This window comes from Sphingomonas zeae (assembly GCF_014197135.1).
In the GTDB taxonomy this organism is placed as follows: Bacteria; Pseudomonadota; Alphaproteobacteria; order Sphingomonadales; family Sphingomonadaceae; genus Sphingomonas; species Sphingomonas zeae.
Genome location: NZ_JACIFA010000019.1, coordinates 1 through 54,365 on the forward strand (window position 1 = coordinate 1; position 54,365 = coordinate 54,365).

At 67.3% G+C, this 54,365-nt stretch carries 57 protein-coding genes, 3 tRNA genes and 1 pseudogene (1 of these 61 running past the window's edge); 50 read left to right on the top strand and 11 right to left on the bottom strand.

Annotated elements, in window-relative coordinates:
- Nucleotides 1–15 precede the first annotated feature (15 nt).
- Nucleotides 16–92 (top strand) — tRNA-Met (locus tag GGR45_RS17755).
- Between the two features lie 160 nt (nt 93–252).
- Here GGR45_RS17755 and GGR45_RS20055 read toward each other — a convergent pair.
- Nucleotides 253–461, bottom strand: a pseudogene (locus GGR45_RS20055) (IS3 family transposase); the annotation flags it as partial.
- Nucleotides 462–769: 308 nt separating this feature from the next.
- Here GGR45_RS20055 and GGR45_RS17760 point away from each other — a divergent pair.
- Nucleotides 770–1,495 carry an RNA methyltransferase gene (locus tag GGR45_RS17760; RefSeq protein ID WP_175310331.1) on the top strand — a complete coding sequence of 242 codons (726 nt, stop codon included), beginning with the start codon at nt 770–772 and terminating at the stop codon, nt 1,493–1,495.
- A gap of 66 nt (nt 1,496–1,561) precedes the next feature.
- On the opposite strand, the gene GGR45_RS17765 is transcribed toward GGR45_RS17760, so the two are convergent.
- Nucleotides 1,562–1,870, bottom strand: a complete 309-nt coding sequence (locus GGR45_RS17765; protein WP_175310330.1) for a chorismate mutase — start codon at nt 1,868–1,870, stop codon at nt 1,562–1,564.
- Nucleotides 1,871–1,974: 104 nt separating this feature from the next.
- On the opposite strand from GGR45_RS17765, the gene GGR45_RS17770 reads away from it, so the two are divergent.
- The 3 genes from GGR45_RS17770 to GGR45_RS17780 all read left to right on the top strand — a co-directional run bounded on the left by GGR45_RS17770 (nt 1,975) and on the right by GGR45_RS17780 (nt 3,469).
- A complete protein-coding gene (locus tag GGR45_RS17770; RefSeq protein ID WP_175310329.1) occupies nt 1,975–2,199 on the top strand; it encodes a hypothetical protein in 225 nt (74 codons plus the stop codon).
- Between the two features lie 161 nt (nt 2,200–2,360).
- Nucleotides 2,361–2,975 (top strand): 30S ribosomal protein S4, encoded by a 615-nt coding sequence (rpsD, locus tag GGR45_RS17775; RefSeq protein ID WP_042490485.1) that lies wholly within the window; start codon nt 2,361–2,363, stop codon nt 2,973–2,975.
- Nucleotides 2,976–3,094: 119 nt separating this feature from the next.
- A complete protein-coding gene (locus GGR45_RS17780) occupies nt 3,095–3,469 on the top strand; it encodes a hypothetical protein (protein ID WP_217497839.1) in 375 nt (124 codons plus the stop codon).
- Nucleotides 3,470–3,508: 39 nt separating this feature from the next.
- Here GGR45_RS17780 and GGR45_RS17785 read toward each other — a convergent pair whose 3' ends face one another.
- Nucleotides 3,509–3,889: a lysozyme inhibitor LprI family protein gene (locus tag GGR45_RS17785; protein ID WP_183989019.1), complete on the bottom strand. Its 381-nt coding sequence runs from the start codon at nt 3,887–3,889 to the stop codon at nt 3,509–3,511.
- A 154-nt stretch (nt 3,890–4,043) separates the two neighbouring features.
- Nucleotides 4,044–4,229 carry a hypothetical protein gene (locus tag GGR45_RS17790; protein ID WP_175310309.1) on the bottom strand — a complete coding sequence of 62 codons (186 nt, stop codon included), beginning with the start codon at nt 4,227–4,229 and terminating at the stop codon, nt 4,044–4,046.
- 49 nt (nt 4,230–4,278) lie between these two features.
- Between GGR45_RS17790 and GGR45_RS17795 the strand changes: the two genes are divergently transcribed.
- The 4 genes from GGR45_RS17795 (at nt 4,279) to aguB (ending at nt 8,967) form a co-directional block, all read left to right on the top strand.
- Entirely contained in the window at nt 4,279–5,910 is a 1,632-nt protein-coding gene (locus GGR45_RS17795) for a M28 family peptidase (RefSeq protein ID WP_175310326.1), read from the top strand.
- Between the two features lie 11 nt (nt 5,911–5,921).
- Nucleotides 5,922–6,893, top strand: coding sequence for an agmatine deiminase family protein (locus GGR45_RS17800; protein WP_175310334.1), 972 nt, complete (start codon nt 5,922–5,924; stop codon nt 6,891–6,893).
- A gap of 185 nt (nt 6,894–7,078) precedes the next feature.
- On the top strand, nt 7,079–8,086 hold the full coding sequence (locus tag GGR45_RS17805) for a hypothetical protein (RefSeq protein WP_175310325.1): 1,008 nt from the start codon (nt 7,079–7,081) through the stop codon (nt 8,084–8,086).
- A gap of 32 nt (nt 8,087–8,118) precedes the next feature.
- Nucleotides 8,119–8,967 (top strand): N-carbamoylputrescine amidase, encoded by an 849-nt coding sequence (aguB, locus tag GGR45_RS17810; RefSeq protein WP_175310324.1) that lies wholly within the window; start codon nt 8,119–8,121, stop codon nt 8,965–8,967.
- A 34-nt stretch (nt 8,968–9,001) separates the two neighbouring features.
- Here the strand turns inward: aguB and GGR45_RS17815 are convergent, their stop codons facing one another.
- Complete coding sequence (locus tag GGR45_RS17815; protein WP_175310323.1) at nt 9,002–9,673, bottom strand: uracil-DNA glycosylase; 672 nt, start codon at nt 9,671–9,673, stop codon at nt 9,002–9,004.
- 22 nt (nt 9,674–9,695) lie between these two features.
- Here GGR45_RS17815 and folK point away from each other — a divergent pair, with 22 nt between their 5' ends.
- Complete coding sequence (folK, locus tag GGR45_RS17820; protein WP_175310322.1) at nt 9,696–10,172, top strand: 2-amino-4-hydroxy-6-hydroxymethyldihydropteridine diphosphokinase; 477 nt, start codon at nt 9,696–9,698, stop codon at nt 10,170–10,172.
- Between the two features lie 20 nt (nt 10,173–10,192).
- A tRNA-Lys gene (locus tag GGR45_RS17825) sits at nt 10,193–10,268 on the top strand.
- A gap of 38 nt (nt 10,269–10,306) precedes the next feature.
- Here the strand turns inward: GGR45_RS17825 and GGR45_RS17830 are convergent.
- Nucleotides 10,307–10,726 carry a DUF2721 domain-containing protein gene (locus GGR45_RS17830; RefSeq protein WP_246358305.1) on the bottom strand — a complete coding sequence of 140 codons (420 nt, stop codon included), beginning with the start codon at nt 10,724–10,726 and terminating at the stop codon, nt 10,307–10,309.
- A gap of 193 nt (nt 10,727–10,919) precedes the next feature.
- Here GGR45_RS17830 and GGR45_RS17835 point away from each other — a divergent pair, with 193 nt between their 5' ends.
- Both GGR45_RS17835 and GGR45_RS17840 read left to right on the top strand, forming a co-directional pair.
- On the top strand, nt 10,920–13,406 hold the full coding sequence (locus GGR45_RS17835) for a DegT/DnrJ/EryC1/StrS family aminotransferase (RefSeq protein ID WP_175310321.1): 2,487 nt from the start codon (nt 10,920–10,922) through the stop codon (nt 13,404–13,406).
- Nucleotides 13,403–14,512 carry a glycosyltransferase family 2 protein gene (locus tag GGR45_RS17840; protein WP_175310320.1) on the top strand — a complete coding sequence of 370 codons (1,110 nt, stop codon included), beginning with the start codon at nt 13,403–13,405 and terminating at the stop codon, nt 14,510–14,512. The genes GGR45_RS17835 and GGR45_RS17840 overlap by 4 nt, the downstream gene beginning before the upstream one ends.
- Before the next feature lie 51 nt (nt 14,513–14,563).
- Here the strand turns inward: GGR45_RS17840 and GGR45_RS19875 are convergent, their stop codons facing one another.
- Complete coding sequence (locus GGR45_RS19875; protein ID WP_281394147.1) at nt 14,564–14,689, bottom strand: hypothetical protein; 126 nt, start codon at nt 14,687–14,689, stop codon at nt 14,564–14,566.
- Nucleotides 14,690–14,928: 239 nt separating this feature from the next.
- Here GGR45_RS19875 and GGR45_RS17845 point away from each other — a divergent pair, with 239 nt between their 5' ends.
- Complete coding sequence (locus GGR45_RS17845) at nt 14,929–15,648, top strand: phosphatase PAP2 family protein (RefSeq protein WP_246358306.1); 720 nt, start codon at nt 14,929–14,931, stop codon at nt 15,646–15,648.
- On the opposite strand, the gene GGR45_RS17850 is transcribed toward GGR45_RS17845, so the two are convergent.
- Together GGR45_RS17850 and galE are read right to left on the bottom strand one after the other, a co-directional pair.
- Entirely contained in the window at nt 15,625–16,464 is an 840-nt protein-coding gene (locus GGR45_RS17850) for an HpcH/HpaI aldolase/citrate lyase family protein (protein WP_175310319.1), read from the bottom strand. The two genes, GGR45_RS17845 and GGR45_RS17850, sit on opposite strands and share 24 nt — an antisense overlap.
- 4 nt (nt 16,465–16,468) lie before the next feature.
- On the bottom strand, nt 16,469–17,473 hold the full coding sequence (galE, locus tag GGR45_RS17855; protein WP_175310318.1) for a UDP-glucose 4-epimerase GalE: 1,005 nt from the start codon (nt 17,471–17,473) through the stop codon (nt 16,469–16,471).
- Nucleotides 17,474–17,551: 78 nt separating this feature from the next.
- On the opposite strand from galE, the gene msrA reads away from it, so the two are divergent.
- On the top strand, nt 17,552–18,091 hold the full coding sequence (gene msrA, locus GGR45_RS17860) for a peptide-methionine (S)-S-oxide reductase MsrA (protein WP_175310317.1): 540 nt from the start codon (nt 17,552–17,554) through the stop codon (nt 18,089–18,091).
- A 79-nt stretch (nt 18,092–18,170) separates the two neighbouring features.
- On the opposite strand, the gene GGR45_RS17865 is transcribed toward msrA, so the two are convergent.
- Nucleotides 18,171–19,106 (bottom strand): L-threonylcarbamoyladenylate synthase, encoded by a 936-nt coding sequence (locus tag GGR45_RS17865; RefSeq protein WP_175310316.1) that lies wholly within the window; start codon nt 19,104–19,106, stop codon nt 18,171–18,173.
- Nucleotides 19,107–19,211: 105 nt separating this feature from the next.
- Between GGR45_RS17865 and GGR45_RS17870 the strand changes: the two genes are divergently transcribed.
- The 16 genes from GGR45_RS17870 to GGR45_RS17945 all read left to right on the top strand — a co-directional run bounded on the left by GGR45_RS17870 (nt 19,212) and on the right by GGR45_RS17945 (nt 38,437).
- Nucleotides 19,212–20,030: an arylamine N-acetyltransferase family protein gene (locus GGR45_RS17870; RefSeq protein WP_175310315.1), complete on the top strand. Its 819-nt coding sequence runs from the start codon at nt 19,212–19,214 to the stop codon at nt 20,028–20,030.
- A gap of 392 nt (nt 20,031–20,422) precedes the next feature.
- Nucleotides 20,423–20,734, top strand: a complete 312-nt coding sequence (locus GGR45_RS17875) for an STAS domain-containing protein (protein WP_175310314.1) — start codon at nt 20,423–20,425, stop codon at nt 20,732–20,734.
- Nucleotides 20,731–21,099, top strand: coding sequence for a response regulator (locus GGR45_RS17880; RefSeq protein WP_175310313.1), 369 nt, complete (start codon nt 20,731–20,733; stop codon nt 21,097–21,099). Before GGR45_RS17875 ends, GGR45_RS17880 begins: the two co-directional genes overlap by 4 nt.
- Nucleotides 21,096–23,075, top strand: a complete 1,980-nt coding sequence (locus tag GGR45_RS17885; RefSeq protein ID WP_175310312.1) for a chemotaxis protein CheA — start codon at nt 21,096–21,098, stop codon at nt 23,073–23,075. The genes GGR45_RS17880 and GGR45_RS17885 overlap by 4 nt, the downstream gene beginning before the upstream one ends.
- 4 nt (nt 23,076–23,079) lie before the next feature.
- A complete protein-coding gene (locus GGR45_RS17890) occupies nt 23,080–23,583 on the top strand; it encodes a chemotaxis protein CheW (protein WP_175310311.1) in 504 nt (167 codons plus the stop codon).
- Between the two features lie 30 nt (nt 23,584–23,613).
- Nucleotides 23,614–25,416, top strand: coding sequence for a methyl-accepting chemotaxis protein (locus GGR45_RS17895; protein ID WP_183989020.1), 1,803 nt, complete (start codon nt 23,614–23,616; stop codon nt 25,414–25,416).
- A gap of 23 nt (nt 25,417–25,439) precedes the next feature.
- Nucleotides 25,440–25,898, top strand: a complete 459-nt coding sequence (locus tag GGR45_RS17900; protein ID WP_415640742.1) for a chemotaxis protein CheW — start codon at nt 25,440–25,442, stop codon at nt 25,896–25,898.
- A gap of 33 nt (nt 25,899–25,931) precedes the next feature.
- Nucleotides 25,932–27,851 carry a methyl-accepting chemotaxis protein gene (locus GGR45_RS17905; protein WP_175310272.1) on the top strand — a complete coding sequence of 640 codons (1,920 nt, stop codon included), beginning with the start codon at nt 25,932–25,934 and terminating at the stop codon, nt 27,849–27,851.
- A gap of 176 nt (nt 27,852–28,027) precedes the next feature.
- Nucleotides 28,028–29,716: a methyl-accepting chemotaxis protein gene (locus GGR45_RS17910; protein WP_183989021.1), complete on the top strand. Its 1,689-nt coding sequence runs from the start codon at nt 28,028–28,030 to the stop codon at nt 29,714–29,716.
- A complete protein-coding gene (locus tag GGR45_RS17915) occupies nt 29,713–30,201 on the top strand; it encodes a chemotaxis protein CheW (RefSeq protein WP_175310451.1) in 489 nt (162 codons plus the stop codon). Before GGR45_RS17910 ends, GGR45_RS17915 begins: the two co-directional genes overlap by 4 nt.
- A gap of 70 nt (nt 30,202–30,271) precedes the next feature.
- Nucleotides 30,272–31,129, top strand: coding sequence for a CheR family methyltransferase (locus GGR45_RS17920; RefSeq protein WP_246358307.1), 858 nt, complete (start codon nt 30,272–30,274; stop codon nt 31,127–31,129).
- A gap of 5 nt (nt 31,130–31,134) precedes the next feature.
- Nucleotides 31,135–32,208 (top strand): protein-glutamate methylesterase/protein-glutamine glutaminase, encoded by a 1,074-nt coding sequence (locus GGR45_RS17925; protein WP_175310453.1) that lies wholly within the window; start codon nt 31,135–31,137, stop codon nt 32,206–32,208.
- Between the two features lie 13 nt (nt 32,209–32,221).
- Nucleotides 32,222–33,961, top strand: coding sequence for a hypothetical protein (locus GGR45_RS17930; protein ID WP_175310454.1), 1,740 nt, complete (start codon nt 32,222–32,224; stop codon nt 33,959–33,961).
- A 151-nt stretch (nt 33,962–34,112) separates the two neighbouring features.
- Entirely contained in the window at nt 34,113–35,837 is a 1,725-nt protein-coding gene (gene poxB, locus GGR45_RS17935; RefSeq protein ID WP_175310455.1) for a ubiquinone-dependent pyruvate dehydrogenase, read from the top strand.
- Nucleotides 35,834–36,352: an FUSC family protein gene (locus tag GGR45_RS17940; protein ID WP_175310456.1), complete on the top strand. Its 519-nt coding sequence runs from the start codon at nt 35,834–35,836 to the stop codon at nt 36,350–36,352. Before poxB ends, GGR45_RS17940 begins: the two co-directional genes overlap by 4 nt.
- Before the next feature lie 219 nt (nt 36,353–36,571).
- Nucleotides 36,572–38,437, top strand: coding sequence for a glycoside hydrolase family 127 protein (locus GGR45_RS17945; protein ID WP_246358308.1), 1,866 nt, complete (start codon nt 36,572–36,574; stop codon nt 38,435–38,437).
- Between the two features lie 296 nt (nt 38,438–38,733).
- Here the strand turns inward: GGR45_RS17945 and GGR45_RS17950 are convergent.
- Nucleotides 38,734–38,809, bottom strand: a tRNA-Val gene (locus GGR45_RS17950).
- Nucleotides 38,810–38,997: 188 nt separating this feature from the next.
- Between GGR45_RS17950 and GGR45_RS17955 the strand changes: the two genes are divergently transcribed.
- The 19 genes from GGR45_RS17955 to GGR45_RS18045 form a co-directional block, all read left to right on the top strand.
- On the top strand, nt 38,998–39,474 hold the full coding sequence (locus GGR45_RS17955; RefSeq protein WP_175310458.1) for a hypothetical protein: 477 nt from the start codon (nt 38,998–39,000) through the stop codon (nt 39,472–39,474).
- Nucleotides 39,474–40,784, top strand: a complete 1,311-nt coding sequence (locus GGR45_RS17960; RefSeq protein WP_175310479.1) for a DNA-packaging protein — start codon at nt 39,474–39,476, stop codon at nt 40,782–40,784. The genes GGR45_RS17955 and GGR45_RS17960 overlap by 1 nt, the downstream gene beginning before the upstream one ends.
- A gap of 216 nt (nt 40,785–41,000) precedes the next feature.
- On the top strand, nt 41,001–42,104 hold the full coding sequence (locus GGR45_RS17965) for a phage portal protein (protein WP_175310459.1): 1,104 nt from the start codon (nt 41,001–41,003) through the stop codon (nt 42,102–42,104).
- Entirely contained in the window at nt 42,101–42,406 is a 306-nt protein-coding gene (locus tag GGR45_RS17970; RefSeq protein WP_175310460.1) for a DUF6127 family protein, read from the top strand. The genes GGR45_RS17965 and GGR45_RS17970 overlap by 4 nt, the downstream gene beginning before the upstream one ends.
- Entirely contained in the window at nt 42,403–42,783 is a 381-nt protein-coding gene (locus GGR45_RS17975; protein ID WP_175310461.1) for an HK97 family phage prohead protease, read from the top strand. The genes GGR45_RS17970 and GGR45_RS17975 overlap by 4 nt, the downstream gene beginning before the upstream one ends.
- 1 nt (nt 42,784) lies before the next feature.
- The gene (locus GGR45_RS17980; RefSeq protein ID WP_175310462.1) at nt 42,785–43,780 is read left to right on the top strand and encodes a phage major capsid protein; all 996 of its coding nucleotides are present in this window, start codon (nt 42,785–42,787) and stop codon (nt 43,778–43,780) included.
- Nucleotides 43,781–43,975: 195 nt separating this feature from the next.
- Nucleotides 43,976–44,470, top strand: coding sequence for a head-tail connector protein (locus tag GGR45_RS17985; protein WP_246358309.1), 495 nt, complete (start codon nt 43,976–43,978; stop codon nt 44,468–44,470).
- Nucleotides 44,467–44,856: a tail completion protein gp17 gene (gene gp17, locus GGR45_RS17990; protein WP_175310463.1), complete on the top strand. Its 390-nt coding sequence runs from the start codon at nt 44,467–44,469 to the stop codon at nt 44,854–44,856. The genes GGR45_RS17985 and gp17 overlap by 4 nt, the downstream gene beginning before the upstream one ends.
- Nucleotides 44,857–44,866: 10 nt before the next feature.
- Nucleotides 44,867–45,274: a phage major tail protein, TP901-1 family gene (locus tag GGR45_RS17995; RefSeq protein WP_175310464.1), complete on the top strand. Its 408-nt coding sequence runs from the start codon at nt 44,867–44,869 to the stop codon at nt 45,272–45,274.
- A complete protein-coding gene (locus GGR45_RS18000) occupies nt 45,271–45,585 on the top strand; it encodes a gene transfer agent family protein (RefSeq protein ID WP_175310465.1) in 315 nt (104 codons plus the stop codon). Before GGR45_RS17995 ends, GGR45_RS18000 begins: the two co-directional genes overlap by 4 nt.
- A complete protein-coding gene (locus GGR45_RS18005) occupies nt 45,582–45,782 on the top strand; it encodes a phage tail assembly chaperone (protein ID WP_175310466.1) in 201 nt (66 codons plus the stop codon). The genes GGR45_RS18000 and GGR45_RS18005 overlap by 4 nt, the downstream gene beginning before the upstream one ends.
- On the top strand, nt 45,775–46,311 hold the full coding sequence (locus GGR45_RS18010; RefSeq protein ID WP_175310467.1) for a tail tape measure protein: 537 nt from the start codon (nt 45,775–45,777) through the stop codon (nt 46,309–46,311). The genes GGR45_RS18005 and GGR45_RS18010 overlap by 8 nt, the downstream gene beginning before the upstream one ends.
- Nucleotides 46,312–46,359: 48 nt before the next feature.
- The gene (locus tag GGR45_RS18015) at nt 46,360–48,633 is read left to right on the top strand and encodes a DUF2460 domain-containing protein (RefSeq protein ID WP_175310468.1); all 2,274 of its coding nucleotides are present in this window, start codon (nt 46,360–46,362) and stop codon (nt 48,631–48,633) included.
- The gene (locus GGR45_RS18020) at nt 48,630–49,436 is read left to right on the top strand and encodes a DUF2163 domain-containing protein (protein ID WP_175310469.1); all 807 of its coding nucleotides are present in this window, start codon (nt 48,630–48,632) and stop codon (nt 49,434–49,436) included. The genes GGR45_RS18015 and GGR45_RS18020 overlap by 4 nt, the downstream gene beginning before the upstream one ends.
- Nucleotides 49,433–49,801, top strand: coding sequence for a peptidoglycan endopeptidase (locus tag GGR45_RS18025; protein ID WP_175310470.1), 369 nt, complete (start codon nt 49,433–49,435; stop codon nt 49,799–49,801). The genes GGR45_RS18020 and GGR45_RS18025 overlap by 4 nt, the downstream gene beginning before the upstream one ends.
- Entirely contained in the window at nt 49,801–51,927 is a 2,127-nt protein-coding gene (locus GGR45_RS18030) for a phage tail protein (RefSeq protein ID WP_175310471.1), read from the top strand. Before GGR45_RS18025 ends, GGR45_RS18030 begins: the two co-directional genes overlap by 1 nt.
- Entirely contained in the window at nt 51,924–52,430 is a 507-nt protein-coding gene (locus tag GGR45_RS18035) for a DUF2793 domain-containing protein (RefSeq protein ID WP_175310472.1), read from the top strand. Before GGR45_RS18030 ends, GGR45_RS18035 begins: the two co-directional genes overlap by 4 nt.
- A gap of 116 nt (nt 52,431–52,546) precedes the next feature.
- Nucleotides 52,547–53,674 carry an OmpA family protein gene (locus GGR45_RS18040; protein WP_175310481.1) on the top strand — a complete coding sequence of 376 codons (1,128 nt, stop codon included), beginning with the start codon at nt 52,547–52,549 and terminating at the stop codon, nt 53,672–53,674.
- A gap of 314 nt (nt 53,675–53,988) precedes the next feature.
- Nucleotides 53,989–54,365, top strand: the 5' portion of a protein-coding gene (locus tag GGR45_RS18045) for a PilZ domain-containing protein (RefSeq protein WP_175310473.1). 145 nt of this gene lie beyond the right edge of the window; 377 of the gene's 522 nt are visible here — the first part of the coding sequence; the start codon lies at nt 53,989–53,991; its stop codon lies off the right edge, out of view.

Genomic DNA, 54,365 nt, shown 5'->3' on the forward strand with positions numbered 1-54,365 from the left:
ACCTTCCAGAATTGGCGCGGGGTGGAGCAGCCCGGTAGCTCGTCAGGCTCATAACCTGAAGGCCGCAGGTTCAAATCCTGCCCCCGCAACCATATTTCCAAGTACCATAACCGCCCGGGATCTCCCGAGGCGGCTTTTTTGTGTCTGTTTTGCGTGAGTTAGCCTCGAGTCGAGGACGCTCAAAACGCTTCATATCCGCCCCGGCGATGCCAGGACGTCGATTTGCCTTTGGGGGTATTTTCGTGGGTATCATCGCCGCCTCGGCAGGAGATACCCCCCCATGGCCCTCAAGGAGCTCGAAGTCCGCCTCGTGCTGCCGCTCAGGCGGCGGTACACCGTCGAGCGCCCGCCCCCGAGCGTGCTGGCGACCAGGCTGACCAGATAGTCCTGGGCCGCGGCGAGTGCACGAGCAATGTCGCTTTTGGGCATGCGCGCTCCAGCGCCTCCTTGACGATCCTCAGCCTCTCGACGTCATCCCACTGACGGTGACTGCGCAGGAGATCGCCCCAAGTCACCCTGTTAGGCTCAAATTTATCCGGTCGAAACGGGAGCAGTTCAACATCACCCATACCGGGCCGGTGCCATTGGCTTGGTCATAGGACTTCGCCACCCGCCACGAAGCCCTCACCGCCGAACGCCAGATTAAAGGCGGATCCCGCGCCAAGAAGGCAGCCCTGATCGCAACCGACTGGACGGCGCTCAAAGAAGCCGCGATACGGCGCGCGGAACGTGCCCTTCGACTTCGCTCAGGGCGAACGAAAGAGTGATCGTGAACAAGCCCCAGCGCCCCGTCATCGTCCTGGTCCGCCCGCAACTCGGCGAGAATATCGGCAAGGCCGCGCGTGCCATGCTGAATTTCGGGCTGGTCGAGATGCGCCTCGTCACCCCGCGCGATGGCTGGCCCAATCCGCAGGCGGGTCCGGCGGCGTCGGGCGCGGACATCGTGTTGGAACAGGCCAAGGTCTATAAGAGCGTCGCCGACGCGGTGGCCGACTGTTCGCAGGTCTATGCGACCACGGTGCGCAAGCGTGGTGTGACCAAGCCGGTTGTGACCCCGGAGGAAGCCGCGCGCGAAATCCATGCGGACACCGTGGGCCGGGCGGCCTTCTTGTTCGGGCCGGAGCGTTCGGGGCTGGAAACCGACGACGTCGCCATCGCACGCAAGATCGTCACCGTGCCGATCAATCCCGAATTCGGCAGCTTGAATCTCGCCCAGGCGGTGATCCTGATCGCCTATGAATGGTCGAAGGGCGTCGAACTGGCCCAGCCGCCCGAAGTCGAACTGCCCGAGGTCGCGCCGCAGGGCGAACTGGATGGGATGATCGGCCAGCTCGAGGATATGCTGGAGAGCGCCGGTTTCTTCTTCCCGCCTGACCGTACGCCTGCGAGCAAGCGCACGCTGCGCACGCTGCTGACCAAGCCCGGCTGGTCGAGCCAGGAGGTGCGGACGCTGCGCGGGGTGCTGTCGACGCTGGCGCGGCCGCGTCAGCGGTAAGGGATCAATCCGCACCTCCGTTCCGGCCGAGCGAAGTCGAAGCCCGAGGCGTGGGGTGTGGCCCGCTTACCCCCGCGTCCGGTCGAACGTCGCCAGCTCATAGGCGATCGAGCCCTCGACCAGCGTTTCCCACATCTCCGCGATCACCGCCTCGGGCACGCCCAGCCGCCTGGCCTCGGCACGGGCCTGGTCGATGACCTGCGCCTTGCGGTACTCGTCACGCACCCGGTCGCGGCTCGGCTTGATACGGGCGGCGGCGTCCATATAGGCGAAGCGCCGGGCGAGCAGGGTGACCAGTTCGCGGTCGAGCTGGTCCACGCCCGCGCGGACCTCCGCCATGGTGGTGCAATCGGGTCCGGCGAGAATCTGGGTCATGGGCGAAGGCTCTGCCGGGTGGCGTCCGTGCTGTCCAGCCCGGCTTGCCGATCCGGCCCGACGCAGGATAGCATGGGCGCGCGTTCCCATTGGGAGATAGGACGATGCTGACCACGTTGCTGCTGCTGGCCCTTGCCGGACAACAGGCCGAACCGACCCCGCCGCCGGTGAAGGAAAAGAAGATCTGCCGGGTGCAGGAAACCACCGGCTCGCGCCTGGGCGCCAAGCGCATCTGCAAGACACAGGCGGAATGGGATGAGATCGCGGCCAATGCGCGCAACGATGTGGACAGCGCGACAGGTCGGCTGAACACCGCCAGCGGACGCTGATCCGCCGCTTCGCTTGACTCGGGCGTGCCTATCGTCTAGGCGCGCCGCTTCGCAATTGCCCCCGCATCCCGGTGAAGCGGTGGGCCTGCGCTTGTCCCCTAAAAAGGCTTGCATGGTGCGATACCGGGACCAACGTCGTTCGTAATTGCCAAGGATTCAAAATGTCGAAGCGTCAGAGCGCGAAGTACAAGCTCGATCGCCGCATGGGCGAGAATATCTGGGGTCGTCCCAAGAGCCCGGTCAACAAGCGTGAATACGGCCCCGGCCAGCATGGTCAGCGTCGCAAGGGCAAGATGTCGGACTTCGGCCTGCAGCTGCGCGCCAAGCAGAAGCTGAAGGGCTATTATGGCGACGTGACCGAGAAGCAGTTCAAGGCCTGCTACCAGGAAGCCGCCCGCATGAAGGGCGACACCTCGCAGAACCTGATCGGCCTGCTCGAGCAGCGCCTGGACATGATCGTGTACCGCGCCAAGTTCGCACCGACGATCTTCGCCGCGCGCCAGCTGGTCAGCCACGGCCATATCCGCGTCAACGGCGTGAAGTGCAACATCGCGTCGCGTCGCTGCTTCGTCGGCGACGAGATTTCGCTGGGCTCGAAGGCGACCGAAATGGCGCTGGTCATGGAAGCGCAGCAGCTCGCCGAGCGTGAAGTGCCCGATTATGTCACCGCCGACGGCAACACCAAGGTCGCGCTGACCCGCATCCCGACCCTGGACGAGGTGCCCTATCCGGTGAAGATGGAACCGAACCTGGTCGTCGAATTCTATTCGCGCTAAATTTCGGGTCTTACCGAATATACGGAAAGGGCGGTCCCATCGGGGCTGCCCTTTTTGTTTGGCGCTTGCTTGCCGGATCGCGGGGGCGGGCGCATACTCCGCCTGTTCAAAGGGGGAGGATGTTGATGCGCCTAGGTTTCATCACCGTTGCGGCACTGTTGAGCACGACCGCCGCCACCGCCCAGACGGCCGAGCAGGGGCTGTATGCCGACCAGCTTTGCACCATGATGACCGCCGTTGCGGGCGGCACCTGCCCGGAAGCGCTGATGGGTGAGGAATTGCTCAAAGCCTGTCGCGAGCAGTTGCCGAAGATGGCGCCCGCGATCAAGGCGGCGGGGGCGATCCAGTCGGTCACGTTCGACAAGGCGCAGGACGCAAACGGACAGCGTTACGAGAAATATACGGTCAGCTTCGCCAACGGCAAACCCTCGTCCTGGGTGATCGGCGGGCTGAAGGATGGCAAGTTCGAAGCCGTCTATTCCCTGGGCGACTGACGGACAGCCGCCCAAGGCCATGCAGCACCAGGACCGCGATCAGAAGCGGACCTGGCGCTCCAGCTGATCCGCGCGCAGCGCCGTCTTGGTGACGATGCAGCCGGTGTCGATCGTGTCGCCGTTGATCTTGCAGCTGTAATCCCGTTCGCGGATCCAGCGGCGCTGCTGGTCGCGCAGGGCGGTCTTGACCGCCGGGCGCGAGGCCAGTTGCCGCATGACCTGCTGATACGCCTTGTTCAGGCGGTCATCCTGTATCGCCGCCTCGCGCTGGGTGCACACGCCGCTCTGTACGGTGTTGCTACCGGCGCGGCTCATGCAGTTGATATAGGCAGGCGACAGGTTCGGTGATTCCTGTGCCAGCGCGGGGGCACCCGTTCCGATGACCATCGCAGCGGTCATGGCCGCAATCCACTTCATCATTCCCTCCTTCTTATCCGGCATGACATAATCATCGGCCGACAGAGCCGCACAACCATTTGTCGCGACGACGGTTGCAGAAGCCGTCCAGTGCGGCGACCATTTCCCTGCTTTCCTGCCGATAGGGATGGGGCGACGCCGAATGGGCGGGAATGTCCTATCCGGTCCGCTTTTTCTGCATGATCGCGACAATTACCGCGGCGACGAAGCCGAACGGAAACCAGAGGCCGAACTTCCCGGTCAGCAGCCCAATACAGCCGAATAAAACCAGCACGGCGAACGGTGACAGCATCTTCATGATTCCAATCTGACGGGCCAGTCGGCGCTTGGCAAGCTTGCCCATAGTGGTTCCGCGGGGCACAACACCCCCAAACACAAGGGGAAAGCCTATCATGCGTCGTCTGCTCCTGCTGTCACTGCTGCTGTCCGGTTCCGCCATCGCGCAGGAACGCCCCGCCATTTCCGTTGATACGTTGAAGACCGTCACGCAGACCCTGTCGTCCGACGCCTATGAAGGCCGCGCGCCAACCACCCTGGCTGAGGACAAGACGGTCGCGTACATCGTCGACCGGTTCCAAAAGGCGGGACTGAAACCCGGCAACAAGGGCAGCTGGACGCAGGACGTGCCGATGGTCGAGATCACCGCCACCGACGTCCAGCCCTTCACGGTCCGGGGGAAGGGCGCGCCGATCCCGCTCGCCTATCGCACCGACATGGTCGTCGGCACCTATCGCGTGACGCCGCGCATCGACGTGAAGGACAGCGAGCTGGTCTTTGTCGGATACGGCATCACCGCGCCGGAAAAGGGCTGGGACGATTATGCCGGGGTCGATGTGCGCGGAAAGACGGCGGTCATCCTGATCAACGATGCGGACTGGCAGACCATGGGGCGCGAGGGGCCGTTCGAGGGGCGGGCGATGACCTGGTATGGCCGCTGGCCCTATAAGTTCGAAAATGCCGCAAAGCATGGCGCCGCCGCCGCGCTCATCATCCATCAGACCGAGCCTGCCGCCTATCCTTGGGCGGTGGTGCAATCCTCCTGGACCGGGCCACAGCTCGAACTGGACGAGGCGGGGGATCATATGGACCAGTCCCAGGTCATCGGCTGGCTACAGCAGCCCATGGCCGAGCGCATCCTGAAGGCGGCGGGCAAGGACCTGGCCACGCTGACCAAAGCGGCACAGAAAAAGGGCTTCAAGGCGGTGCCGCTGGGCCTGACCCTGTCGGGTGGTTTCGCCAACACGATCCGGCGTCAGGCATCGAAGAACGTCATCGGCGTGCTGCCCGGCACCACCGAGCCGGGCGACTATGTTCTCTATTCGGCGCATTGGGACCATCTGGGCCGCTGCGACGCGGTGGAGGGTGACGATATCTGCAACGGCGCGCTCGACAATGCGACCGGCGTTGCAGGGCTGGTGGCGCTGGCCGAGGCGCAAGCCAAGGCCGGACCTGCCAAGCGATCGATCGCCTTTCTGGCGGTGACGGCCGAGGAAAGCGGGCTGCTTGGTTCGTCCTATTATGCGCAGCATCCGGTGTTCCCGCTCGCCCGCACCGTGGGCGGGGTCAATATGGACGGGCTGAACGTGACGGGGCGCGCCAAGGATTTCGTGCTGGTCGGCAAGGGCAAGTCCGAAATCGAGGACATCGCCAAGGGCCTGGTCGGCGCACAGGGCCGCTATATCGGTGAGGAGGCCAATCCCGAGCGGGGCAGCTATTATCGTTCCGACCATTTCTCGTTCGCCAAGCTGGGCGTGCCGATGCTCGACGGCGGGTCGGGGCAGGATAAGGTGATGGGCGGCGTCGCGGCGGGCAAGGCGGCGGCAGAGGACTATGTCGCGCATCGCTATCACAAGCCGTCGGACGAATATGACGCCAACTGGGATTGGTCGGGCGCGGTCGAGGATTTGACCGTCTACTATCAACTTGGCAGGACACTGGCCGACCGGCCGGGCCTGTGGCCCAACTGGTATCCCACCGCCGAATTTCGCGCCATTCGCGATCAAAGCAGGAAGAACGCCCAGTGATCATGCCATCGGTGACCACGCCCCCGCCGCCCGAATGGGCTCCGCATGAGGCCGTGTGGATCGGCTTTCCCAGCCACCCCGAGCTGTGGGAGGACGATCTGGAACCCGCGCGCGAGGAAGTGCTGGCCTTTGCACGCGCCGTCCATGCCGATGGCCGGGGCGAGCGGGTGATCCTGGTCGCCGCCGATGGCGAGGCAGCCGACGCCGCGCGCGCGATGGCGGGCGGCATGGCGGACGTGGTCGTACAGCCCTTCGGCGATATCTGGCTGCGCGATACCGGCCCGATCATCACGGGGGACGGTTCGGCACGTCTGTTCCAGTTCAACGGCTGGGGCGGCAAATACGACCTGCCCGGCGACGACACGGTCGGCGCGCGGCTGGCCGAGGATCGCGGGATCGCCGCTACCCCGTGCAGTTGGGTGCTGGAAGGCGGCGCCATCGATGGCGACGGTACCGGGCTGGCCGTGACGACGCGTCAATGCCTGCTCAACCCCAATCGCAACCCGGTCCTGAACGAGCATGAGATCGCCGACCGCTTGGGCAAGGACCTGGGGCTGACCCGGATCGTGTGGCTGGGCAACGGGTTGCTCAACGACCATACCGATGGCCATGTCGACAATCTGGCGCGCTTCGTCGGTCCTAACCGCATCGCCATTCCCGAAGCGGCGGAGAATGACCCCAATTGGCAGGTCTATGCCGCCGCCAAACGCGATGCGCTGGCCGCCGGGCTGGAGGTCATCGCGATCCCCTCGCCCGGCCGCGTGCTGCGCGACGAAGAGGTCGTGCCCGCCAGCTATATGAATTTCTATATCGGCAATGCCGCGGTCGTCGTGCCGCTCTATGGCAGCGAGAATGACGGAGCCGGGGTGGCTGCGATCCAGGCGATCTTTCCCGATCGCCTGGTCGTCGGTCTGCGTGCCGACGCGATCCTGACCGGCGGCGGTAGCTTCCACTGCATCTCGCAGCAGATTCCGGCGCGCTGATCGCCTTTCCCGAGCGGATGACGGGCCTGTGCTTTCCTTGCGGCAAGCGCAGGCCTTTTCTTTTTCTTTGCTGCGCGCCGGCCGCCAGCCACTCCAAGCGGCCAGCGGCCCATCGACCCAGTTTGGACGACGCAAGGCGCATACGGTAAGACGGAGTCGCAAAAGTTCCGGAAAAGGCGCCTGTCATGTTTGTCGAGTTGCCCCGGAGGCCCGTCTGGCTTTCCCCCTCCACGATCCTGCCCCCGATCGTCATCATGGTCGTCGCGGCGATGCTCCGGCTGCCCGTGGCGGCGGCCCATCCTCGCGCGGCGGCGCTGGCGTTTCTCTGGATCGCCTCCGATGCCATGATGCTGGGCCTGATGGCGCGCACGCGGCACCTCGACTGGCGTGGCGGGATCGCGGCAATGGCGACGGCGGGCCTGACGGTGCTCAGCCTTTCGCCGCCACCGGTGCGCGCGGCGCTGATCGCCATGCCCTGGGCTCTGGCGATTCCGGCCGCCGCAATTGCGATCCATGGGGGCCGGGGTCTGTGCCGGGTGGCCGAGCGGGTGCGGCGTTGGAATGCCAGCGATCCCGACCGCTGGGTGGCCCCGTTGGCCGAGATCCTGCCCCGGCCCCTTGCACGACTGGCGGTGGCGGAGGCGCGGCTGCTTCACCTGGCGCTGTTCCGTTGGCGCGCGGTGCCCGACATACCGGCGGGCGCGCAGGGCTTCGCCTATCACCGGCATCTTCAACCGATGATGATAGCGCTGCTGCTGCTGTCCTGCATCGAGATCGGCGTCACCCATCTGCTCGTCGCGCATTGGAGCCGGACGGCGGCGCTGGTCCTGTTTGTCGTCAGCGATGTGTCGCTGCTGTACCTGATCGGCCTCATCAAGTCGCTGCGCCTGTCGCCGGTCCTGCTCACCGAGACGGGGGTGCGGCTGCGTGCCGGGCTGCTGGTCGACCGGACAATTCCCTATGACGCGATCGCGGCAGCGGTGGCGAACCCCGATGGCGAAACGGTCCGTGCGCTCGACAGCTGGAACATCGCGCTGCTCGCCTGGCCCAACATCGTGATTCGTCTGTCGGAGCCGCTGCCGCCACGGTTGCGATGGCGGCGATCTCCGGTACGTGCGGTGGCCTTGCGCCTTGATCAGCCCGGACCCTTTCTCGACGCCTTGCGCGCCCGGCTGGATGCGGAAGCGGGGTGACGCCTGGGCGCGGAGCCATTAAAGGGCGGGGCATGACCCAGATCACCGTCGCCGCGCTGCAACTGGCCTTTACCGCCGATATCGACCGCAACATCGCCAACGTGTCGCGGCTCGTCCGCGAGGCGGCGTCGCAGGGGGCTCAGGTGATCCTGCCGCCCGAGTTGTTCGAGGGCGAATATTTCTGCCGCGTCGAGGATGAGGGGCTGTTCACCAACGCCAAGCCGACCGCCGAGCATCAGGCGGTGCGCGCGATGCAGGAACTGGCCGCCGAGCTGAAGGTCCATATCCCGACCAGCTTCTTCGAGGCGGACGGCCCGCATCATTACAACTCGCTGGCGATGATCGGCCCGGACGGACAGGTCGCGGGCGTCTATCGCAAGAGCCATATCCCGGACGGGCCGGGCTATGAGGAGAAATTCTATTTCCGCCCCGGCAATACGGGGTTCAAGGTGTGGGACGGTCCCGCGACCAAGCTGGGCGTCGGCATCTGTTGGGACCAATGGTATCCCGAAACGGCGCGCGCGATGATGCTGATGGGCGCGGAAATCCTGTTCTACCCGACCGCGATCGGCAGCGAGCCGCATGACGACAGCCTCGACACCGCGCGGCTGTGGCGACGGGCGATGGTGGGCCATGCGGTGTCCAACGTCGTGCCGATCGTCGCCGCCAACCGGGTGGGTTGCGAGCATGGCCAGACCTTTTACGGCACCAGCTTCATCTGCGACGAGCGCGGCGACATCCTGGCCGAGCTGGACCGCGAGGAGGAAGGCGTGATCGTCGCCACCCTGGACATCGACCGGGTAAAGCGCCACCGCGCCGCCTTCGGCTTCTTCCGCGATCGGCGGCCGGAGCTGTACGGGCGGCTGGTGCAGGATATCTGACGCAAATTCCTCCCCTGTAAGGGGAGGAATGGGTTCAGCCCCGCAATTCCACCGCTCGCGCGAAAACCGCTTCGAACATCTCGGGGGTCAGGCGGCCAGTATTCTGGTTGTACCGCGAGCAGTGATAGCTATCGATCACCACCGCGCCGCCGGGCATCCGGTGTTCGGCCATATGGGCGAATCGCGCCTTGGGCAGGCGTCCGCCCAGCGCCTTGATGACCGAGCGGTGCGCGATCTCGCCCAGCGCGACGATGACCGACAGCCGGGGCAGCGCCGCCAGTTCCCGTTCCAGGAAGGATCGGCAGGTGCGGATTTCGTCCGGGGTCGGCTTGTTCTCAGGCGGCAGGCATTTGACCGCGTTCAGGATGACCGCGCCGTTGAGCGTCAGTCCGTCATCGACCTTCGCGGCGAAAGTCCCTTCGGCCAGCCCGAATTTGGCGAGTGTGCCATAGAGCAGCGGCCCGGCGCCATCGCCGGTAAAGGGGCGGCCGGTGCGGTGGGCGCCATGCTTGCCGGGGGCAAGGCCAACCACGGCCAGCCACGCGTCGCCATCGCCGAACGGCGGCACGGGGGCGTTCCACCAGGCAGGATATTCAGCAGCCACGGCTTCCCGGACCTCGACGAGGCGGGGACAGAGCGGGCAGTCACGCGGCGGCTGAATCGGGGCCAAAGGGGCCGGGATCGCGGGAAGGGATGCGTCAGGCATCACGCTCGGGTAGTCGGGAGAGATGACGACGACAAGCTATGCCATTGCGCTGGGTTCCAACCGTCCGGGGAAGCATGGCGGCCCGCGTGACGAGATTCGTGCGGCGTTGGCGGAATTGTCGGGCGTCTATGCGGTGTCGCCGATCCTGACCACCGCGCCGGTCGGCCCATCGATCCGCGCTTTCGCCAATGCCGCCGCGCTGGTCGAAAGCCCGCTGGACCCGCCCCGGATGCTCGCCCGGCTGAAGGCGATCGAGCGCAATTTCGGGCGGCGGCCCGGGCAGCGCTGGGGCGCGCGGGTGATCGACCTGGACATCATTCTGTGGTCGGGCGGCCAATGGCGCTCACGGGGCCTGATCGTGCCGCATGTCGCCTATACGGCACGCGATTTCGTGCTGCACCCGTTGGCCGCCATTGCGGCGGACTGGCGCGATCCGCGCGACGGGCGGCGTGTGCGCCATATGCGACATGGTGTTGACCGCAGGCGTCCGCGCCCCTAGGTCGCTTCCACCCCGATGGCGGGTCCGTAGCTCAGTTGGTAGAGCAAGCGACTTTTAATCGAGAGGTCCCGGGTTCGAGTCCCGGCGGACCCACCACCGGGATGAAGCAGGGCGTCGCAGTTGAGCTGCTGGAATCAGCCTTCCCCATTGTCGTCGCGCAGCGCGCGTCCGGCGATCGTGATTTCCCCCACGAAACACGCCAGCCCCGCCACGGCGCAGATCAGCCCGCCGCCGAAGAAGAAGAGCAGCACCGTCGCATGACGGGAATCGCGCAGCGTGCCCAGAAACAGAGTGATCGCGGCGCAGCAGGTCATCGCCCCCGCCGCAGCGGTCAGGGTCACGGCGATGTCGAGAATCCTCGACCGCAGGCGCAGGCGGCGCATCTCCTGGCCATTCGTCCGGCCGTCCCTCTTGAGCCCCTGAATCCGGTCGCTGATCCGCCCCAGCCGCGTGGCGAAGACGTTGAGCAGCGATCCCACGGCGGTCAGCAGAAAGATCGGCGTCAAAGCCAGTTGGATGACATGGGCTGCAGCGTTCAGGGGTTCGGTCATCATCGCTCGCTTATCCCAAGTGAACCGACTGAACAAAGGGCGGCATTGTTCCTGGACGGCCGCACGCGCCCGCTGGCCGGGAAGACAGACCTTTCTCCCGGAATGGGATCTTGGCGGCATGTCGATCCGGCTTGTGCTAACAAGTTCTTAGGAAGGATATGACAGAGGTCGGAGTGTGTTGCACGGGAGGCGACAGATGGAATATCCGCTCATCGCACCGCGACCGCCCCGGCTGTCCGAACAGAAGGAAGGTCTGGAGCGGATCGAGGCGTCCGGCCAGTTCAGCAACAACGGGCCAGAAGTGCGCGCGCTCGAAGCAGAGATGGTCGCGCAGCTGTTCGACGGGCGCGGGGCGGCGCTGGCGGTCGGCAATGCGACGCTGGGCCTGATGATCGCGATCCGGCAGGCGGCAGGAATGCACCCCGCGCCGGGAACGCTCGCACTGATGCCCGCCATGACCTTCGCCGCGACGGCGCAAGCGGCCATCTGGGCAGGGTTGACGCCTTTGATCGTCGATGTCGATCCGCAGACCTGGGCCGCCGATCCCGCAGAGGAGGAGCGGATGCTGGCGCTGCACGGCAGCCGGATCGGCGTCATCGTCCCCTATGCGACCTTCGGTGCGGTCATCGATCTCGATCGCTATGCCTGGCTTGCCCGGCGTCATGAGGTCGGCATCGTCATCGACGCGGCCGCCTCGCTGGGAACGCTGGACCAAGGCGGCCGGGGGTTCGGCACGGGCGCGCCGTTCGCGCTGGTCTATTCGATGCACGCGACCAAGACCTTTTCGGTCGGGGAGGGCGGACTGATCTACAGCGGCGATGCGGATCGCATCGACCAGTTGCGCGCCATGACGAATTTCGGTTTCGAAAGCGGCCGCAACGCGACGCTGCCCGGCATCAACGCCAAAATGCCCGAGGTGCTGGCGCTCATGGCACGGAGCAAGCTGGCGGAACTCGATTCGATCTGCGCCGCGCGGGCGGCGATGGATCGGGAGTATCGCGATGCCTTGACCGGCTTGTCATGCCAGCGCGTCGACGCCATGCGGCAGGCCACGCAATTCATGCCGGTTCTGCTTCCTGCCGAACTGGCCCCCCGTCGTGCCGCCATCGTCAGCGCACTGGCGGCCGATGGGGTGGGGGCGGGCCAGTATTTTAGCCCGCATCTGGGCGAACAGACGCTGTTTCGCGACACCGCTCTGATCGAGCCGACTCCGGTTGCGGATGACGTCTCGGCACGGATGCTCAGCCTGCCGATCACCGACGCGATGGGGCCGGGCGATGCGACGATCATTGCGGGGCGGGTGATGGCCGCCATCGCGCGCGTTGCCACTCAGTACGGGCCGGTTTCGGCAAGCGGCGACGCCGTCCAGGGCTGCGTCATGATCGGCGGCGGACCGGCGGGCACCGCCGTGCTGACGGCGGCCAGCAAGCAGGGGCTGCTGGAACGGCTGGCAGGCGACGGGCTGGTCATGGTCGAGCGGTCGGCCCGCCTCGGCCCGGGGGCACTTGGCGACTATGCAATCCGGTCGGACACCACGGCCGAGACCTTCCTGTCGGCGGTCCGGGACAATCCCTATCCCGAACTGGCGGCGCTAGAGTCGCATCCGGCGGGACAGATGATGGCACGGCATTGCGGAGCCCTGGGCGCACCGCTCAGCGAGACCGCGCCGCTGCTGACTGTGACCGCGCAGCGGCTGCGGGACATCATCACCGCGCATGGCGGCGATGTCCTGACCGATACCGAAGCCCTCAGCGCCCAACAGACGGAGGAGGGATATTGGCGCACCACCATCGCGGGACCGGGTGGACAGCGCAGTCTGACCTCGCGCAGCCTGGTGTTGGCGACCGGGGGGTATCAGAGCGACGAGCAGATCGCCGAGAGCATGGTCGCAGGCGCAAGGCTGGGCGCGCTGGCGGGCGATCGCCTGATGCGCTCCGACGCCCTGTTGCGGCGTGGCGGCGTGGAGCAGGTGGCGGCGCGGCTGGCCGACCGGCGGGCACCCCGCGCCGTGATCGTCGGCGCGTCGACCAGCGCGCTGGCGTCGGCGGTGCAGCTTTTGAAATGCCACGACCTGCCTTGGGGCGCCGGCGCCATCACGCTGATGGTACGCACTCTGCCCAAGCCGTTCTTTCCGTCGGTCGAGGCGGCCGAGGCGGAAGGTTTTACCGACTTTACCCCGGACGATGTCTGTCCGGTCAGTGGGTTCGTGCTGCGCCTTGCCGGGCTTCGGCTGGAGTCGCGTGAGTTGGTTATGCGGATGCTGGCGCTGGGCGGGCGCACGCCCGATCCGCGCGTCACGCTGCATCGGATCGCGGGGGATGACGATCCGGAGGCGCGGCGGATCATCGCACAGGCCGATCTGGTGGTCGGGGCGCTGGGCTATCGTCCCCATGGCTTGCCGCTGTTCGACACGAATGGCCAGCCCATCGCGCTGGCGTACAGGGCGGGTCGACCGATGGTCGATCGGCATTGCCGCATCCTCGACGATCGGGATCGGCCGGTGCCGAACGCCTATGGCATCGGCCTGTCCGCCGGTTTCGTGCCCTGGGGGCGGCTGGGTGGCGAGAAAAGTTTCCAGGGGCAGGCCAATGGCCTGTGGCTCTGGCAGAATGATGTCGGCCAGATGATCGTGGAGCAGTTGCTGGGACAGGGCACGCAAGGTTGGAGCAGCGCGGCGGCATGAGCGATCCTGCCGCCCCGCCCCCCACCGCTCCGCCGATCGTCAGTGTCGTCATTCCGGCCTATAACGGGGCCGCGCTGATCGGCGAAACGCTGGCCAGCCTGGGCGAGCAGACGCTGACGGCGTGGGAAGCGCTTGTCGTTGACGATTGCTCGTCGGACGACACGCGCGAACTGGTGCGGAACTGGCCCGATCGCCGGGTTCGCCTGATCGAGAATGCGGTCAATGTTGGCCCGGTGAACACCCGCAACCGTGGCTTTGCCGAGGCGCGTGGCCGGTATCTCGCGGGGCTGGACCAGGACGATCTGTGTCGGCCCGAACGGCTGGCGCGGCAGGTCGCCTATCTCGAGGCGCACCCCGATGTCGTGCTGGTCGGCGCGCAGACCGAACAGTTGGTGGGCCGCCGCGTGCTGCCCATGGACTATGCGCCGCACACCACGCCCGACCTGATCGCCTGGCTGAGCTGGATCGAGAATCCGCTGGCCTGGTCGACGGTGATGGTACGCGCCGACGTCGCGCGGCGGCTCGATCCGTTCACCCGGCCCGAAATCCTCTATGCCGAGGATTTCGACCTGTATCACCGCATCGTCGCGTTCGGCCGCATCGCGCGGCTGGACGAGCCGTTGCTGATCTATCGCCAGCATGAGGGGGGCGTGTCCAAGCGATTCACGACGCTGATGCGCGTCAGCGCGACGCGGGTGCTGGCGGAGGTCCACACGCCGTTGCTGGGGGAAGAGGCGGACGAGGTCGCACGGCTCTTGGTTGTGCATAATATGGGAGGCGCGCCGATCCCCGATGGCGCGACGCTGCGCCGACTGGGGGAAGCGATCACCCGATTGCAGAACGCTTTCGTCGAGCGGGTCGAACCCGATGCGCAAAGCCTGAAGCTGATCCGCTGGGAAACCGCGCGACGATGGCGGCAACTGGCGCGCGCAGCGCTGCGGGGTGGCAAGGTGACGCTGGGCGACGTACTGGCTTCGCGGCCTCCGCATCTCGGCCTGGGCTATGCGGGCGTCGATGACCTGCTACGCTGGCGGGCGATCGGAATGGCGCGACGTTTCTATCGGGGCGGGCATGGCAGGCAGCAGGACACGCCCCTTCAGCCCTGATCCCTGGCTCAATCCCCGACTGTCTGATGCCGGGGATTGCGCCGTTTTGCTTCAGAACAGATGTCCGATCAGTTTCGACGTGCCCAGCACGACGCCGCCGACGGCCAGCCAACTCGACACCGCACCGATGGCCAGGATCATCAGGCGATCGATCGGCGAAATCACATGCTCTTCCATGGTGGTACAATCCTCTCCCGCCAATCGTCGCGTCGGCGTGCCTCATTCATGAGACAAAAACCGTAAACAAACAAACCCATTTTTCGAATATATATGATCGTCCGAATGATCGGGCGGTACCTGGCTTTGGATCGGGGCTTGGCGCCACGCTGGCGGCCGAGAGATTTCGTTCGGATTGCTGATCCGCTTGCCCTGCAGTCGGGTTGGCCGCAAAGACCGGGCATGACGGCAGACATTTCATGACCGATCGAGCCTCTGCCTCGGGCGGCGACGAAGCAGGCGATACGCTGCCCGTCGCGCCACCGCGCATGTCGGCGATGCCAATGGCGTTGCGCGGCGTGGCGGCGGGGGCGATGGCGCTGACTCTGCTGCTGATGCTCGGGCTGGCGGTGGACCACTGGCCCTTCGCCTGGGATCGCGCGATCCTGACGGGGCTGCGCACCCATGCCCGGTCGGAGGGGTTGCGCGCCGTGGCGGTGGATTTCACCGCGCTGGGCAGCGTGCCGGTGCTGATCCTGGCGGTGGCGGGGGCGGCAATGTTGCTGCTCGCGCGCGGCTGGTGGCTGCTCGCGCTGGCGACCGTCGCGTCGGGGATCAGTGGCGGGGCGGTCGTGACCTGGGTGAAGCACATGGTCTCACGCCCGCGGCCCGATCTGGTGCCGCATTGGGTCGATGTGCACAATGCCAGCTTTCCCAGCGGCCATGCCGCCGGCAGCGCGATGGTCTATCTGACGCTCGCCGCGCTGGCGACGCAGCTGACCGGCCATCGCCGGGCGCGCCATGCGATCGTGGCGATCGCGGTGCTGCTGGTCGGGGCGATCGGGGCGAGCCGCGTCTATCTGGGCGTGCACTGGCCGTCCGACGTGGCGGCGGGCTGGTGCTTCGGCACGCTCTGGGCGCTGGGCTGGTGGTGGGCGACGGCGGCCGCCCGCCGGTCATGGGGTGGCGCGCGCCAGTAACGCCTGCGCCGCCTTCAGGTGCGGGGCGTCAAGCATCTTACCGTTCAACTGGAGGACGCCGGATCCCGGATGTGCGGCGAACAGATCGACGATCGCCTGCGCGTGCGCCAGCTCTTCGGACGTCGGGGTGAAGGCGGCGTTGATGACCGGCACCTGCCGGGGATGGATCGCCATCATGCCGGTAAAGCCGTCGCGCCGCCCGCGCGCGGCATAGGCGGCCAGGCCGTCCAGATCGGCGAAATCGGGATAGACCGTCTCGATCGCCGCCACGGCCGCCGCATGAGCCCCGAACAGGGTCAGCGAACGCGCGAGCTGATAAGGCGCGGTATAGCCGCCATCCGCCTCGCGCGAGGTGGCCGCCCCGATCGCGGCGGGAAGATCCTCCGCCCCCCAGGTCAGCCCGGCCAGCGGCAGAGGCGATCCGGCATATTCGTGCAGCCGGAACAGCGCCATCGGCGTTTCGGTCGCGATCGGCAGGATCGGGATATGCGTCACCCCGCGCGCCGCCAGTGCATGAAGGCTGACCAGTCCTTCCGCCTTGGGAAGGACGATCCCGTCGGGCCGGGCGGGCAGGATCGCGGCCAGGTCATCCGCTGCAAGTGGACCGTCGACCGGGTTGATCCGGACGAACAATCGCACGCCCGCCTCTCGCGGCTGGGCCAGGAACCGCGCCACCTCTTCGCGTGCGCGCGCCTTGGCATCGGGGGCGACGGCGTCCTCCAGGTCGAGGATCAGCGCGTCGGCGCCCATCCCGACCGCCTTGGTCATCCGCTCGGGCCGGTCGCCCGGCACGAAAAGGAGCGAGCGCAGCCGCACCGGGTCAGCGGCCCATTTCGGCCAGCTTGCGCTCCCAGGCCAGCGCATCGCGAACGATGCCGTCCAGATCGTTGCGCTCGGGCCGCCAGGGCAGGGTGGCCAGGATCGCGCTGTTGTCGGCGACCAGTTCGGCCGGATCGCCCGCGCGGCGGCCTTCCATCCGGCGCTCGATCTTCAGGTTGGTCACCCGGTCGACCGCGTCGAGCACTTCGAGGACCGAGAAGCCACGGCCATAGCCGCAGTTGAGCGTATGGCTCTCGCCCGGCCGCTCGATGAGCAATTCGAGCGCGGCGACATGCGCGGCGGCAAGGTCGGAGACATGGATATAGTCGCGCACGCCCGTCCCGTCGCGGGTGGCGAAGTCGGTGCCGTAGACGCCGACCGCGTCGCGCTTGCCGATCGCCGCCTCGACAGCGATCTTGATCAGGTGCGTCGCGCCGACCGTCGACTGGCCCGAGCGTCCTTTCGGATCGGCCCCCGCGACGTTGAAGTAACGCAGCGCGCAGTAATTGATCGGATGCGCGGCGGCGACGTCCTTCAGCATGATCTCGGTCATCAGCTTGGACATGCCATAGGGGTTGATTGGCGCCTTGGGATCATTCTCCGACACCGGCACCTTTTCGGGCGTGCCATAGGTGGCGGCCGTCGATGAGAAGATGAAGTGGGGCACGCCCTCGGCCACCGCGCTTTCGATCAGCGAACGGCTGGCGGCGGTGTTGTTGCGATAATATTTGAGCGGATCGCTGACCGACTCCGGCACCACGACCGAACCGGCGAAATGCATGATCGCCCGTACCCGGTGTTCGCGGATCGCGGCGCGCACGGCATCGTCGTCGGCGACGTTCGCCACGACCAGCGAGGCGCGGGAATCGACCGCCCAGTCGAAGCCGGTGACGAGATTGTCGAGCACGACGACCTCATAGCCCGCATCCAGCAGTGCCAGCACGGCATGGCTGCCGATATAACCGGCCCCGCCGGTCACCATCACCTTGCCGTCGATCGTCGCCATCGCATTTGTCCTTCAACCCCGATTGCCGTCGCCTAGCGCCTTCCTATCTAGGCATACAAGACGACAAGGAGATTCCGAGTGACCGAATATGTGACGCTGGCCGGGGGCTGCTTCTGGTGCACCGAGGCGGTGTTCAAGGACGTGATCGGGGTCGAATCGGTCGAAAGCGGCTATATCGGCGGCACGCTGCCCAACCCGACCTATAAGCAGGTGTGCGGTGGCGACACCGGCCATGCCGAGGCGATCCGCATCGGGTTCGATCCCGAACAGCTGGCGCTGGGCGATCTGCTCGACATTTATTTTGCGACACACGACCCGACGCAGCTCAACCGCCAGGGCAATGACGTCGGCACCCAGTATCGTTCGGCGATGTTCCCGGCGGATGAGACGCAGGAGGCCGCGATGAAGGCGGCGATCGAACGCGCGCAGGCCGGGCTCGACAAGCCGGTCGTCACCACGATCGAGCCGATGGCGCAGTGGTATCCGGCTGAGGATTATCATCAGGATTATTGGGAAACGTCGGGCCGGTCGAACCCCTATTGCATGGCGGTGATCCCGCCCAAGTTGCAGAAGCTGCGCAAGAGCTTCGCCGCGCGATCGAAGGCGGTGACGGCGTAAGGGGTGGGGGCGGGGTCGGCGTCAGCTTTCGATCCCGCCCCGTTCCGCCTGAGCACAGTCGAAGGCCACGTCCCGAACCCTACCGCGTGGCCGCCCGCCTCAGCCGGTCGTTGATCGCTTCGCCGATCCCCTCCATCGGGATGGGAGCCACGGCCAGCCTCGCGCAATGGCTGGCATCGGCGCGGTGTAGCGCCTCGAACAGTCTTGCCGCCGCTTCGACCGGATCGCCGCTCTCCGACAGGCTGTCATGCCCGCGCACGGCGCCAAAGCCGATCAGCCATTCGTCCGCCGCCGCCTGGGCCACGTCCAGGCGCAGGGGTTTGCGCGGGGCATAATGGCTGGCAAGCTGGCCCGGCGCGGTTACGATGGCGGGCGCTTCGGGGCCTTGCCTCATATCGCCCAGCACCTGCGCCAGCATCGCCGCCGTCACCGGGCCGGGGCGCAGGATGGTGCGACCTGCGACGATGGTCGATTCCAGACCCGCCTCGGTCGCGCCGTCGTCGAGGATCGGCACCTCCGGCCCCAGGCTGGCGCGGACATGGCGGCTGCGGGTCGGGCTGATCCCGCCGCTGGCATTGGCGGAGGGCGCGGCAAGCGGGCGGCCGGTTTCGGCCAGCAGCGCCTGCATCGCGCGGTGACGCGGCACGCGGATTGCGACCGTGTCCAGCCCTGCCGTTACCAGCGACGCGATGCCCACGCCATCGTTCAGCGGGCGAACCAGGGTGAGGGGGCCGGGCCAGAAGGCTTCGGCCAGCGCCAGCGCATCGTCGTCGAAGCCGGCCAGCGCGCGTGCCGCCGCCAGATCGGGGACATGGACGATCAGCGGATTGAACGACGGACGCCCCTTGGCCGTATAGATGCGCGCCACCGCGCGCGCGTCGGTCGCGTCGGCGGCGAGGCCATAGACCGTCTCGGTCGGCACCGCGACGATGCCGCCGTCCAGGATCACGGACGCGGCGGCGCGGATCGCGTCCGGGCCGAAGGGCAGGGTCGGGTCGTCGGGGGGAAAGGTCATGATCGCCCCCGCCTATATCCCCTCGCGCGCAGGGACAGAAGGGGGCGGGGAACCGGCTGGCTCCCCCTTCGACAATTCCGGTTCGGCCCCCTAAAGGACGGGCGCATGTTCGATCTCGATTCCTATCTCGCCCGTATCGCTCTGCCCTCGCGCGTGACTGTCGATGCCGAAGGGCTGGCGCGGTTGCAATGGGCGCATCGCCAGGCCATTCCGTTCGAGAATATCGATGTCCGGCTCGGCCGTCCCATCGCGATCGACAGCGCAGGCGTCTTCGCCAAGCTGGTGGTGGCCAAGCGCGGCGGCTATTGCTTCGAACAGAACCGACTGTTCCTCGACGCGCTGGCCGCGCATGGCTTTTCCGCTCGGCCGCTGCTCGCGCGGGTCTGGCTGGGGGCGACGGAAGTGCCGCCGACCACGCATACGCTCAGCCTCGTTCATATCGACGGGCAGGACTGGATCGCCGATGCGGGCTTTGGAGGCAGCTATTCACCTCCCATGCCGCTGTTCGAGGGAGCCGAGACGACCGCGCCCGACGGCGCGCGCTTCCGGCTGGCCCGCGATCCCCAGCATGGCTGGATGCTGCTGCGTGACGGGCACCCCGGCCTGACCGATGGCCGCGCGACGGGTGAGGGATGGCAGCCCCAGTATAGCTTCACCACCGATCATGTGTGGGATGCAGACCTGGGACTGGCCAATCACTGGACCTCGACCGCGCCGGACAGCCGTTTCCGCCAGGCGACGATCGTCAGCATCGTTCTTCCGCGCGGGTTTGCTGCGCTGACCGACCGGCATTATCGCCGCCGGATCGGACAGGACGAGACCGCCGCGACGATCGGCGATCCGCGCGTGTATCGAATGCGATTGAGCCTGATGTTCGGAATCGATCTGACCGCCGAGGAAGCGGGCGCGCTGTTCGCCGAATAACGGATGCGCTGCCCCTGCAAAAGGGGCTTCCGCGACTCGACAGGCCGGTCGGGGAGTCGCCCTTCGACGTGACGATTGTCTCATGCGCCGGAGATAAGCCCATTGTGGTGCTTGTCCGAAAGGCGTGCGAGCGACCAATGCCCATTTTCGACATATAGCGTCGCCATTTAAGCTGGATTTTACTATTGCCTGCTACACCGCCCGATGAATTGGGGGGTATTGCAGATGACAAGGTGTGGAATGATCCCGCTGGAACCGATGGGTTTCGGCCGGGCCGCCTCTGTGGACCGGGCGGCTGCCGCCCCGGTCGGGCTTGCTTGGTATTTCATGAGCTTTTGATTGGGCCGCGGGGAAATCCCGCGTGTCCGGACCTTTGACCTGAAGGATACATCATGTCGATCACCATGGTGATGGCAAGCGAGGACGTGTGCCTGCCGACCATCGGCGCTTTGGCCGAAGACTTGAAGAATGCGATCGCGCCCGATGCGACCGTCCGGCTTGACCTGACCGCTGCCGCTTCGCCGGACCTCAGTGTCATTCAGCTCGTCCAGTCGGCGCGTCTCAGCGCGGCGGCGGCGGGGTGCGATTTCGCGCTGTCGGCGCCTGCCGACGCGACGCTGCGCGCGCTGCTGACCCGTGCGGCCTTCCTGCCCGCCTCGGCGAACGACACCCAATTCTGGCTTCACGGAGACACCGTCCAATGACCGCTTCCATCCTGACCGTCGACGACAGCGCGAGCCTGCGCATGGCGATTCGTATCGCCCTGACCGGCGCGGGCTATACGGTGACGGAAGCCGCCGACGGCGCCGAGGGGCTGGCCAAGGCGACTGAAACCCGGTTCGACCTGATCGTCACCGATCTCAACATGCCCAATATGGATGGGCTGGAGATGATCCGCGCGCTGCGCCAGCAGCCGTCGCAGGCCGGCGTGCCGATCATCTTCCTGACCACCGAATCGGACGATTCGATGAAGGCACAGGCCAAGGCGGCGGGCGCGACCGGCTGGCTGGTCAAGCCGTTCCAGCCCGAACAGCTGATCCGCGTCGCCCAGAAGGTGCTGGCACGATGAGCGGCCCTGGGAGCGGCGAGGATCCGACAGCCGCCTTTCGGATCGAGGCGGGCGAGCTTCTCGAACAGGTCGAACAGGGCCTGCTCGACCTGGAGCACCGGCTGGACGACATGAACCTCGTCAACGCCGTGTTCCGAGGCCTTCACACGCTGAAGGGCTCGGGCGCGATGTTCGGCTTCGATGCGCTGGCCGCCTTCACCCATCACTGCGAAAGCGCGTTCGACCGTGTCCGCAAGGGCGATGTCCGTGCGACGCCCGAACTGGTTTCGGTGATCCTGTCGGCGGCGGACCATATGCGCGCGCTGGTCGATGGCGATGCCCCGGCCGCACATGGCCAGGCGATCCTGGACCGGCTGGCGGGGGCGGTCGATGCCGCGGCCGGGGGCGGTGCGCCCGTTCCCGCTCCGGCGCCGCGCAAGCAGGGCTGGGCGCTGTCCTTCCGCCTGCCGCCCGACGCCATGGCCAACGGCACCAGCCCACTGGCGCTGCTCGACGAGCTGCGCGAACTGGGCGAAGCGACGATCGTGGCGACCTTCGACAAGGTGCCCACGCTCGACGACCTCAACCCCGGCCATTGCTTCGTCGGCTGGGACTGCACGCTGATCGGCGACATTTCGCGCGAGGCGATCGAGGACGTGTTCCTGTTCGTCATGGACGATATGGAAATCACCATCACCCCGCTGGCGGTCGAAGAGGCCGAGGCGGAGGTGGCGGCGACGCCGGAACACGCGTCCGTGACCATGGATGCGCCGGTGGCCGCCAACGACACGACGCCGCGCGGAGCCTCGGCCAACCGCTCGCAGGGCGAGCATGTCCGCGTGCCCGCCGAGCGTCTGGACGAACTGATGGACCGCGTCGGCGAACTCGTCATCGCGCAGAGCCGTTTGTCGCAGCTGGCGGGCAACGGTCATGACCTCAGCCTGCGCTCGGTGTCGGAGGAGATTGAGCGTCTGGCGGGCGAGATGCGCGACACGATGATGATCCTGCGCATGGTGCCGGTGTCGACGCTGTTCGGCCGTTTCCGCCGCCTGATCCACGATCTGGCCAACGAGACCGGCAAGGCGATCGAGCTGGTGACCGAAGGCGAAACGACCGAGGTCGACAAGACCGTGATCGAGCGTCTGTTCGATCCGCTGGTCCACATCATCCGCAACAGCTGCGACCACGGCCTGGAAAAGGCCGCAGACCGTATCGCGGCGGGCAAGTCGGCCAGCGGCGTGATCCGCTTGAGTGCGCATCAGGCAGGCGGCGAAGTCCTCATCACCATCACCGATGACGGACGCGGCATCGATGTCGAGCGGGTCCGCGCCAAGGCGGAGGCCAATGGCCTGATCCAGCCCGGCCAGGTGGTGAGCGAGGACGAACTCCTTGGCCTGATCTTCCATCCCGGCTTCTCGACGGCGGCGCAGGTCACGAACCTGTCGGGCCGGGGCGTGGGCATGGATGTGGTCAAGCGCACGATCGAAAGCCTGCGCGGCTCGATCGACGTGAAGAGCGTGTCCGGCCAGGGGTCAACCATCACGCTGCGCATCCCGCTGACGCTGGCGATCATCGAGGGGCTGCTCGTCCGGGTGGGCGAGGGACGCTATGTGATCCCGCTCGCGGCGGTCGAGGAATGCCTGGAGCTGTCGCTGGAGGAGGATTTGCGCTCGCGCGGGCGCAGCATCATCACGCTGCGCGAACGGCTGGTGCCCTTCCTGCGGTTGCGGGACCTGTTCGAGACGGGGACCAAGCCCGACACCTATCAGAAGATCGTCGTGGTCGGCACGGGTGCCGAGCGCGTCGGCCTGGTCGTCGACCAGATCGTCGGCAACCACCAGACGGTCATCAAGGCCATGTCGCCGCTCCACCGCAACGTCGCCGCCTTTGCGGGCGCGACCATCCTGGGCGACGGTTCGGTCGCCCTGATCCTCGACATCGCCCAGCTCATTGCGCTGAGCCAGCCCAGGGAGGAGCGGCGTCTGGCCGCTGGATAAGCCCATGCCGTATCACAAAGTACCCCATTGGACGCCCGACAACGGCCTGGAGGTCCTGACCTTCGGCCTGGGCGGAGAGACCTTCGCACTGGAGGCGGGCATCGTCCGAGAGATTCTGGACATGATGCCGGTGACGATGGTGCCGGGCGCGGATGCGCTTGCCGCCTCGGTCATCAATTTTCGCGGTCGCATCGTGCCGCTCGCCGATCTGCGCGGCTCGTTCGGGATGGAGGCGCATGCCGCCACCGCCGACAGCCGGATCATCGTGATCGAACTGGACATGGACGGCGCGCCCATTCTGATCGGGCTGACCGCCGACCGCGTCGACGAAGTCACGGTGCTCCATGCGGGCGATGCCGAGGAGGCGCCCGTCATCGGTATGCGCTGGCCGCGCGAGCATGTCCGCTGCCTGGTTCGGCGCGGGGGCGATGTCGTCGTCCTGCCCGACCTAGCCGCCCTGTTTTCCCGTCTCACCGCCCGTGGCGGTGAACCTGTCAGCGTTCACTGATTTCACCAGTTTCGGGGGGGTAACATAAACATGCGTGCAACGATTAAACTCAAGCTGGGCGTGACGTTCACGCTCATCGTCTGTCTGCTACTGGCCGTCGTCGGCGTCGGCGTGACCAAGATGAGCGTCCTCAACGAGGCGATCACCGAGGTCATAGCGGGGCCGGCCAAGCGGCTGGAAATCGCGGTCCGCGTCAACGAGCGGATCAGCAAGGTTCTGCGCTTCGAAAAGAACATGGCGCTGACCGAGGACGAGGAGTTGACCCAGAAGTTCGATGCCGAGGTCTTGAAGGCGCGCAACGAGGCGCGGGACCTGATCGCCACGGGCACCAACATGGCAACAGCCGAGGGCAAGCCGCGCTGGATGCAGGTCCAGGCGCTGTTCGACCAATATGTGCCGATCAACGATCAGGTTCGTCGTTTGGCGATGGCCAACAAGAATGCCGAAGCGGGGCAGATCTCGATCTCCAAGTCGCGTGAGCTTGCCGGGCAGATGACCGCGGAGCTCGACCAGATCGTCGGCATCGCGCAGCAGGGCATGAAGCAGGCCGACGCCGATACCGATGCGCAATATGCCAATGCCCGCAACGTCCTGTTCATCACCGCCGGTCTGGCGCTGCTGATCGCGGTGGCGGGTGCTTTCTGGATTTCGCGCCTCGTTTCGCAGGGCTTGAAGACGGTGTCCGTGGCGATCGACGCGGTGGCGATCGGGGACCTGTCCCAGGACGTGGTCGTCCACTCGAACGATGAGATCAAGGATCTGGTCGACACCGTCAACCGCATGACCGCCAACCTGCGCGAAAGCGCGCAACTGGCCGACACGATCGCCAGCGGCGACCTGACCGTCAACCATCAGCCGCTGTCCGACAAGGACGTTCTGGGCCATGCGTTGATCGCCATGGTCGACCGTCTGCGCGGCGTCGTGGGCGATGCCACCCAGGCGGCGCAGAATGTCGCGGCGGGTAGCCAGCAGCTGTCGTCCTCATCGGAACAGGTGAGCCAGGGCGCGACCGAACAGGCGGCGGCAGCCGAGGAAGCCTCGGCTTCGATGGAGCAGATGGCGGCCAACATCAAACAGAATGCCGACAATGCCGCGCAGACCGAGAAGATCGCGCGCCAGTCGTCGCAGGACGCCGAGCAGAGCGGCCAGGCGGTGCAGAAGGCGGTCGTGGCGATGCGCACCATCGCCGAGAAGATCGGCATCGTGCAGGAAATCGCGCGCCAGACCGATCTGCTGGCACTGAACGCCGCCGTCGAGGCAGCGCGTGCGGGCGAACATGGTCGCGGTTTCGCGGTGGTGGCCGCAGAGGTCCGCAAGCTGGCCGAGCGCAGCCAGTCGGCGGCGGCCGAGATCAGCGGCATGTCCTCCGACACCGTCTCCGCGGCGACCCAGGCCGGCGAGATGCTGACCCGACTGGTGCCCGACATCCGCCGCACCGCCGAACTGGTCGCCGAGATCAGTGCCGCGTGCCGCGAACAGGATATCGGCGCGGTCCAGATCAACGAGGCGATCCAGCAGCTCGACAAGGTGACGCAGCAGAATGCCTCGGCCTCCGAGCAGATCTCGTCGACGTCGGAAGAACTGGCTGGCCAGGCCGAGGAGCTTCAGGAAAGCATCGCCTATTTCCGGGTCGAGGCTGGCGGCGACCACGCCCGTCCCAAGGCGGCGGTCCGCAAGCCCGCAGCACGCGCCTCGGCCAAGCCCGCCAAATCGGCAGCCGCTCCGCGCTCCGGCTCGGTCGCCGACCAGCAGGCCCGTGCGCGTGGCTTTGCACTCGACCTGACCAATGGGGGGCCGGACGGCGAGGACGCCGAATTCGGACGCGCGGCCTGAGCGGCGCGCACGACATCCAGGTCGTGGTCTTCGGTCTCGGGGAGGAGGAATTCGCCCTCCCCGTCACCACGGTCCGCGAAATCCTGGACCATCGCAACGCCTATCGGGTGCCTCACGCACCCGACTGGTTCCTGGGGTTGACCGATGTGCGCGGCGAGTCCGTGCCGATGGTCGACCTGCGCGTCCGGCTGGGCCTGAGCCCGGTCGAGCCGACGCTGACCACCCGCATCCTGGTCGTCGACATGACCGGGGACGAAGGCAAGCCGCTTGCGCTCGGGCTGGTGGTCGACCGGGTGCTCGACGTGGCGACCTTCGCCGCCGACTCGGTCGAGGGTGCGCCCGATCTGGGCGGTCGCTGGCGGTCGGACCAGATCGAGGCGATCCTGCGGCGGGGCGCGGGCTTCGTCGCGCTGCTCGATCCGATGCGCCTGTTCGGCGCGACTGACCTTGACGCGACCCGCACGGTCGCCTCGGCGGCCTGAGCGGTCGCTTCATAGCCCTATCAGGAGACGATAATGCGGTTCCATGCTTCGTTGAAAGACACATCGCATGTCGATGTCGCCACGGCCGAGATCGGCCGACTGCAGCGGGCCTTTGCCCAGGGACGGCTGGACGAACGGGCCGACCTGTCGGGGGCGACCGGGAAGGCGCGCGACATGCTGGTCGCGGTCAACGATCTGCTGGAAACCGCCGCGATGCCCGCCGCCGCCTTCAACCAGCGGCTGGCGCATGTCGCCGCCGAGCATGAGCGGGGCGATATCGACGTGATTCTCCCCGTCGACGAATTCCACGGCGATTTGGCTGCCGCGGCCCGAACCGTCAACGAGCTGGTCGCAAGCCATATCGCGGTCAAGAAACGCGCCATGGCCTGCATCCAGTCGCTGGCGCAGGGCGATTTCGAGGCACCGCTCGCACCGCTGCCGGGCAAGAAGGCGTTCATCAACGATACGATCGAGCAGCTTCGCGGCAATCTGAAGGGCCTGATCGCGGAGATGAATACCATGTCGGCCGAGCATGATCGGGGTGACATCGACGTGTTCGTGCCGGTGGAGAAGTTCCAGGGCGATTTCGGCGTCATGGCCCGCCGCCTGAACGAGATGGTCGTCAACCATATCGCCGCCAAGAAGATGGCGATGGCCTGCATCCGGCAGTTCGGCGAGGGCAATTTCGACGCGCCCATGCAACAGCTGCCGGGCAAGAAGGCGTTCATCAATGACACGATCGAACTGCTGCGCGCCAATTTCAAGGCGATCATCGGCGAGATCCAGCGCCTGATCGCGGCCTCGACGGCGGGCAGGCTCAGCGAGCGCGGCGACGCGACCCGCTTCCCCGGCGACTTCGCCGGGCTGGTCAGCGGGATCAACGGGATGCTCGACGCGATCCTGCTTCCGATCGGAGAGGGCAACCGCGTCCTCAACCTGGTCAGTACCGGATCGCTGCTCGAACGGGTCGAGATTGAATGCGACGGCGATCACCGGCGCATGAAGGATGCGATCAACCATCTGGTCGACAATCTCACCCATTTCGCGACCAATGTCGCAAGCGCCGCCGATCAGGTCGCCAGCGGCAGCCAGCAGCTGTCCTCCGCCTCCGAACAGGTGTCCGAAGGGGCGACCGAGCAGGCGGCGGCGGCCGAGGAAGCCTCGGCCTCGATGGAGGAGATGGCGGCCAACATCAAACAGAATGCCGACAATGCCGCGCAGACCGAGAAGATCGCGCGCCAGTCGTCGCAGGACGCCGAGCAGAGTGGCCAGGCGGTGCAGAAGGCGGTCGTGGCGATGCGCACCATCGCCGAGAAGATCGGCATCGTGCAGGAAATCGCGCGTCAGACCGATCTGCTGGCGCTGAACGCCGCCGTCGAGGCCGCGCGTGCGGGCGAACATGGCCGCGGTTTCGCGGTGGTGGCCGCAGAGGTCCGTAAGCTGGCCGAGCGCAGCCAGTCGGCGGCGGCCGAGATCAGCGGCATGTCCTCTGCCACCGTCTCTGCGGCGACCCAGGCCGGCGAGATGCTCGTCAAGCTGGTGCCCGACATCCGCCGCACCGCCGAACTGGTCGCCGAGATCAGCGCCGCGTGCCGTGAACAGGATATCGGTGCGTCCCAGATCAACGAGGCGATCCAGCAGCTCGACAAGGTAACGCAGCAGAACGCCTCGGCCTCGGACGAGATTTCCAGCACCTCGACCCAGTTGGCCGGGCGTGCCGAGGATCTGCAGGATAGCATCACCTTCTTCCAGGTTGCCAAGGGCGCACGCCCTGTCGAAGCCAAGCCTGCGGTCCGCAAGCCTGCGCCCCGCCAGGCGATCGCCAAGGCGCCCAAGGCCCCGGCGCGCGCAGGTTCGGTCACGCACCAGCAGGCACGGGTCCGCGGCTTCGCGCTCGATCTGAGCGAGGGCGGGCCGGACGGGGAGGACGCGGAGTTCGGCCACGCGGCCTGACACGACCCCGGATCAGCGGAGTGCCGGGGGGCACTTCGCTGATCTGCACCAATTATTGCGCCGATATCAGTTTTTTTGACCAATAATTCATCACTTTAGGCTCATCATATTCTCCAGTTTCTCCGGGTGATTTCATGACATCCGAAACGGTTAAACATCATACGGGGGGTGGGTCCATGCGTATAACGATCAAGGCCAAGCTGGCCGGTACATTCGCGATAGTGTTGTTGCTTCTGGCTGTTGTCGTCGGAGTCGGGGTTTCAAAAATCAACGCATTGAACGTGATGATCACAGAGATCATCGACGGGCCGGCACAACGCATGAAGCTGTCCTTGATGGCTGATGGCGATATCGGCCGTGCAATTCGCGCCGAAAAGAACATGATGCTGACGCAGGACATCACGCAAACGCGTAACTTCGACAGCACCTTTGCCCAATATGACGCCAAGATTCAGGAAAGCCTGAGCAGTGGTCTGAAGATCTCCACCGACCAGGGGCGGCCGCTATGGACCAGGGCGTTGGACGAGTGGCGCGCCTATAAGAATGTCAGCGACCGTGCACGTGCCTTGGCACTGCAGAACCAGAATGCCGAGGCCGGCGTCATTTCGATGACCGAAGGCCGCGCGATCGCGGTGAGCCTCAGCGAAGCGCTGGGCAAGCTGGCGGAAAACACGCAGGGCCAGATGGTCAAGGCCAAGGGCGATGCTGCGGCGCTCTATGGGTCGGCGCGTACCACCTTGATGGCCACGGCGGTCGTCGCGCTGCTGATCGCGATTGCGGGCGCGCTGTGGGTCGCGCTGCTGGTGTCCAAGGGCCTGCGCAAGATCGAGGAAGCGGTTTCCGCCGTCGCCGAGGGCGATCTCTGCACCGAGGTTTCGGTCGCCAGCAATGACGAGATCAAGGATCTGGTCGACACCGTCAACCGGATGACCCTGCGCCTGCGCGAGACGATCGGCCAGACCACCCATGCGGCGCAGAATGTCGCGGCGGGTAGCCAGCAACTGTCGTCCTCGTCGGAACAGGTGAGCCAGGGCGCGACCGAGCAGGCGGCGGCAGCCGAGGAAGCCTCGGCTTCGATGGAGCAGATGGCGGCCAACATCAAACAGAATGCCGACAATGCCGCGCAGACCGAAAAGATCGCGCGCCAGTCGTCGCAGGACGCCGAGCAGAGCGGCCAGGCGGTGCAGAAGGCGGTCGTGGCGATGCGCACCATCGCCGAGAAGATCGGCATCGTGCAGGAAATCGCGCGTCAGACCGATCTGCTGGCGCTGAACGCCGCCGTCGAGGCAGCGCGTGCGGGCGAACATGGTCGCGGTTTCGCGGTGGTGGCCGCAGAGGTCCGTAAGCTGGCCGAGCGCAGCCAGTCGGCGGCGGCCGAGATCAGCGGCATGTCCTCCGACACCGTCGCTGCGGCGACCCAGGCCGGCGAGATGCTCGTCAAGCTGGTGCCCGACATCCGCCGCACCGCCGAACTGGTCGCCGAGATCAGTGCCGCGTGCCGCGAACAGGATATCGGCGCGGTCCAGATCAACGAGGCGATCCAGCAGCTCGACAAGGTGACGCAGCAGAATGCCTCGGCCTCCGAGCAGATCTCGTCGACGTCGGAAGAACTCGCCAGCCAGGCCGAGGAGCTTCAGGAAAGCATCGCCTATTTCCGCGTCGAAGGGCACGGCGCCCAGACCCGCTCCACCGGGCTTCGCGCCCCGCTGCCCCGGAGCAAGGCGAAGCCCAAGGCCGTTGCTGCCACCCCGGCCTCGCGTCCGGGTTCGGTCGCCGATCAGCAGGCCCGCGTGCGCGGCTTCGCACTCGACCTGGCCATTGGTGGCCCGGACGGCGAGGACGCCGCCTTCGGACGCGCGGCATGAGCGGCACGCACGACATCCAGGTCGTGGTCTTCGGTCTCGGGGAGGAGGAATTCGCCCTCCCCGTCACCACGGTCCGCGAGATTCTGGACCATCGCAACGCCTATCGGGTGCCTCACGCACCCGACTGGTTCCTGGGTTTGACCGATGTGCGCGGCGAGTCCGTGCCGATGGTCGACCTGCGCGTCCGGCTGGGCCTGAGCCCGGTCGAGCCGACGCTGACCACCCGCATCCTGGTCGTCGACATGACCGGGGACGAGGGCAAGCCGCTTGCGCTCGGGCTGGTCGTCGACCGGGTGCTGGACGTGGCGACCTTCGCCGCCGGCTCGGTCGAGGGTGCGCCCGATCTGGGCGGTCGCTGGCGGTCGGACCAGATCGAGGCGATCCTGCGGCGGGGCGCGGGCTTCGTCGCGCTGCTCGATCCGGCGCGGCTGTTCGGTGCCGATGGCGCGCAGTCCGCGCTGGCCGATCTCGGTATGGCGGCATGATCGCATAACCTACCGGCCGTCTCGTGCGGCGGCCGGTCCATTCTTCCCGCTTCTGACAGGAGCCGTCCCTTTGAGCAATCTTGCCCCCGCGGCGGCGGCGCCGTCTCCTGACGCGCTGCAGCGCCGCGATTTCGATCGCATCTCCGCTTATGTCTACAAGGAGTGCGGCATTCGCCTGCCGCCCGCCAAGATGACGATGATCGAAGGCCGTCTGCGCCGCCGGGTGCGCGCGACCGGGCTGAGCAGCCTGGGGGATTATTGCGCCTGGGTGTTCCAAGCCGATCATCTGGAAAGCGAGCGCGAGCATCTGTTGAATGCGGTCACCACCAACAAGACCGACTTTTTCCGCGAGCCCAAGCATTTCGACTATCTGATGGGCACGGTGATGCCGCGCTTGCGCGACGAGGGGGCTCGCCGGGTACGGGTGTGGAGCGCGGCCTGCTCGACAGGCGCGGAGCCCTATACGCTGGCGATGCTGCTCGACGCCTTTGCCGCAGACAAGGGCGGTCCGGATTTCGGCATCCTGGCGACCGATCTGGACAGCGAGGTGCTGCGTACCGCGCGCCGGGGCATCTATCCCGCCGCGATGTTCGATCCGGTCCCGGCGGCCTTGCGCAAACGCTATGTGCTGAGCGCCAGCGACCCGAAGCGTGACGAGATGCGCATCGTGCCCGCGCTGCGCTCGGCGATCGGCTTTGCCCAGATGAACCTGATGGATGAGCGCTATCCGGTGGGCGATCCGATGGACATCATCTTCTGTCGTAACGTGCTCATCTATTTCGACAAGCCGACGCAGGAGAGGGTCGTCCGCCGCCTGACCGAGTGCCTGCGCCCCGGTGGCTGGCTGTTCCTTGGCCATTCCGAATCGACCACGGGTTTCGACCTTCCTCTGACCACGGTGTCCAACACCGTGTTCCAACGGATCTGACGGCCATGAAGAAAATCCGCGTCCTGGTGATCGACGACAGCGCCAGCGTCCGTCAGGCGATGACTGCGATCCTGTCCGCCGATCCCGAGATTCAGGTGGTGGCCGCCGCCGCCGATCCCTTCGCCGCTGCCCGCCATATCCAGGACGAAGTGCCCGACGTCATCACCCTCGATGTCGAGATGCCGCGCATGGACGGCATCACCTTCCTGCGCAAGCTGATGGCGCAGCGTCCATTGCCGGTGGTGATGTGTTCCTCCCTGGTGGAGGAGGGCTCGGAAACGCTTCTCCAGGCGCTGGAAGCCGGGGCGGTCGACGTCATCCTGAAGCCGCGCGTCGGTGTCGCCGATCATCTGAACGAAGCGCATATGATGATTCGCGAGACGGTGAAAGGCGCAGCCAAGGCCAAGCTCGGCGCGCGGCGCTCCGCACGCTCGCTGTCACCGGCGCAGAAGCTGACCGCCGATGCCGTCCTGCCGCCGCCGACGGGGCGCGCCATGAGTCGGACGACCGAGATGGTGGTGTGCATCGGCGCCTCGACCGGCGGGACCGAGGCGCTGCGCGAAGTGCTGGAGGCGCTGCCCGCCAATTCGCCGGGCATCGTCATCGTCCAGCACATGCCCGAGAGCTTCACCCGTGCCTTCGCCAAGCGGCTGGACGGGCTGTGCCAGGTCGACGTCAAGGAAGCCGAGGATGGCGACACGGTGATGCGCGGCCGGGTACTGATCGCGCCGGGCGGCCTGCGTCATACCATGCTGGAACGGCAGGGCGCACGCTATGTTGTGTCGGTGCGCGAAGGACCGCTGGTCTCGCGCCATCGTCCTTCGGTCGATGTGCTGTTCCGCTCGGCGGCGCGCAATGCCGGGGCCAATGCGGTCGGCATCATCCTGACCGGCATGGGCGACGACGGGGCGCGCGGCCTCCTCGAAATGAAACAGGCGGGCGCGCGCACCTTTGCGCAGGACGAGGCGACATCGGTCGTGTTCGGCATGCCCAAGGAAGCGATCGCGCGCGGTGCGCACGACAAGATCATCCCGCTGAGCAGCGTCGCACGCGAACTGCTTCACGCCACGGCCCGTTAAGAAGGAACGACAGATGTTTGTGGCACGGATCGATACCGACAACGCCGCCCCGCTGACCGGCGATGGACCGGCCCCCGCCATGGCCTTCGCGGAACTGGCGGACCAGGTGCAGGACCGGATGGGCGGCCTGGAGGATGCGTTTCGCGAAACGGGCGAGACGCTGGCCGCGGCGGTCGGCACGATCGACGGCATGGCGCAAGGGCTGGCGAGCATCCGCCAGGACCTGTCGCACGACACCGCCGGCGTAGCGGTCTCCCGGCTGCGCGACGTCGCCTATCGCCTCATCACCCTGCCGATCATCCAGAAGCGGCGCGCGATCGAGGTCGAGACGCTGACCGGTCGGACCCGCGAACTGCGCGGCCTGCTGAACGAGGTCAGCACCATCCTGAAGCTGCTCGGCATCTATGGGATGAACATCAAGATCGCCTCGTCAGGCGAAGCGGCGTTCTTCAACTTCGTCGTCGGCATGGACGAGAAGCTGACCACCGGTCGCCAGGAACTGCGGCAGATCGAGCGGCAGCTCGACCAGTTCGGCCGCGTGGTCGGCGACGTGCAGCAGGCCGACCGGCTGCTCGCGACCGAATGCGAGCGCGCCGGAGCCGCGGTGCCCGCCGAACTGACCGCCAATGCCAATGCGCTTCAGGACCATGTCGAGGCGGTGATGCGGATGACCGACGAGGTCGGCGGCATCGTTCGCACGGTGCAGGGCGAGGTCGCCCGCATCCTGGGCGCGATCCAGATCGGCGACAGCGTGCGCCAGCGTGCCGAACATGCGATCGCCATGCTGCGTCGGGTCGCGTCGCAGGACGGGGCCGCGCCCGTGCCGGACGGCGCAAAGGCGCATATGGCCCGGCTGGTCGCCGCGCAGCTGGACGCGATGGCGGACGAGTTCGGACGCGAGATCGGATCGATCATCACTTCGTTGGAACGGCTGGGGCCGCTGGCGGATCACCTGCGCGATCTGCTGGGATCACAAGGCGGCGATGACGGCCAGCTGTTGTTCCGGCTGGAACATGGCATCGCCTCGCTGCGCAGTGTCACCGACCAGCTTTGCGACGCCGATGGCCATCTCGCCGAACTGACCGGCTTTGTCAGCCGTACCCTGGCGGACCTGACCGAAGGGCTCAGCCGCATCCGCCATATCGCCGTCAATGTGCAGGATATCTCGACCAACACCCAGTTGCTGTGCCGCCGCCACGGGGCGCTGGGCCGCGCGGTCGCGGTGATCGCCAAGGAAGTTGCGCCCTGCGCCAGCCGGCTCGACCAGTTGAGCGTGGCGGTCGGCTCGCTGATCGGCGTGCTGAGCGGCATCGACCTGGTTCAGGACAGCGCGCAGGGGCAGGGCGGCGATACGCGCGGCGCGCTTCAGGAAGCGCTGGCGGTGGTGCGGCGCGCCTGCGAAAGCTCGGCGGGCGCCATGGTCAAGGGGGGCGGGGATGCCGAACGGATCGTCGCTTCGCTCCAGGCTGGCGCCGAGGATCTGGGCCGGCAGCGCGACTTTGTCGAAACACTCTGCGGGGTCGCGCGGGGGCTGACCCATTATGCCGACCAAGTCGCGCCCGAAACGCCCGAGGGGACCGAGCTGACGGCCGCGGACGAGGCCGTGCTGGCCGAACTGCTGCCCTGGGCGGCCAGCCTCTATACCATGGCGTCCGAACGGTTGATCCACGCGGCGTTCTTGCTGCCCGGCATGGAGCCGGTCGCCACGGTGGCGGCGGTGTCGTTCGACGATGACGATGACGGGCTGTTCTGATCCGGGTTGCAGGATGGTTTAGCCGTCTTGCAAAAACTTCACATGGGGGGCGCGAAGCTATTCGCGCCCCGGCTCGTTTCGCCCTTGCAACATGAACACGGGGCCTCATGCTATGGGTGAGGCTCCGATCACGGCAAGGGAATGATGAGCCATGGTCGAGACGATCGCCGATCTTCTGAACCGCACCCTGATGGAGGCGGGCGTCGAGCGAATCTGGGGCGTGACCGGGGACAGCCTCAACGCCTTCAACGATTCGCTTCGGAAATCGGGCGCGATCCGGTGGATGCATGTCCGCAACGAGGAAGCGGGCGCTTTTGCGGCGGGAGCGGAAGCGGCGGCGACCGGCGCCCTGGCCGTCTGTGCGGGCAGTTGCGGGCCGGGCAATCTTCACCTCATCAACGGGCTCTATGACTGCCATCGCAACCATGTGCCGGTGCTGGCGATCGCGGCGCATATCCCGTCGAGCGAGATCGGTCTCGGCTATTTCCAGGAAACCCATCCGACCGAGCTGTTCCGCGAATGCAGTCATTTCTGCGAGATGGTGCAGGACCCGCGGCAGATGCCGGAACTGCTCCACCGCGCGATCCGCACGGCGATCGGACGGCGCGGTGTCGCGGTGCTGGTCATCCCCGGCGATGTCGCGCTGAAGCCCGCGCCCGAGACGCGTCGCGTCGCCTTCCCGCCGCTTGCCACGCCGCGTCTCGTACCTCCGCCGCAGGAGCTGGGAAAGATCGCCGAACTGCTCAATGGGTCAAAGGCGGTGACGTTGCTGTGCGGCGCAGGCACGGCGGGCGCGCATGACGAGGTGGTGGCGCTGGCCGAAGCGCTCAAAGCCCCCATCGTCCATGCCTATCGCGGCAAGGAATGGATCGAATACGACAACCCCTATGATGTCGGCATGACCGGGCTGATCGGCTTTTCGTCGGGCTATCACGCGATGTTGGAATGCGACACGCTGTTGATGCTGGGCACCGATTTTCCCTATCGCAACTTTTATCCCGAAAAGGCGAAGGTGGTGCAGGTCGACCGGGACCCCGGCGCGCTGGGGCGGCGAGTGCCGCTCGACCTGGGCGTCGTCGGTGACGTGGCCGAGGTGGCGCGCGGCCTGATCCCGCTGATCTCCGGCGAACGGGACGGGCGGTTCCTGGACAAGGCGCGCGCGCATTACCGCGATGCGCGTAAAGGGCTGGATGATCTGGCCACCCCGCGCGACGGCGAAGAGCCACTGCATCCGCAATTCGTCGCGCGGATGATCGACCGGCTGGCCGACGGGGATGCCGTCTTCACGGCCGATGTCGGCACGCCCGCCGTCTGGGCGGCGCGGTATCTGACGATGAATGGCAAAAGGCGGCTGATCGGGTCGTTCAACCATGGCTCGATGGCCAACGCCCTGCCACAGGCGCTGGGTGTGCAGGGCGCCTGTCCGGGGCGACAGGTGGTATCGCTGTCGGGAGATGGCGGCCTGACCATGTTGATGGGCGACATGCTGACCGCTGTTCAGATGAAGCTGCCGGTCAAGATCGTCGTCTTCAACAACTCGACGCTCGGCTTCGTCGCACTGGAGCAGAAGGCGGCGGGCTATGTCGATGCCAATGTCGCGCTCCACAATCCAGACTTTGGCGCGATCGCGCGCGAGATGGGCTATTTCGGGGTGCGCGTCACCCGCTCCGACGCGCTGGAGGGGGCGTTGCGCGAGGCGTTCGCGCATGACGGCCCGGCGCTGGTCGATGTCGTGACCGAGACGCAGGAACTCATCATGCCGCCCAAGATCCAGGTCGAACAGGTCAAGGGGTTCAGCCTCTATGCCGCGCGCGCGGTCCTGAGCGGGCGGGGGGACGAGGTGCTGGAACTGGCCAGGGCGAATCTGTTTCGATGACGCCACCGCCCGCGCTACGGAAGTGGGTGACGGCGCATGCCTTGCGCGAGGAGACGGTCCGGTCGGTTGCCTTCGTCGCACGATGCACCGGCGCGGCGGTGCTGGCGCTGAGCATCGCCGATCGCCTGCACCTCGACCACCCGGTCTGGGCGAGCGTATCGGCGCTGGTCGTATCGCAGGATAGGCTGGGCGATACGCATCGGTCGCTCACCTGGCGGATCGTCGCGACACTGATCGGGGTGGCGGTGGCCCTGCTCGTGGCCTTCGCCCTGCCGGGCGCGGGGGCGGTCGCGATGCTGGCGGTGGCGGTCGGCGTCACCGCGGCCATTGCGCGTATCCGCACCGAATTGCGGGTGTGCATGTGGACCTCGGTCATCGTGCTGCTGACCGTGCCGCCGGGCGGGACGATCCTGACCGCCGCGCTGGCCCGCGCGCAGGAAGTGCTGCTGGGCGTCGCCATCGGCGCGATCCTGCACTGGGGCTTCGAGCGGCTATTATTCCGCCACACCGACTGATTATCTGTCCGACAAATAATCACTGTTCAGCCGCTGCCAATACGCAAATTTTGTGGCCAAGCTCGAAACCATTTGCGGATTCGGGCTGTCCGACGCAAACTGCCAAAAAAATAGAATAGTCGGAGAAGATCGGTGCCTTCATGCTGTCCCGCCCCGTCGCGGCGTCAAGTCCTTGCCACGGCCAGTACGGCTGCGCTGGCGACCGGATGGGGGGCGGTGATGCCAGCCTCCGCCTGGGCGCAGAATGGAGTCGGCGCCAAGTCGATGGCTCCCGTGCCCGCCAATGCGGTCCAGCCCTTCGACATGGCCGACGTCGCGCTGGCCGACAGCCTTTTCCTCCACGCGCAGAAAATGACCGAGGCGTATCTGATGCGCCTGCAACCCGACCGGATGCTCGCCAATTTCCGCAAGAATGCCGGATTGAAGCCCAAGGCGCCGGTCTATGGCGGCTGGGAGTCGGAGGAGCAGTGGGCCGACATCAATTGCCACGGCCATACGCTCGGCCATTATCTCTCGGCCTGCGCGCTCGCCTATCGCGCGACTAAGGACAAGCGCTACCGCCAGCGCATCGACTATATCGCGAACGAACTGGCGGCGTGCCAGCAGGCGGCTGGCACTGGCTTGGTCTGCGCCTTCCCCAAGGGGCCTGCGCTGGTCGCGGCGCACCTGCGCGGCGAGCCGATCACCGGGGTGCCCTGGTACACGCTGCACAAGGTCTATGCGGGGCTTCGTGACTCGGTGCAATTGGCGGGGAGCGAGGCGGCGCGGCCCGTGCTGATCCGGCTGGCGGACTGGGGCGTCGTCGCGACCAAGCCCTTGTCCGACGAACAGTTCGAGAAGATGCTCGAGACCGAATATGGCGGCATGAACGAGATTTACGCCGACCTGTATTTCATGACCGGCAACGAGGATTATCGCCGCGTCGCCGAGCGTTTCTCGCAAAAGGCGGTGATGAAGCCGCTGACGCAAGGCCGCGATTATCTCGACGGGATGCATGCCAATACGCAGATTCCCAAGATCATCGGGTTCCAGCGCGTCTATGAGGCGAATGGCGACGACGCCTATCACAACGCCGCCGCCTTTTTCTGGCGGACGGTCGCGCATACCCGCGCCTTTGCGACCGGCGGGCATGGCGATGGCGAGCATTTCTTCGCGATGGCCGATTTCGACAAGCATGTTTTCTCGGCCAAGGGGTCGGAAACCTGTTGCCAGCATAATATGCTGAAGCTGACCCGCGCGCTGTTCCTGCGCGATCCGCAGGCCGAATATGCCGATTATTACGAGCGCACGCTCTACAACGGCATCCTCGCCTCGCAGGATCCAGATTCGGGCATGGCGACCTATTTCCAGGGCGCGCGGCCCGGGTACATGAAGCTGTACCACACCCCCGAGGACAGTTTCTGGTGCTGCACCGGCACGGGCATGGAAAATCATGTGAAGTATCGCGACTCGATCTACTTCCATGACGACCGCGCGATCTATGTGAACCTGTTCATCCCCTCGACCGTGACCTGGGCCGACAAGGGCGCGTCCCTGACCCAGACCACGCGCTTTCCCGAGGCAGCGAACACCCAGTTCCGCTGGAAACTGCGCCAGCCGACCGAGCTGACCCTGAAGCTGCGCCACCCGAAATGGAGCCGCACCGCGACCCTGCTGGTCAACGGCGCGGAAGTGTCGCGTTCCGACAAGCCCGGAAGCTATGCCGAGCTGACCCGGACATGGAAGACCGGCGATACGGTCGAATGGCGTCTGGTCATGGAACCCGCTGTCGAGAGCGCCCCCGCGACGCCACAGATCGTCGCCTTCACCTATGGCCCGCTGGTCCTGGCGGGCGCGCTGGGCCGCGACGGCCTGGCACCGGGCGCGGACATCATCGTCAGCGAACGGAAATATGGCGAGTATAACGACACGCCGTTCCAGGCTCCGACGCTATCGGGCGAGCCCGATGCCTTGACGAAGAGGATCAGCGCCACGGGCAAGCCGCTGGAGTTCACCATCCCGGCGGCGGACGGCCAGCCGGTGCGGCTGGTCCCGTACCACCGCATCGCGCATGAGCGTTATGCGACCTATTGGAAGCTGGCCTGATCGCGGACCACCCCGGCGAAAGCCGGGGTCCAGTTGCCACCCCGTCGTGGGTAAAATCATAAAGAGATTTTGTTCGCGCGGAGGCGCGGAGGACGCAGAGAGGGTGTCCGATCGGCTGCGGCACGTCTTCGTCACCAGGCGGAGAGAGGCGTAAAGCTGCCGCAGGCGAGACACCTCCGCGTTCTCCGCGCCTCTGCGCGAACAACATCGTTCTCGGCTCGCCGCCGTTTCACCGCACACATAACATCTGGACCCGGCCTTCGCCGGGGTGGTGCCATTAGGCTGATGGTGGAAAATGGTGGGCGATGACGGGCTCGAACCGCCGACATTCTCGGTGTAAACGAGACGCTCTACCAACTGAGCTAATCGCCCCCTCTCGGGAAGCCCCGCCTAATGCCGATGCGCTCCGCATCTGGCAAGCCGCTTTTATGCCTCCAACCCATCTGGTTCGTTTGTTGGATACAAACCCCGGCGCAATCGGTACATAAGGGGAACATCGAGGGGCGGATACGATCGGGGGAGCGGTCGGGTTCGCACTCGGTGTTTCGGGGGGAGTGGGGATGGCCGGAACGGGAAAGGGCGCGCGGTGGACGCTGGCGCGGCGACGGCAATTCCTGGCGGCGCTGGCGATCAGCGCCGACGCGGAGGCGGCGGCATGCGCGGTGGGAGAGACGCTGCGTGCCGCACGCGCCTTGAGGGCGCGCGATCCGGCCTTTGGCGAGGCCTGGGACGCGGCGATCGGCGCGGCACATGCGCTGGTCGAGGAGGGGCTGCTGCGCCGGATGCTCGCCCTGTTGGCGGCCGGGGGCGGGGAGGCAGGAGAGGCCGGTGCGGGGACCACCGGCCTCTCCATCACCCCGCCGCTAAGTGCCACCGAGGTGCAATTTTATCTGAAGCTGCTCAGCCGACGGGATGCGCTGGCTAAGGCTGGTGACGGCGCGAGCGAAGCGGCGCGAGTCGATGCGGCCGAGACCGATGCGGCGCTGGAACGCGCGCTCGACGGGCTGGCGCGGCGGCGGTTGAGGGGGATGCCGTGATGGCGAGGGAGGATGCGGCAACGCGGCTTGCCACGCTGGCGATGCTGGAACCGGGCGCGCGCGAACAGGCGCTAGCCGCTTTGACCTCGGCGCAGAAGCGCGAGTTGGTCGAACGCTGGGAGTTATGGGCGCATGACGGACAGGTGGCGCCGCCGGGCGACTGGCGCGTGTGGCTGATCCGGGCGGGGCGCGGCTTCGGCAAGACGCGCGCTGGGGCGGAATGGGTGAGCGCGCTCGCCCGCGACAATCCGGGTGCGCGGATCGCCTTGATGGGCGCGACCCTGCGCGATGTCGAACGGGTGATGGTGCGCGGCGAAAGCGGGCTGCTCGCGGTGGCACGCAAAGGCGAGACGCCGCGCTGGATCGGCTGTCTGGGGCAGGTGCATTTCGCGTCCGGGGCGATCGGTTTCGCCTATTCGGCGGCGGCGCCCGAAGCCTTGCGTGGGCCACAGCATCATGCGGCCTGGTGTGACGAACTGGGTAAGTGGAAAGGGGAGGCCGGATGGGACAATCTGATGATGACGCTTCGGCTGGGACACCATCCCCGCGTGCTGGTCACAACGACGCCGCGACCCACGCCACTGATGCGCAAGGTGATGGCGCTGCCCGATTGCGTGGAGACGATCGGGCGGACCAGCGACAATTGCCATCTGCCCGACAGTTTCCAGGACGCGATGCTCGCCCAGTACGGCGACACGCGGCTGGGGCGGCAGGAGCTGGACGGCGAGATGGTCGACGACCGCGAGGGAGCCTTGTGGACCCGTGCGCTGCTCGATCGTCAGCGGGCCAAGACAGTGCCTGCGCTCGACCGGGTGGTCGTCGGCGTCGATCCGCCCGCGACCAGCAGCGGCGACGCCTGCGGGATCGTCGCGGTCGGGCTGGGGCGCGACGGGCATGGCTATGTGCTGGAGGATGCCAGCGAAGCGGGCCTGTCGCCCGAGGGCTGGGCGGCGCGGGTGGCGGGGTGCGCCCGGCGGAACCGCGCGGACCGGGTGGTGGCCGAGCGCAACCAGGGCGGCGACATGGTGGAAAGCGTGCTGCGGCTCGCCGACCCGACCCTGCCGGTGCACCTGGTCTACGCCTCGATCGGGAAAGCCGCGCGCGCGGAGCCGGTGTCGTTTCTCTATGCGCAAGGGCGCGTGTGGCATGGCCGAGGGTTTCCGGCGCTGGAGGACGAATTGTGCGGGCTGGGGGTGGCGGGGGCCTATGACGGACCCGGCCGCTCGCCGGATCGCGCCGATGCGCTGGTCTGGGCGCTGACCGAGCTGATGCTGTCGGGGCGCGGGCCGCCGGGGATACGAAATTTGTGAGGACCCGATCCTCCCCGGAACGGGGAGGGGGTGTGGGGACTTTGGCTTGCCCCCGGCAAGCCAAGATTGTGCCGAGGGCACAATCTCGTCCCCACACCGCGAAGCGGTGGTGGAGGGGGATCGCCACAAAGGGCTGACCTGTGTGGAAGCCCCCCTCCGTCAGCGCTGCGCGCTGCCACCTCCCCGTACCGGGGAGGAGTCAAAGGAGATTCGACGATGAGGATGTTCGGTCGCAAGACCGGGCGGGGGGCCGCGCGTCCTTTGCTCGGGTTGGGGTTGGCGCGGTCTGGCGTGCCGTTGACGGGGGCGGCGCCCTCTTACGAAACGCAGGTGCGCGAGGGATATTTGCGCAATCCCGTGGCGCAGCGCGCGGTGCGGATGGTTGCGGGCGGGCTGGCCGATGCGCCGCTGACCGCCTCGCACCCCGAACTGACCGCGCTGGTCGCAGCGCGTAGCGAGGGGCAGGCGCTGCTGGAGACGGTAGCGACGCACATGCTGCTTCACGGCAATGCCTATGTGCAGATCCTGCGTGACGCTGAGGGGGATGTGGCCGAGCTGTTCGCGCTGCGGCCCGAACGGGTGACGATGGAACTGGACGCGAGCGGCTGGCCTGCCGCGTTCCTCTACCGCGCGGGTGGTCGGGTGACGACGCTGCCGGTCGATCCGGTGCGTCCACAGGTCGTGCATCTGAAAAGCTGCCATCCGCTCGACGATCATTATGGGCTGGGCTGTCTGGGCGCGGCGGCGGGGGCGATCGCGATCCACAATGCGGCCGCCGCGTGGAACCGCGCGTTGCTCGACAATGCGGCGCGGCCCTCGGGCGCTTTGGTCTATGATCCGGGCGACGGCTCGACCCTGACGCCCGACCAGTTCGAGCGGTTGCGTGCCGAGATGGAGGGCTTTGCAGGCAGCGGCAATGCGGGGCGTCCGCTGCTGCTGGAGGGCGGGCTGAAGTGGCAGGCGATGAGCCTGACCCCGGCCGAACTCGACTTCCACGCAACCAAATCCTCGGCGGCGCGTGAGATCGCGCTGGCGTTCGGCGTGCCGCCGATGCTGCTCGGGCTTCCGGGCGACAATACCTATGCCAATTACCGCGAGGCGAACCGCGCGCTGTGGCGACAGGCGATCCTGCCGCTGGCGGGCGGAATCCTGAGCGGGTTGGCGCAAGGACTGGCGGGCTGGTTCGAGAGGGCAAGCCTGTCGGTCGACATTAACCGCATCACCGCGCTGGCCGAGGAACGCCAGATGCTGTGGGCGATGGCGGCGAGCGCCGATTTCCTCGATTCGGCGGAGAAGCGCCAGATGGTCGGTCTGGCATGAGCGGGGATGTTCTGGCGCGGCTACTGGCGCAGGCGGCGGATAGCGGCGCGGACCTGGTGACGCTGCGCGCGGTGGCGGAGGAAGCGGGCGAACTGGGCGCGACGCGCGCGCTCACCCGGCTGGGTCTCGCCGACGCAGAGGCGGCGGGCGATGTCGCCGAATTGCGCGAACTGCTGACCGCGTGGCGCGAGGCCAAGTCGTCGGTGTGGAAAAGCGCGGTCGGCTGGCTGACCCGGCTCTTGGGGGCGCTGCTGCTCGCAGGAATCGCGATGCGGCTGGGGACGGAGGACTGGCTGAAATGAGCCTGACTTTCACCGGCTATGCCGCGATCTGGGACCGGATGGACCGGGCGGGCGACGTCATGCGGCGCGGGGCCTTTGCGGGGGCGGGCGATGTGCCGCTGCTCTGGCAGCATCGCGGCGATCCGATGGGACGCATCACCGCGCTGGTCGAGGACGAGACCGGCCTGGCCGTCGAGGGGCGGGTCGAGGACCCCGCGCTCGCCGCGCTGGTCCGCTCGGGCACGGTGGCGGGCCTGTCGGTCGGATACCGGCCGCGCGTCATCCATCAGGGGGCGGCCCGTGCGATCCTGTCGGCCGAACTCATCGAGATCAGCCTGGTGACGGTGCCGATGCAGCCGCTCGCCCGCGTGAATCATGTTTTGACCAAGGGGGAATGATATGGACGTGATCGAACGGCCCGTGCTGGACGGCGCGCGCAAGACCGGTGGCGCATTCGACGGCTATGTGCGCAGCGGCACCACCGTCGAACTCAAGGCCTTTACCGGCACCACCGGGGACAGCGGCGGCTTCGCCGTGCCGAGAGAGATCGATGCGGCGATCGGATCGGTGCTGCGCAATGTCTCGCCGATCCGGGGCATCGCCAACGTCGTGACGGTCGGCTCGGCGGGGTATCGCAAGCTGGTGACGACCGGGGGCACGCCCTCGGGCTGGGCGAGCGAGACGGCGGCGCGGCCCGAAACGGCGACGCCCAGCTTCGTCGAACTCGCGCCCCCGATGGGCGAGCTGTATGCCAACCCGTCGGCCAGTCAGGCTATGCTCGACGATGCCGCGTTCGATGTCGAGGGCTGGCTGGCCAGCGAGATCGCGACCGAGTTCGGCCGGGCGGAGGGACAGGCCTTCGTCAACGGATCGGGCGTCAACCGACCCAAGGGCTTCCTGAATAACCCGATCTCGACGGCCAAGGATGGGGTGCGCCCCTTCGGCACGCTGCAATATCTGCCCAGCGGGGCGGCGGGTGCGTTCGGGAACGGGGAGGAGGACCGGCTGGTCGATCTGGTCCAGTCCTTGCGCGCGCCGTACCGCCAGGGGGCGTGCTTCGTGATGAACGCCGCGACCTCGGCCCGGATTCGCAAGATGAAGACGACGGACGGCCAGTTTCTCTGGGCACCTGGGCTGGCCGCCGGGCAGCCCGCGACGCTGCTCGGCTATCCGGTGGTCGAGGCGGAGGACATGCCCGACATTGCGGAGAACAGTTGCGCCATCGCCTTCGGCAATTTCCAGGCGGGCTATCTCATCACCGAACGCGCCGAGACTGCGATCCTGCGCGATCCGTACAGCAACAAGCCGTTCGTCACCTTCTACGCCACGCGGCGGATCGGCGGCTGCGTCAGCGACTCGGAGGCGATCAAGCTGATGAAGTTCGCAACCAGCTGAACCGGAAAAATCGGGGCAGCCGCAAGGGGCTGCCCCGTAGTTCAGGGAGGATGCCGAACCGGCCGGGGGGCGCGGGGTCGGCATGGCCGGTGCCCAAGGGGGAGGCGGGCAGCGGCTGTCCGACTCTCTGCGCTCCAACTGTGACGCCCGTGTGTCGGACCTGTCGCAGTTTGTATCGATGAAGGAGTTTACATGATGAGCGGGACGAAGGAGGCCATGCCCCTTGCGACCGTGACGGCGGCGGCGGGTGCGGTGCGCACGCTGCTGCGGTTGGAGGAGGGCAATGAGGCGGCGCTGGTCGAGCGAGCCGCTGGCGTCGCGCTGGGGCTGGCCGAATCCTTTTGCGGGCAGATGCTGGTCGCGCGGGTGGTCGAGGATAGCCTGGCGGGCCGCGCAGCTTGGCAGGCGCTGTCGGCGCTGCCGGTGCAGACGATCCTGACGGACGGCGAGGGGGCGATCGATCGCGACGGACGCGGCTGGTTCCGCACGGCCGAGGATGCGACGATCCACTACCGCGCGGGGCTCGCCCAGGACTGGGCCAGCCTCCCGCCCGAGATCGCGCATGGCGTGGCGATCATGGGGGCGCATCTGTTCGACAATCGCGATGCCGCCGCCGTGCCGCCCGCCGCCGTCGCCGCTTTGTGGCGGCCGTGGCGGCGGATGAGGCTAGACGGGCCGAGGCGGGCATGACCGCGCGGGAGGCGCTGCGGGCGGGGCTGATGGCCGCTCTTCGGCCTGTACTGACGCCGCTGGGGGTGTCGCTGTTCGATGCGGTGCCGGTGCGGGCGAGCGTGCCGCAAGCCGTACTGGGCGAGCCGGGCGACAGCGACTGGGGGGCGGCGGGGATCGAAGGGCGCGAACTGCGTGTCGCGCTGACCCTGACCGATGAGGGGGAACAGCCCCGGCGGCTGCGCCTCTGCGTCCAGGCGGCGGAGGCGATCGGCTTGGCCGGAGTGCTGGCCGATGGTTGGCGGGTCGCGGGGCTGAGCATGACCGGCACTCGCATGGCGAAGACGGGCGCGCGGTGGACGGCGAGCGTCGAATGGCGCGCCCGGCTGTGGCGCGTGGGACAATAGGGGGACAATCATGGCAATCGAAAAGGGAAGCGCCTTTCTGTTGAAGATCGGCGACGGGGCCGAGCCGCCCGCCTTCGCGACGATGGCGGGGCTGCGCACCACGCAGCTGTCGATCAATGGCGAGACGGTGGTGGTGACGAACAAGGATTCGGGCGGCTGGCGAGAATTGCTGTCGGGCGCGGGCGTGCGCCATGTCAGCGTCGCGGGCGCGGGAGTCTTTACCGGATCGGCGGCGGAAGCGCGGATGCGCGGCCATGCGCTGGCGGGCACGATCGAGACCTATCGGCTGAGCTTCGAGAGCGGTGGGTCGATGACCGGGCGGTTCCTGGTCACGCGGCTGGATTACAGCGGCGATTTCGGTGGCGAGCGGACCTACACGCTGGCGCTGGAAAGCTCCGGCGCGGTGATGTCGGCATGAGCGGCGCGGCAAATCCCGTGCGCGGCGAAGCGAGCGTCCGTGTCGGCGGCAGCGAACTGGTCGTCCGGCCGAGCTTCCAGGCTTTGGTCGCGGCGGAAGGCGAGCTGGGGCCGTTGTTCGAGCTGGTCGAGCGGGCGGGCGAGGGCAGATTGTCGCTGGCCGAGGCGGCGGCGCTGATCTGGCATTGCCTGCGCGAGGTGCCTGACGGGCTGAGCCGCGAGCAGCTGGGCGAGGCGCTGGTCGATCTGGGACTGGCCGCGCTGGCGCCCGTGTTGCGGCAATTGCTGCGCCAGATACTGGGCGGAAAATGATGTTCGCCGAGGTGGCGGCGCGACTGGCGGGGATGGCGGGCGCGGTGCTGGGCTGGTCGCCGGACCGCTTCTGGCGCGCCACCCCGGCCGAACTTCAGGGAATCGTGACGGCGATGACGGGCGGGGCGGAGGGCGGCGGCGATCCGCCCTCGCCCGCCACGCTCGTCCGGTTGCGGGAGATGTATCCGGATGGATGAGCAGGAATTCGCACCCCGTATCGATATGCGGGGCTTCGCCGCCGACATGGCGACGATGCGCGCCGAGCTGTCGCGCGGGCTGGGCGATGCGGCCGAGCTCGGTGCACGAACGGTCGAGGGGGCGCTGCTGCGCGCGGTGCGCACGGGAAAGTTCGGGTTCGAGGAGTTGAAGGCGACCGCGCTGTCCGTGCTCGATCAGATCGCGCGCCTGGCGTTGCGGCAGGGCGTGGGGACGGTGGGCGATGGCGGGTTGTTGGGCTTGCTGGGCGGACTGGCGTCGGGCCTGCCCGGCCGGGCGACCGGCGGGCCGGTATCGCCCGACCGCCCCTATCTGGTCGGCGAGCGCGGGCCGGAGGTCTTTGTGCCGACCAGCAATGGGCGGATCGAGACGCTGCGCCCCGGCGGTTCCCCGCGGGATGTGCGGGTGGCGATCACGATCAATGCCGGGGCAGGCGAGGCGGCGGGCGTGCTGCAACGCTCCAGCCGACAGGTCGCGCGCGCGGTCCGCGCGGCGCTGGCCGAGGACTGAGCCGCATCTTTCCTCCCGTTGCAGCGGAGGAACTCGAGGAGCGATACCATGCAATGGTGCCTGCATAGCGAACGCCGCGACCAGCGGAGCGACACGCTGTCTCGCTTCGACCCGCGCTATTGGACGGTCGATTTTCCCCGCCCGATGATGGCGGCGGTCGTCGTGACCGACCCCGATGGCTTGCGAGTCGATGCGGTCTTCTACCGCGCGGATGATCTGGCGGGGCTGATCTGGGAATCCGCGGATCGGCACGACCATCCGCTGTTGCGCTATGACACGGTGCGAGATTATCGCGATTGCCGGTTGCGGTTCCGCTGGCGCTCGCGCGGGATCAAGCCGCTCGATGCGATTCACGGCCCGACCCTGACCATCGAGGGACGCGATGCGGCTGGCCGACCCCGCGCCTGGTATGTCCGGCTGTGGAATTATGCGACCGGCACGGCCGAGGATGCGGAGGTCGTCATCGACTTCGCGAACCTGGCGGGCGGGTTCCGATTTCCCGAGGATCGCGATCCCGTCTGGGCGGGCGATGTCGACCGGATGTTCGTCTCGCTGGTCGCGCCCGATTATGATGCAGGCGGCCGCTTTCTTGGCCAGCCGCAGGAGGGCTGGGTCGAGCTGACCGGGATCGTCTGTGACGGGCCGGGCGCAGTGATCGGCGTCGGCGCGGCGGTGCTGCCCGAGCAGGGCTTTGGTATCGCGAGCGGTTATGACGACAGCTATCACCTGACGCCGCAACGTTTGCTGCGCAATATGCTGCACCTCGGCTATCGTGGCAGCATCGTCCATTATGTCGGCATGAGCCATTATTTCCGGCTCGAACGCAGCGGCGAGGGACTTTACGCCAGCCTGGCGGGCGGGGCGCTGAACGTGGCGAGCGCGGCGTGGCATCGCGGCTTTGCGGGTGAGGCGAGGGCACTTGGCTATGAGCTGATCTGGTTGCTATCCTATGAGTTGTTCGACGCCCATTGCTGGGGCGACTGGAAACAGCGTTCGGCGGACGGTGCGCCCGCGCTGACCGGCTGGGAACCGCCCTCGACCTTGCTCAGCCCCGCGCATGGTGGGGCGATGGCCTATCTTCAGGCGGTGGCGCGGGCCTTTCTGGCGATCGGGCAAGCGGCGGGGCTGTCGCCGCAATTCCAGATCGGCGAGCCTTGGTGGTGGGTGCGTCCCTCGGACGGCGCGCCGTGTATCTACGATGCGGCGGCGATGGCGGCCTTCGCGCCGGTGCCGATGGCCAGTATGGCCGGGGCGAAAAGCCAGGCGCAGGGCGACACGCTCGACCGGGCGGGGGCATGTCTGGCAGCCTCGACGGCGGCGCTGTGCGCAGCCGTGAAGGCGGCGGCGCCGGGCTGCGTCACCCATTTGCTCACCTATCTGCCGACCGTGCTCGATCCCCAGGCGCCGGAGGCCAAGCGCGCCAACATGCCGATCGGCTGGGCAAGCCCGGCCTTCGATGTGCTGCAGCTGGAGGATTATGACTGGGTGACGGCGGGAGACAGCGCCTCCACCCGAAAGGGCGTGGCGTTGGCGGAAGCGCGGCTCGGCTACCCGCCCGAGCGACAGCATTACCTGGCGGGCTTCGTGCTGCGCGCCGATCAGCGGACGCAATGGGCCTGGATCGCCGATGCGGCGGAGGCGGCCCGTGCGCGCGGGGTCGCCGCGACCTTCCTATGGGCAATGCCGCAGGTGATGCGCGACGGTTTCGTGTGCTGGGAAGGCGAGGAGGACGAGGTGCAGGCTTTCGATGACGTGCTGTTCCCGCTGGCGCTGGGCCGCGAGGCGGAGGTGACGCCGGGCTTCTCGACCGCGATCCTGACCGGCGCGGGGGGACGCGAGGCACGCAATGCGAGCTGGGCGGAGGCGCGGACGACCTATGATGTCGGCCCCGGCATCCGCTCGGCCGAGGATATTGCCGCGCTGCTTGGTTTTTTCCGGGCGCGGATGGGACCGGCGCGCGGCTTCCGCCTGCGCGACCCGTTCGACAGCATCGGCACCGACGAGGCGTTGGGCATGGGCGACGGTGCGACGCGACGCTTCGCGCTCACGCGCCGTTATGGCGACCAGTCGCGTCGCATCACCCGCCCCGTTCCGGGGAGTGTGTCGGTGAAGGTCGCGGGGCGCAGCATGACCGGGTTCACGGTCGAGCCGGGCGGCTGGCTGCTCTTCGACGCCGCGCCCGTTATGGGCGCGGCGATTACCGCCAGCTTCACCTTCGACGTGCCTGTCCGCTTCGCCGAGGATCGACTGAGCGTAACGCTGGCGGGATTCCGGGCCGGTGCGGCGGCGTCCGTCCCGCTGGTCGAGGTGCGCGAGGCATGAGCGCCGACACGCTGACGACATGGGTGCTGTGCTGGCGGATCGAACGCCGTGACGGGGTGACGATCGGGCTGACCGGTCATGACCATGATCTGTGGATCGACGGGCTGCGCTACCGCGCCGCGCCCGGCCTGACGCCGAGTGCGATCCTGCGCGGCGACGGGCTGGACCCCGATCTGATGGAAGCCTCGGGCGCACTGACCAGCGCGGCGATCGGCGAGCGCGATCTGCTGGCAGGTCGATGGGACGGGGCAGGCGTGGCGGCGGTCGCGGTCGACTGGACCGGTCAGGAACCGCCCGTGGCGCTGGGACAGGGCGCGATCGGCGCGGTGCGACTGGGCGAGGGCGGCTTTGCCGCCGAATTGCGCGGGGTCGGAGCGCTGCTCGACCGCCCGGTGGCGGAGGAAACCTCGCCCGATTGCCGCGCATCGCTGGGCGATCGGCGATGCCGCGTGGCGATGGCGCCGCGCCGACGCTTTGCGCGGGTCATGACCTGGGATGGCGAGGTGATGCTGACCGTCGATCGGCCCGAGCCGGTCGCCGGGGCCTATTGCCAGGGGCGGCTGATCTGGTTTGGCGGGGCCAATGCCGGGCTGGAGGCGCTGATCCTGGGATCGGAAGGCGACCGCATCCGGATCGCCACCGCCCCGGCCTATGCGGTCGAGGAGGGCGTGCTGGTCGAGTTGGTGGAGGGGTGCGACAAAAGGCTGGAAACCTGTCTGTCGCGCTTCGGCAATGTCGTGAATTTCCGCGGCGAGCCTTTCCTGCCCGGCATCGATCTGCTCACCCGCTATCCGGGCGCATGACCCGGGTGGAGGTGGCCGCGCGGGCGCTGGTCGGCGTGCGGTTCCGGCTGCACGGGCGCGATGCGACCCATGGGCTCGATTGCGTCGGGCTGGTCGCGCTGGCGACGGGGCGGGAGGCACCGACCGGCTATGGCTGGCGCAGCGGGGACGAGGGGCGGGTGGCGGCGATGCTCGATGCGGTCTTCGCGCGAGGGGCGCCCGCGCCCGGCGCGATCCTGCTGCTGCGCGTGGGGCCGGGACAACTGCATCTGGCGATCCGGGTGAGCGACGGGATCGTCCATGCCGATGCGGGGCTTCGTCGCGTCGCCTGGCGGCCCGGTGCACCGCCCTGGCCGGTGCTGGGATATTGGAAGGGGGAGGGATGATGGCGACCTTGGTCTTGGGCACGGTGGGGCGGGCGCTGCTGGGGCCGGTGGGCGGTGCGATCGGCGCGTTGATCGGCAATCGGGTCGATCATGCCGTGCTGGGCTCGCCCCGCAGGCAAGGCCCGCGCTTGGCCGAGCTGTCGGTCCAGACTTCCACCTATGGCACGCAGATGCCGGCCGTCTTTGGCACGATGCGCGTCGCCGGGCCGGTGATCTGGGCGACCGATCTGGTCGAGGCGCGCGGGGTGACGGGCGGCGGCAAGGGACGGCCGGGCGTCGAAAGCTATAGCTACAGCGCCAATTTCGCGGTCGCGCTGTCGGGACGGGCGATCCGGCGCGTGGGGCGGATCTGGGCCGATGGCCGTTTGCTGCGCGGGGCAGCGGAGGACTTCAAGGTCGCGACCGGCTTTCGTCTGTACCCGGGGACCGAGGACCAGCCCATCGACCCGCTGATCGCCTCGATCGAGGGCGCGCGGGCGTCGGCCTTTCGGGGCGTCGCCTATGCGGTGTTCGAGGGGTTGGCGTTGGCCGAGTTCGGCAATCGCATCCCGCAACTGACCTTCGAGGTGGAGGCCGATCAAGCCCCCGTGTCGTGCGAGGCGATCGCACAGGCACTGTGCCCCTTGGTGCGGTCTGGCGATGCGGGAATGAGCGTGGCGGGCTTCGCCGCGAGCGGGGGCAGCGTGCGCGCGGTGCTGGAGATGCTGGCGCAGATGAGCGGTGGGCAATGGGTCGCCGACGGGCCGGGCGTGCGGCTGGTGGTGGCGGAGACCGGCGCCGAACGGATGATCCGTGACGATGGCATGGGCGCCGATGGCCCGGGGCGACGCGGCACGCGCAACATCGCGGGCGAGGCCGTGGTCCCCGCCAGCGTCACGATCGCGCATTACGATCCGGCGCGCGACTATCAGATCGGTATCCAGCGCGCCCGCCGCCCCGGCGGGGTGCGCGACGATCGGCTGGACCTGGCCGCCGCGCTGGACGCTGCGACCGCGCGCATGTTGGCGCAGGACCGGCTGGCCCGTCATGCCGCCGAGCGGGTACGGCGCATCGTCACGCTCGGCCCCGAGGATCTGGCCATCACGCCCGGCAGCATCGTGCGGATCGACGGCGAGGCCGGACGCTGGCGCGTGACGGAGGCGGCGTGGGAGGCGATGGCGGTACGGCTGACCTGTGTACCGCTGGGGCCGCGCGGTCCGATCCTGCCCGCCTCGCCGGGGCGGATCGCGCGCGCGGCGGACCAGCTGGTCGGAGCGACTCGGCTGATGGCGTTCGAGATGCCGCCGCTGGCCGACGAGTTGCTATCGGCGCCGCGCCTGTCGGTGGTGGCGGCTGGCGGTCCCGGCTGGCGGCAGGCGGAGCTGGCCTATAGCCTGGACGATGGCGGAAGCTGGACCGCGCTCGGCCCCACCGCATTGCCCGGCGTCATCGGAACGGCCAGCGCCGTGACGCCCGGGGGCGGCAGCGCCCTGATCGATCGCCGCGGGACATTCGACGTGCAGCTGACCGAGGATCTGGCCGACGCCGATGACGCCGCGCTGGATTCGGGCGCCAATCTCGCCTGGATCGACGGAGAGCTGATCCAGTTCGCCCAAGCCCGGCCGCTGGGCAATCGGCACTGGCGACTGAGCGGCTTGCGGCGCGGGCTGCGCGGGACCGAGGCGATGATCGGACGGGCGAGACCCGGCGCGCCCTTTGTCCTGCTCGCGCCTGGGACCGTGCGAACGCTGGACGTGCCGATCGCGATGCTCGGGCGCACCGTCCGCTTCCTGGCGCATGGCCTGGGTGATCCCGCCGAGGGCGTCCAGGCGTCCGCCGAGGTGACGGGCCTGTCGATCCTGCCGCCATCACCGGTCGGCTGGCGGTGCCGTCGCGGGGCAGACGGGCGCGTCACCATCGGATGGACGCGGCGCAGCCGGATCGGCTGGCGCTGGCTGGACCGCGTGGACACGCCGCTGGGCGAGGAAGCGGAGCGCTATCGCATCGCCATCGGCGACCGGGTGGAGGAGCTGGCCGCGCCCGGCTGGAGCGGCGCAGCGCCCGACGGGACGCGGGTCACCATATGGCAGATCGGGACCTGGGGCGCCTCGGCTCCCCTGGTCGGAATCGTGGGGGAGGGAGCATGACGACGAACGACACGCCGCGCTGGTCGCTGCCGCTGCTGGCGGCGGGGCAGGCGCAGAAGGAGATGACCCACAATGAGGCCTTGAGCCTGCTCGACCTCGTCGTGCACCCGTGCGTCGAGGCGGTGGGGGCAAACGTGCCGCCGGGCGATCCGCTGCCCGGTCAGGCCTGGATTATCGGGGACCAGCCGGACGGCGATTGGACAGGGCGTGCCGCAATGCTGGCAGGCTGGACCGATGGGGGCTGGCGATTCCTGCTTCCCCGGATAGGATTGTCGGTGTGGAGTCGGTCGGATGATTGCCGCTGCGACTGGGACGGGAACCAGTGGCGGCTGGGCCGGGCCGCCGCGCGTTTCCTCATGATCGAGGGAAAAAAAGTTGTCGGCGCGCAACGACCTGGCATCGTGCCACCTGCCGGTGGTCAAGTTGTTGATTCCGAAGCGCGTTTGGCGTTGAATGCGATAATCGCGGCGATGCGCGACCATGGTCTGGTGGCGCCCGGCTGACCAAAATTCTGTGCCTTTAATGCCACAGTCGCGGGCTTTTGTTTTCTTGCGTGGAAACCAACGCTCCGATAGTGGGTTTGCGCTGTCCGTAGTGACAACCAAGAAAGGGGACTATGATGCGGAAGATTGCCATTGTTCTGGCACTCGCCTCCACCGCTCTGGCTTCGCCTGCCCTCGCCCGCGACAAGTCGTGGTACGTTGGCATCGAAGGCGGCGGGATGATCGTCGAAGATATCGACTATGATATCACCGGCACGCGCACCGGCACCGCCACCGTTGACCATGATTATGGTTACGATGTTGACGGCGTGATGGGTTACGACTTCGGTGGTTTCCGTCTGGAAACCGAAGTCGGCTATCGTCGTGCGACGGTTGACGGCTTCAGCTCGACCACGCTGACCAACACCGGCACCGGTGCTGGCACCGTTCCGGCTGGCAGCTATGACTATGCCGGTGGTTCGACCTCGGCGCTCAGCTTCATGCTGAACGGCTTGCTCGACTTCGGTGCTGACGACGGCATCCAGGGCTTCGTCGGCGGCGGTGTCGGTGTGGCTCGCGTCAAGGCGAACTATGCGCTCAACAACCGCGCTGACTTCCTGAACGACTCGGACACCGTGTTCGCGTGGCAGGCTCTGGCGGGCATCCGTGCTCCGCTGACCGACCACATCGACGCGACGTTGAAGTATCGCTTCTTCAACGCCGACAACGTCAAGCTGGTCGACGTCGCCAACAACACGCATGACGGCCGTTTCCGGTCGCACTCGCTGCTGGGTGGCGTGGCGTACAACTTCGGTGAGCCGGCTGCTCCGCCGCCTCCGCCGCCGCCCCCGCCGCCCCCGCCGCCTCCTCCCCCGCCGCCCCCGCCGCCGGCTCCCGAGGCCGTGCCGTGCTCGCCGGGTCCGTTCATCGTGTTCTTCGAGTGGAACAAGTCGGACATCACCCCGGAAGCAGCGTCGATCCTCGACAACGCGATCACCCAGTACCAGAGCTGCGGCAATGCCCGCGTGATGGTTGCAGGCTTCACCGACACGTCGGGTACGCCGAAGTACAACATGGGTCTGTCGCAGCGTCGTGCCGACGCGGTGAAGGCGTACATGACCTCGCACTCGATCCCCGATGGCTCGATCGCCACGGAAGCCTTCGGCGAACAGCGCGACAAGCTGCGCGTTCAGACCGCCGACGGCGTCCGCGAGGTTCAGAACCGTCGCGTCGAAATCACCTACGGTCCGGGCGCTGGCCAGTAAGCCACGCTCAGCCAAGGCTGATTGCGAAAGAGGGAGGTCGGCGAAAGCCGGCCTCCTTTTTCGTATGGGAACGCGGCGACAGGCGCCGACCTTCCCCTGCAGATCCTTTTCACCCGGCGGTGGCAGCCCGATGGCCGGGCGTAGGGCCACCGGTTGCGACGGGGCTGTCCAGGCCATCCTCGAAAATCGCAGCGTTGAACCGTTCAGCCGCCGGTCAAGCCAGATGCCTCATTGATGAAATCCGATTCATCCTTTCTTTGTCTCTGCGCCTTATGGACCGATAGTTCTATCGAGTATGCAGCAGGGGAACTGCCATGGGGCGGTCGGGGCCGGGCTATAAGAACCGCGAAGCGCGCCGGCAGGTTCTGATCCCCTGTCGCATCAAGTCCGTCCGGGGCTGGGGCGATGCGTGCATCCACAATGTCTCGTCACGCGGCATGATGATCGCCTGTGACGATCCGCTTGCGCCGGGCGAATATCTGGACCTGCGGCGCGGCCGCCAGGTGGTGATCGGGCGTGTCGTCTGGCGGCGCGACCGTTTCTCAGGCATCCGGACTCAGGATGTCATCAGCGCCGACAGCTTGGTCAACGAACCTCGTCTGGAAGGGCGGCCGGTGGATCCCCAGCAGGGGACGGAGCGCCGCGTCATGCGACAAAGCATGGCCAGCGAGATCGACGCAGCCCGCCGGAT

Excerpts from the sequence above, each read along its gene's own strand:
- GGR45_RS17770 (WP_175310329.1), top strand. The coding sequence starts at position 1,975 with ATGCTGACCACGTTGCTGCTGCTGGCCCTTGCCGGACAACAGGCCGAA.
- GGR45_RS18030 (WP_175310471.1), top strand. The coding sequence starts at position 49,801 with ATGGCGACCTTGGTCTTGGGCACGGTGGGGCGGGCGCTGCTGGGGCCG.
- GGR45_RS19875 (WP_281394147.1), bottom strand. The coding sequence starts at position 14,689 with ATGGAAGAGCATGTGATTTCGCCGATCGATCGCCTGATGATCCTGGCC.
- GGR45_RS18010 (WP_175310467.1), top strand. The coding sequence starts at position 45,775 with ATGGATGAGCAGGAATTCGCACCCCGTATCGATATGCGGGGCTTCGCC.
- GGR45_RS17765 (WP_175310330.1), bottom strand. The coding sequence starts at position 1,870 with ATGACCCAGATTCTCGCCGGACCCGATTGCACCACCATGGCGGAGGTC.
- GGR45_RS17985 (WP_246358309.1), top strand. The coding sequence starts at position 43,976 with ATGAGCGGGACGAAGGAGGCCATGCCCCTTGCGACCGTGACGGCGGCG.
- GGR45_RS18005 (WP_175310466.1), top strand. The coding sequence starts at position 45,582 with ATGATGTTCGCCGAGGTGGCGGCGCGACTGGCGGGGATGGCGGGCGCG.
- folK (WP_175310322.1), top strand. The coding sequence starts at position 9,696 with ATGACGACGACAAGCTATGCCATTGCGCTGGGTTCCAACCGTCCGGGG.
- aguB (WP_175310324.1), top strand. The coding sequence starts at position 8,119 with ATGACCCAGATCACCGTCGCCGCGCTGCAACTGGCCTTTACCGCCGAT.
- GGR45_RS17790 (WP_175310309.1), bottom strand. The coding sequence starts at position 4,229 with ATGGGCAAGCTTGCCAAGCGCCGACTGGCCCGTCAGATTGGAATCATG.
- GGR45_RS18020 (WP_175310469.1), top strand. The coding sequence starts at position 48,630 with ATGAGCGCCGACACGCTGACGACATGGGTGCTGTGCTGGCGGATCGAA.
- GGR45_RS17910 (WP_183989021.1), top strand. The coding sequence starts at position 28,028 with ATGCGTATAACGATCAAGGCCAAGCTGGCCGGTACATTCGCGATAGTG.
- GGR45_RS17865 (WP_175310316.1), bottom strand. The coding sequence starts at position 19,106 with ATGACCTTTCCCCCCGACGACCCGACCCTGCCCTTCGGCCCGGACGCG.
- GGR45_RS17925 (WP_175310453.1), top strand. The coding sequence starts at position 31,135 with ATGAAGAAAATCCGCGTCCTGGTGATCGACGACAGCGCCAGCGTCCGT.
- GGR45_RS17960 (WP_175310479.1), top strand. The coding sequence starts at position 39,474 with ATGGCGAGGGAGGATGCGGCAACGCGGCTTGCCACGCTGGCGATGCTG.
- GGR45_RS17780 (WP_217497839.1), top strand. The coding sequence starts at position 3,095 with ATGTTGATGCGCCTAGGTTTCATCACCGTTGCGGCACTGTTGAGCACG.
- GGR45_RS17815 (WP_175310323.1), bottom strand. The coding sequence starts at position 9,673 with ATGCCTGACGCATCCCTTCCCGCGATCCCGGCCCCTTTGGCCCCGATT.
- GGR45_RS18000 (WP_175310465.1), top strand. The coding sequence starts at position 45,271 with ATGAGCGGCGCGGCAAATCCCGTGCGCGGCGAAGCGAGCGTCCGTGTC.
- GGR45_RS17795 (WP_175310326.1), top strand. The coding sequence starts at position 4,279 with ATGCGTCGTCTGCTCCTGCTGTCACTGCTGCTGTCCGGTTCCGCCATC.
- GGR45_RS18035 (WP_175310472.1), top strand. The coding sequence starts at position 51,924 with ATGACGACGAACGACACGCCGCGCTGGTCGCTGCCGCTGCTGGCGGCG.
- GGR45_RS18025 (WP_175310470.1), top strand. The coding sequence starts at position 49,433 with ATGACCCGGGTGGAGGTGGCCGCGCGGGCGCTGGTCGGCGTGCGGTTC.
- GGR45_RS17785 (WP_183989019.1), bottom strand. The coding sequence starts at position 3,889 with ATGATGAAGTGGATTGCGGCCATGACCGCTGCGATGGTCATCGGAACG.
- GGR45_RS17805 (WP_175310325.1), top strand. The coding sequence starts at position 7,079 with ATGTTTGTCGAGTTGCCCCGGAGGCCCGTCTGGCTTTCCCCCTCCACG.
- rpsD (WP_042490485.1), top strand. The coding sequence starts at position 2,361 with ATGTCGAAGCGTCAGAGCGCGAAGTACAAGCTCGATCGCCGCATGGGC.
- GGR45_RS17975 (WP_175310461.1), top strand. The coding sequence starts at position 42,403 with ATGAGCCTGACTTTCACCGGCTATGCCGCGATCTGGGACCGGATGGAC.
- GGR45_RS17870 (WP_175310315.1), top strand. The coding sequence starts at position 19,212 with ATGTTCGATCTCGATTCCTATCTCGCCCGTATCGCTCTGCCCTCGCGC.
- GGR45_RS17955 (WP_175310458.1), top strand. The coding sequence starts at position 38,998 with ATGGCCGGAACGGGAAAGGGCGCGCGGTGGACGCTGGCGCGGCGACGG.
- GGR45_RS17880 (WP_175310313.1), top strand. The coding sequence starts at position 20,731 with ATGACCGCTTCCATCCTGACCGTCGACGACAGCGCGAGCCTGCGCATG.
- GGR45_RS17890 (WP_175310311.1), top strand. The coding sequence starts at position 23,080 with ATGCCGTATCACAAAGTACCCCATTGGACGCCCGACAACGGCCTGGAG.
- GGR45_RS17830 (WP_246358305.1), bottom strand. The coding sequence starts at position 10,726 with ATGATGACCGAACCCCTGAACGCTGCAGCCCATGTCATCCAACTGGCT.
- GGR45_RS17965 (WP_175310459.1), top strand. The coding sequence starts at position 41,001 with ATGAGGATGTTCGGTCGCAAGACCGGGCGGGGGGCCGCGCGTCCTTTG.
- GGR45_RS17995 (WP_175310464.1), top strand. The coding sequence starts at position 44,867 with ATGGCAATCGAAAAGGGAAGCGCCTTTCTGTTGAAGATCGGCGACGGG.
- GGR45_RS17840 (WP_175310320.1), top strand. The coding sequence starts at position 13,403 with ATGAGCGATCCTGCCGCCCCGCCCCCCACCGCTCCGCCGATCGTCAGT.
- GGR45_RS17875 (WP_175310314.1), top strand. The coding sequence starts at position 20,423 with ATGTCGATCACCATGGTGATGGCAAGCGAGGACGTGTGCCTGCCGACC.
- GGR45_RS17945 (WP_246358308.1), top strand. The coding sequence starts at position 36,572 with ATGCCAGCCTCCGCCTGGGCGCAGAATGGAGTCGGCGCCAAGTCGATG.
- galE (WP_175310318.1), bottom strand. The coding sequence starts at position 17,473 with ATGGCGACGATCGACGGCAAGGTGATGGTGACCGGCGGGGCCGGTTAT.
- GGR45_RS17885 (WP_175310312.1), top strand. The coding sequence starts at position 21,096 with ATGAGCGGCCCTGGGAGCGGCGAGGATCCGACAGCCGCCTTTCGGATC.
- GGR45_RS17915 (WP_175310451.1), top strand. The coding sequence starts at position 29,713 with ATGAGCGGCACGCACGACATCCAGGTCGTGGTCTTCGGTCTCGGGGAG.
- GGR45_RS17930 (WP_175310454.1), top strand. The coding sequence starts at position 32,222 with ATGTTTGTGGCACGGATCGATACCGACAACGCCGCCCCGCTGACCGGC.
- GGR45_RS17970 (WP_175310460.1), top strand. The coding sequence starts at position 42,101 with ATGAGCGGGGATGTTCTGGCGCGGCTACTGGCGCAGGCGGCGGATAGC.
- GGR45_RS17845 (WP_246358306.1), top strand. The coding sequence starts at position 14,929 with ATGACCGATCGAGCCTCTGCCTCGGGCGGCGACGAAGCAGGCGATACG.
- GGR45_RS17905 (WP_175310272.1), top strand. The coding sequence starts at position 25,932 with ATGCGGTTCCATGCTTCGTTGAAAGACACATCGCATGTCGATGTCGCC.
- GGR45_RS18015 (WP_175310468.1), top strand. The coding sequence starts at position 46,360 with ATGCAATGGTGCCTGCATAGCGAACGCCGCGACCAGCGGAGCGACACG.
- poxB (WP_175310455.1), top strand. The coding sequence starts at position 34,113 with ATGGTCGAGACGATCGCCGATCTTCTGAACCGCACCCTGATGGAGGCG.
- GGR45_RS17835 (WP_175310321.1), top strand. The coding sequence starts at position 10,920 with ATGGAATATCCGCTCATCGCACCGCGACCGCCCCGGCTGTCCGAACAG.
- GGR45_RS17980 (WP_175310462.1), top strand. The coding sequence starts at position 42,785 with ATGGACGTGATCGAACGGCCCGTGCTGGACGGCGCGCGCAAGACCGGT.
- gp17 (WP_175310463.1), top strand. The coding sequence starts at position 44,467 with ATGACCGCGCGGGAGGCGCTGCGGGCGGGGCTGATGGCCGCTCTTCGG.
- GGR45_RS18040 (WP_175310481.1), top strand. The coding sequence starts at position 52,547 with ATGCGGAAGATTGCCATTGTTCTGGCACTCGCCTCCACCGCTCTGGCT.
- GGR45_RS17895 (WP_183989020.1), top strand. The coding sequence starts at position 23,614 with ATGCGTGCAACGATTAAACTCAAGCTGGGCGTGACGTTCACGCTCATC.
- GGR45_RS17940 (WP_175310456.1), top strand. The coding sequence starts at position 35,834 with ATGACGCCACCGCCCGCGCTACGGAAGTGGGTGACGGCGCATGCCTTG.